Source organism: Micromonospora sp. BQ11 (assembly GCF_052068135.1).
GTDB lineage: Bacteria > Actinomycetota > Actinomycetes > Mycobacteriales > Micromonosporaceae > Micromonospora.
Window position 1 is genome coordinate 1 of record NZ_JBQHDB010000021.1, and the last position, 57,671, is coordinate 57,671.

Consider the following 57,671-nt stretch of genomic DNA (forward strand, 5'->3'; position numbering starts at 1 on the left):
GGCGCGGGGCGCGGGGCGCGGGGCGCGGGGCGCGGGGCGCGGGGCGCGGGGCGCGGGGCGCGGGGCGCGGGGCGCGGAAAACACTTCGGGGGCGGCGCATCGCCGCCCCCGAAACAGGGTGTTCGCCCGGCTGGTGAACCACCAGGCTGGTCGGGCTGGTCGCCGGTGAACCACCGGCGCTCGCCGGCGCACCGCCGGCGAGCCGAACAGTGCCCGCTAGAAGCGATCGACAAACTGTGAATCAAGCCACTCCCGGAATCGGGCGACCCAGTCGCCGTCGGTGGTGGGCCAGTCGAACTGGCCGGTCATGGCGAGCACGCCGAGGACCACGGCGCCGAGACCGGCGATGATGCCGAGCAGCGCGTCGGTCTTGCCCGCGACGTGCCGCCGCCGGGTGGCGCGCAACCCGAGCACCGCCAGCACCGCGCCGAGGGCACCCAGCGCGATGCCGTACCCGGCGAGGGTTCCGGTGAGCACGAAGAGCACGGCCGCGACGCCGGTGATCAGGCCGAGCGTGGCGAGCATGCTGGCCCGGGGCTTCGGACCGGCGGCGGGCCGCTCGGTCCGGTCGTCGACACCGTCGTGGTCCCGGTCGACGGTCGGCTCCGGCGCCCGGCCCGTCGCGGGTACGACCGTCCGGTCGCGGTCCGTCAGCGAGGTGGCGTCGCCGTTCCGGTCGGTGACCGGCGTCAGCCCGGCGGCGCGGGCCGTGGCGGCGTCCCGGCCGAGGTCGACGGTGCGGCCGTCGACCGTCCGCTCCAGCGTCGGGTCGTCCGTGCCGGTGATCCGCGGCGGACGCCGGGTCTCGTCGTCGTTGCGGCCCGTCGCGGCGCGGGCCACGGCGGCCCGCTGCGCAGCGCGTCGTTCGGCCTCGGCGTCGGGGCCGTCCGTGGTGCTCGCCGCGTTGCTGCGGTACGTCGTCTGTTCGTCGTTTCGGTCCGTCACCACCGGCGGGTCGACCCGGCCGGTGGTGTCGGCGTGGGTCCGGCCGTCCGCATCGTCGTTCGACGCCGGTTCCGTCCGGCGCGACAGGGAAGGAATCTTGACCACAACACACCTCCTGGTAAATGCGTTGGCGGCCGTCCAGCGGGTGGCGCCCACGCGTAGCACCTTCGAGGTACCCCGTTGCGACCTCCGCGACACGCATCACGCGCCGACGGTCGACGCGGGCGGAGGCAGCGGCGCCTCCGCCGGGCTACCGTTGCCGTCGTGCCAGAGGGACACACGATCCACCGCCTGGCGGCCCGCCACGCCGAGCTGTTCGCCGGGGACAAGGTGGACGCCGTCAGCCCGCAGGGCCGCTTCACCGAGGGTGCCGCCCGGCTGACCGGCAGCGTCCTCGACGCGACCGAGGCGTACGGGAAGCATCTGCTCCACCACTACGCGGGCGAGCTCACCCTGCACGTGCACCTCGGGCTGTACGGGAAGTTCGCCGACGGCGCGGGCGAGCCGCCGGAGCCCGTCGGGCAGGTGCGTCTCCGGCTCACCAGCGACCGGCACTGGCTGGAACTGCGCGGGCCCACGGCGTGCGAGCTGCTCACCCCGCCCGAGGTGGCGGCGCTGCGCTCGCGGCTCGGACCGGACCCGTTGCGCGCCGACGCGGATCCGGAGCGGGCGTACGCGCGGATCTCCCGCAGCCCGACCCCGCTCGCGGCGCTCCTGCTCGACCAGTCGGTGGTGGCCGGCACGGGGTTGATCTTCGTGACGGAGGCGTTGTTCCGGGCGGGCCTTCCGCCCCTGCTGCCCGGCCGCGGGCTCGGCCGGGCCGGCTGGGAGGACCTCTGGGGCGATCTGGTGGCGCTCATGCGCGTCGGGGTCGAGCGCGGTCGGATCGACACCGTCCGCGACGTCCACTCGCCCGAGGCGACGGGCCGGGCGGCACGGGTCGACCGGCACGGCGGGGAGGTGTACGTCTACCGCCGCCCCGGCGCGCCCTGCCACGTCTGCGGCACGAAGGTCAGCCGTGGGTCGCTGGCCGGCCGCAACCTGTACTGGTGTCCGACCTGCCAGCGGGGCTGATCACACCTCGTCCACCAGCCAGCGGACCACCTCGACTTGGTGCGCGAGGACGTTGTCCGCGTCGATGCTCCAGGCCAGCGTCTGCGCGATCGTCCAGCCCCGCACCCGGTCCCGGTCCAGCCCCAGTTCCCCGGTGAGCCGGTCCAGCCGACGGCGTACGGCGGCGGGGGAGTGACCCAGCTCCCGCCCCCGGACCATCGGCACGACACTGAACTCGCGCTCGCCGGTCAGCGGCTTCGGGTCGATGACCAGCCACGGCTCTCGGGCGGCCCGGAGCACGTTGCCGGCGTGCAGGTCCTGGTTGACGAGCACCTGCTCGCCCTGATTGGGGGTCAGGTCGGCGATCAGCCCGAGCGCGGTGTCGAGCAGCCGCCGCTCGTACGGGCGGTTGGCGCGGTCCCACTTCACCGGCAACCGCTCACGCCAGCCCGCGGCCTCCTCCGCGAGCGGGGTGAACGGGGCGTCCGCCGGCTTCCACAGCCGGGGCAGCAGCCCTACAACCACGTCCAACGCCGCGTCGGCCGGCTGTTCGTGCAGCGGCGAGCCGGGCACGCATCGCTCAACCAGCAGCGCCCGCCGGACGGGATCGTTCGCGAGCAGCCGGATCGCTCCGTCGCCCGCCCAGTGGTCGAGTGCGGTGGCCTCGTGCACGCTGTCCGCGTCCGGGTACTGCAGCTTGAGCACCGTCGGGGTGCCGTCGGGCATTTCGGCGGGCAGGGCCAGCGACGCGAACGCGTACGCGAAGGGCGGGCCGATCCGCAGGGACCATTGGTCGACGCACTCCGCCAGCAGGGTAGGCAGCGCGGCTAACCATCCCTGCCCGTGCGGTGTGCCCCGCACCCAGCCGAGCCCGTCGGGGATCCGTAGCTCGCCGCCCATCCCGCCATTCTGGGACGTCTCCGGGCTCCACGTACAACCGGATCGTGGTGAGCGCCGTCTGGATGGGGGAAGCGACGAAGGGATGGCGATGCCGGAGGCAGCGGACCACGAGTACCTGGAGTACGTCGGCGCACGCCTACCGGCGCTGCACCGGTTGGCGTACGCCCTGTGCGGTGACGTCGACCAGGCCGACGACCTGGTCCAGGAGGCGGCTACACGGCTCTACCAGCGGTGGTCCCGGGTGTCCCGGGCGGAGCACGTCGACGCGTACGTCCGCACCGTCGTGGTGCGGCTGTTCCTGGACGGCCGGCGGAAGGGCTGGTGGCGGGTGCGTCTGTCCGCCGCGCCGCCGGACGTCCGGGCCGGTGAGGACCGGGGCGTCGAGGACCGGACGGTGCTCCGTGCGGCGCTGCGTCGGGTCCCACCCCGGCAGCGCGCCGTTCTGGTGCTGCGTTTCGTGCACGACCTGCCGGTCGACGAGGTGGCCCGGACCCTGGGCTGCTCCACCGGGACCGTCAAGAGCCAGACCGCACACGGGCTGGCCGCCATGCGCCGACTCCTCGCCGAGCCGGCGGCCACCGAGACGAGGGGAGTACCGCTGCGATGACGTTCGACGAGGACCGGTTCGGTGTGCTGCTGCGGGACCTGGACGCCGCGCCACCGAGGAACACCCGTGTGGACCTGGGCCGGGCGGTACGTGACGGCCGGCGTCGTCGCCGCAACCGACGGTGGACGGTGGCCGGCGCGGCGGCGGTGACGACCCTGGCGGTGGCAGGTGCGGTGCCGGTGGTGCTCGACTCCCGCCGGGAGCCGCCGGCGCCCGCCGCGGTCACGCCGCCGACGTCGTGCGAGGTGTCCACCCTGCCCATGCCGCCCGGCACCACCAGCGTGTCGGTTCTCGGGGCGGACCCGGGCGGCCGGTACCTGGTCGGCGCGGCGTGGCGGGCGGGCTCGGGCCGGGTCGCCGTGCTTTGGGACGGCGACCGGGTCGTCGACCTGCCCGACACGTTGAAGGGCGGCTACCTGCAGGCCGTCAACTCCGCGGGCACGGCGATCGGCGGTGTCGATGCCGTCCCGTACGTCTACCGGGACGGCCGGGTGGAGCGTCTGCCGGGCACGGAGGTGCAGGCGAAACTGATCAACGACGCCGGCACGGTGGCGGGTGAGCGTTACTCGGTTCGCGACGGCCAGGCGATACCGGTTCCGGTGCGGTGGCGCTCGCCGTCCAGCGCGCCAGAGGACCTGCCGCTGCCGGGCCCCGGCTGGTCCGGGGAGGTCACCGGGCTGGACGAGGACGGCACGATGGTCGGGACGGTGAGCGACGGGTTCGCGCCGAGCACCTACCGGGGCTACCTGTGGCGGCCGGACGGGACGGGGGAGTTCCTGCCGTTGCCCATGACCCCGCAGGGGCGGGCGAGTGCCTTCTGGCCGGCGGCGGTCCGGGAGGGCTCGGTGGTCGGCACGGTGCGCCGTGCGGTGCCCGGGAGCATGGAGACCTCGGTCATGCGCCTCGATCTGCGGACCGCCGAGTTCGTGCCGCTGCCCGGGCCGACGAATCCCCAGACCGGCGTGGCCAACGGTCGCTGGGCGGTCGTGCCGCTCGACAACCTGGTGGGCGCGGCGCGGTGGGCGCTGCTCACCGAGGCGGGCACGGTGGAGTTGCCCGAGCCGGACGAGGGCCGGGATCAGCGCGATCCAGCGGTGACGGCGATCAGCGACGACGGACGGATGCTGGCCGGGACACACATCGAGCGACCCCGGGACGACATGGTCCAGGTGCCGGTGCGGTGGCGCTGCCGCTGACCGCGCAGCACCGGTCCCGCCGCGGTGGGACCGGTGCTCAGCGGCTGGTGGCGCCGAGCGCGTCGACCGCCTTGCGGGCGGCGATGAGCACCGGGTCCCAGACCGGGGCGTACGGCGGGGCGTAGCCGAGGTCGAGGGCGGTCATGTCGTCCACCGTCATGCCGTTCCAGAGCGCCACGGCCAGGGTGTCGATCCGCTTGGCCGCCTCCGACCAGCCGACGATCTGTGCTCCGAGCAGTCGGCCGCTGGGCTTCTCGGCGATCAGCTTGACGGTCATGAAACGTGCGCCGGGGTAGTAGCCCGCGCGGTTGGTCGACCTGGTGATCACCGAGACGAAGTCGAACCCGGCGGCTTTGGCGTCCCGCTCGCGCAGGCCCGTACGACCGACCTCCAGCTCGCACACCTTGGTCACCGCGGTGCCGATCACCCCGGCGAAGGTGGCGTAGCCGCCGCCGATGTTGATGCCGGCGACGCGGCCCTGCTTGTTGGCGTGCGTACCCAGGGGGATGTGGACCGGCATGCCGCTGACCCGGTGCAGGGACTCCACGCAGTCGCCGGCCGCCCAGACGTCCTCGACGCCGGGCACCCGCATGCGGCGGTCGACCCGGACCGCGCCACTCGGGCCGATGGGCAGGCCGGCGGCCTTCGCGAGCGCGACGTTGGGGCGTACGCCCAGGCCGAGGACGACCACGTCGGCCGGGATGGGCCCCTCGGCGGTGACCACGGCGGACACCCGGCCGTCCCGCTCCTCCAGGCCGGTCACCGTGAGGCCGGCGCGGACGGTGATGCCCAGGCCGCGCATCGCCTCGACGACCAGCTCGGCCATGTCCGGGTCCACCGTGGACATGGGCTGCTCGGCCTGCTCGACCAGGGTGACGCCGAGCCCGCGTTGGATGAGCGCCTCTGCAATCTCCACGCCGATGTAGCCGCCGCCGACCACCACCGCCCGCCGGGGCTGCGGGTCGGCCTCCAGCCAGTCGATCAGCGCCGCCCCGTCGTCGAGGGTCTGCATGCCGAAGACGCCGTTCGCGTCGGTGTGGGCCCAGTCCGGCTTGATCGGGTTGGCGCCGGTGGCGTACATCAGGGTGTCGAACCGCTCGCGGACCTCGCCGCCGCCCTCCAGGTCCTGGGCGACGACCTCGCGCCGGTCGAGGTCGATGGCGGTGACCTCGTGCCGCAGGCGTACGTCGATGTCGAAGTCGGTCCGGAAGGTCTCCGGGTCACGGGCGACGAGCTGGTCCCGGTCGGACACCAGGCCGCTGACCCAGTACGGGATGCCGCACGCCGAGTAGGACGTGAAGTGCCCCCGCTCGAACGCGACGATCTCCAGGTCCCGCTTGTCGCGTCGGCGTCGGGCCTGGGACGCCGCCGCCATGCCGGCGGCGTCGCCGCCGATGACGATCAGTCGTTGCGCCACAAGCGCCATCCTGTCATGGCGAGGTCAGCCCCGGGTCTGTCGCGCCACGTCCGCGACGACGTCGACCAGCCGGTTGGTACGCGCGAAGACGGCGCGCTGCCGCGCGGCCCCGCTGCCGTGGCGACGCAGTCCGCCGAGCAGGTCGGTCACCTCGGCGAGATCGCCGTGCCGCTCCAGCGCGGGGGAGAGCCGCTCGACGAGCTGGCCGAGCAGGTCCCACGCCGGCCGCAGCTCCCCGTCGGTGAGGTCGACGCCGTCGCCCTCCAGTCCGTCGTGCGCCGCCCGCCAGTGCGCGGCGACCAGCAGGTGGTGGTCGGTGCGGACGGCCGGTCGGCCGGCGGAGATGTCGTCCATCGCGGTGGCCACCATGCCGCGAACCAGGGCGGCCACCAGCACCGCGTCGTCCACCGACGGGCAGACGTCGCCGATGCGGATCTCCACTGTCGGGTACTTCGCCGACAGCCGGGCGTACCAGTAGAGCATTCCCTCGTCCAGCATCACCCCGCTGGCGATGAGCTGCCGGATCAGCCGCTCGTAGTGTTCGTGCGACTCCAGGAAGGGGGTCGGCGCCACCGACGGCCACCGTTCCCACTCCACCGACCGCCAGCTCGCGTAGCCGGTGTCCACGCCGGCGGCGAAGGGGGAGTTGGTGGTGACCGCGTGCAGCACCGGCAGCCACGGCCGGACGTGGTTGAGCACCTGCACGCCGAGCTCCGGGTCGGGCACCCCGACGTGCACGTGCATGCCGTTGTTGCCGGGGCCGGGCACCAGCAGCCGGAAGCGCTCGATCATGCGGTCGAAGCGGGGCTTGTCGACGACCGGTGGCACCGGGCCCTCGACCGGGCCGGTGCCGATGGCGAGCAGGCGTACGCCGGCCCGCTCGGCGGCGTCGGCCAGGGCGGCGCGCAGCACCCCGAGGGAGTGCCGGATCGAGCTGAGCTCCAGCCCCGGCGGGCTGCCGATCTCGATCTGACTGGTCTGGAACTCGCGCTCCACCTGCCCGCGCAGCTCGGCCGGCACCTGCTCCATGACGAGGTCGACGGCGGGCACCGCGGTGCCGGTGTGCGGGTCGACGAGCAGGAACTCCTCCTCGACCCCCACGGTCAGCAGGTCGGTCCGCCGGTCTCCCGTACGCGGCGCCTCCGCCACCTGGCCGGTCATCGCCATCACCGTCCGTTTCTCCGCCGGCCGCGGTCCGTCCGCTCCGGGCGTCCGGTGGTTACCCACCGTGGCGGCGCGGGAAAACGCGGTGTCGGCGTGTCGGGATCACGGCGTGTGACGTGACAGCGCCGCCTAGCCTGGACCCGTGCCGGTCGTACCGGGGTTGCTGCTGGGGTTGTGGGCGGGGACGCTCGCCCAGCTGATCGCGTTCGCGGACCGCCCGGCCGATCTCCTTGCGGGCGCGGCGCTGGTGCTGGTCGCCGCTCTGCTCGCGGTCCACCTGGCCGCCGCCGTCGCCCCCCGTGCGGGACGACGCGCGAGCGGGTTGCGCGCGTGGGTCCGGCGTCGCCGGGTGCCCCGCCAGGTCGACCCGGACGCGCCCGGCCGGCCCCGCCCGCGAGCACCCGGGGTGCACCCCTCGGCCGCGTAGCACCGCGCGCGGCCGATCCCGCCGTCGTCCGCGCCCGCGACGAGTGTCGTCGCCGAGGCGCTTTCGGAATCGGACCGAGGGGTTCACCATGCTCGCCTTCGCACCACTGCACGACGCCGTCGGCGCCGCGGGCGCCGCGCTCTCCTGGCTCACCGACCTGCTGGCACCGGTTGCCGGTGGCGGGTCCACCGCCGCCGCGATCGTCGTCCTCACCGTGGCCGTGCGGTTGCTCATCGCACCGCTCGCCGTCGCGCAGGCACGCGGGGAGCGGCGCCGCGCGGCGCTCGCCCCCGAGGTGGCCGAGCTCCAGCGGCGGTACGCGGACGACCCGGCCCGCCTCCAGTCGGAACTCTTCGCCCTCTACCGCTCCGCCGGCGCGAACCCGGTGGCCGGCTGCCTTCCCCTGCTGGTGCAGGCACCGGTCCTGCTGGTGCTGTACCGGCTCTTCACCACCGCGGAGGGCGGCACGGGGCTGCTCGACGAGCGACTGGCCGGGGTGGCGCTGGGCCACCACCTCACCGACGGTCTGAGCGTGCCGGTGGTGGCGCTGTTCGGGGTGCTGCTGTCGGTGCTGCTCGCCCTGGCCTGGTGGACGTCGCGGCGGATGCGGCGTGCGGCGGCCGCGACCGGGACGGTGGCCGGTACGCCGATCGAGGGGCCGGGTGCGGCGGCCCTCGGTCGGTTGCTGCCTCTGCTGCCGTACGTGACCGTGCTGATCGCGCTGGTGCTGCCGCTGGCGGCGGTGATCTACCTGGTCACCACGACCGCCTGGTCGGCGGTGGAGCAGCTGGTGCTGCGCCGCCCGCTGGTGACGCCCGGGGGTGCGGAGCCACATCGACGTTGACAACTGTGAGGACGGCACGTACAACTCTGAGAGAGCGCTCTCTCGAACCGTCCCCGCAGAGAGGCACGTCCATGCCAACCGCACCGGCGGCATCCGCCGCCCCACCTGCCCGACGCCGGCTCGCGCTGGCGTTCGCCCTGCTCACCGCCACCACCACCGCCCTGGCCGGGGTCACCGCGACCGCCGACGCCGCTGTACCGGCACCGGCCCCCGGCTGGAGTCTCGTGTGGAGCGACGACTTCACCGGCGCGGCCGGCACGCTGCCGTCCGCAGCCAACTGGATCATCGACACCGGCACCAGCTACCCCGGTGGCCCGCCCAACTGGGGCACGGGTGAGATCCAGACCTACACCGCCAGCACGGCCAACGTCAGCCACGACGGAGGCGGCAACCTGCGGATCACGCCGCTGCGCGACGGCTCGGGCCGGTGGACGTCCGCCCGGATCGAGACCGTTCGCAGCAACTTCAAGCCGGCGGCCGGCGGTGTGCTGGCGATCGAGGGCCGGATCCAGATGCCCAACGTCACCGGCGCCGAGGCGTCCGGCTATTGGCCCGCCTTCTGGGCGCTCGGCGCGCCGTACCGGGGCAACTACCAGAACTGGCCGGGCATCGGCGAGTTCGACGTGATGGAGAACGTCAACGGGATCAACTCGGTCTGGGGGGTGCTGCACTGTGGTGTCGCCCCCGGCGGCCCGTGCGACGAGTTCAACGGCATCGGCGCGTCCCGGGCCTGTCCCGGCAGCACCTGCCAGTCGGCGTTCCACACCTACCGCTTCGAGTGGGACGCCTCGATCAGCCCCCAGCAACTGCGGTGGTACGTCGACGGGCAGCTCTACCACACGGTGAGCCAGTCCCGGATCGGCGAGCCGTACTGGTCGCAGATGACCAACCACGCCGGCTACTTCCTCCTGCTCAACGTGGCCATGGGCGGGGCGTTCCCGAACGGGGTCGCCGGCGGCGCCACGCCCACGGCGGCGACCGTGCCGGGCCGACCGATGCTGGTCGACTACGTCGCCGTCTACAACCGGGGCGGCGGCACCAACCCGCCGCCGACGACCCCGCCGCCGACGACCCCGCCGCCGGGCGGCGTGCGGGACGCGTACGCGACGATCCAGGCCGAGTCGTTCAACGCCCAGAACGGGGTGCTGGTCGAGGCGTGCGCCGAGGGCGGGCAGAACATCGGTGCCCTGCGCAACGGTGACTGGGTGCGCTTCGACAACGTCGAGTTCGGTGCCACGCCGCCGCGGGACTTCGTCGCCCGGGTGGCCTCGGGCGCGGCCGGCGGCGTCAGTGGTCTGGTGGAGGTGCGGCTGGACAGTCCCACCAGCCCGCCGATCGGCAGCTTCGCCCTCGCGAACACCGGTGGTTGGCAGAGCTGGCGTTCGGTGCCCGGCAACGTCACGGGTCCGACCGGCCGGCGGACGGTCTACCTGACCTTCTCCAGTGGACAGCCGAACGACTTCGTCAACGTCAACTGGTTCACCTTCCGCCGCTGAGGCGTAAGGAAGGGCCCCCTCTTAACGCCTCGCGTTGTAGAGGGGGCCCTTCCTAACACTCGCCCGCGCAGCGCTGGACACAACAGTTAACAGTCTTAATAATAAGTGGAACGTAGACGTCCGTGGATGACGTCCCGGTGTGGAGGGTCGTATGAAGCGTTCCAGATCCCTTGTCCTTTCCCTGGTCACCGTGGTGACCGCCGCCCTCGGGGCGGCCTGGGTGGCGATGCCGGCGTACGCGGCCGGCCCGAGCGCGACCTTCGTCAAGACCTCCGACTGGGGCAGCGGGTGGGAGGGGAAGTACACCATCACCAACGGCGGCACCAGCACGATCAACGGCTGGAGCCTCGCGTTCGACCTGCCCGCCGGCACCACGATGGGGACCTACTGGGACGCGCTGCTGACCTCGTCCGGGCAGCGACACACCTTCACCAACCGGTCGTGGAACGGCACGGTCGCGCCGGGCGCCTCGGTCTCCTTCGGCTTCATCGCCAGTGGATCCGGCTCCCCGCTGAACTGCCGGCTCAACGGGGCGGCCTGCGGCGGTGGCACCACGCCGACCACGCCACCGCCCAGCACGGCGCCGCCCACCACCGCGCCGCCGACCACGGCCCCACCGACCACCCCGCCGCCGACGACCCCACCGCCCACCACGCCGCCACCGACCACCGGCCTTCCGAAGCACATCCTCACCGGCTACTGGCACAACTTCGACAACCCGGCCGTCGAACTGCGGCTGCGGGACACCCCGGCCGAGTACGACGTGGTCGCCGTGGCGTTCGCCGACGCCACCGCCACCCCGGGTGCGGTCACCTTCGCCGTCGACCCGGGACTGTCCACCGCCCTCGGCGGCTACTCCGACGCGGACTTCTCCGCCGACGTCCGCACCCTCCAGAGCCGGGGCAAGAAGGTCATCATCTCGGTCGGCGGGGAGACCGGCCGGGTCGCCGTCAACGACGCGGCGTCCGCGACGGCCTTCAGCAACTCCGTGTACGCGCTGATCCAGCGGTACGGGTTCGACGGTGTCGACATCGACCTGGAGAACGGCCTGAACCCGACGTACATGGCACAGGCCCTGCGCGCGCTACGGGCGAAGGTCGGCTCCGGCCTGATCATCGCCATGGCCCCGCAGACCATCGACATGCAGAACCCGACCACCAGCTACTTCAAGCTGGCGCTGGACATCAAGGACATCCTCACCGTCGTCAACACCCAGTTCTACAACTCCGGGGCGATGCTCGGCTGCGACCAGAACGCCGCGTACAACCAGGGGACGGTGAACTTCATCGTCGCGCTGGCCTGCATCCAGCTGGAGGCGGGGCTGCGTCCCGACCAGGTCGGGCTCGGCCTGCCGGCCGGCCCCGGGGCGGCCGGCGGCGGCATCGTCGCGCCCAGCGTGGTCAACGCCGCCCTGGACTGCCTGACCCGGGGCACCAACTGCGGCAGCTTCCGCCCGCCGCGCACCTACCCCGGCCTCCGGGGCGCGATGACCTGGTCGGTGAACTGGGACATCAGCAACGGCAACGGCTTCGCGCGTACCGTCGCACCGCACCTGGACACCCTGCCCTGACCGGGCGCGTCGGGCCGCGTACCCCCGGGGTGGGTGCGCGGCCCGTCAGCCCCCGGCGGAGACCGTCTCGCGGTCGCGCCGCGCCCGGCGGCGCCGCACCTTCTTCACCGCCCAGCTGGCGATCATGATCGCGAAGAGCGCAAAGATCGCGTAGTTGAACCAGCTGCTGTAGCGGTCCACGTCCTTCCAGCGGGTGCCGAGCGCGTAGCCCAGACCGACGATCACCGTGTTCCACACGCCGCTGCCCAGCGTGGTGAAGAGGACGAACTCACCCATCGGCATCCGGTTCGCCCCGGCCGGTACGGAGACCAGGCTGCGCACCACCGGCACCAGCCGGCCGAAGAGCACCGCCCAGCGGCCGTGCCGCTCGAACCAGCGGTCCGCCTTCTCCAGGTCGTCGGTGTCCACCAGGGGCAGCCGGTCCAGCCACCGCTTCAGCCGGTCCTCGCCCAGCCCGGCGCCGAGCCAGTAGAGCAGCAGTGCACCGCCCAGCGAGCCGGCCGTCGCGGCGAGCACGATCAGCACCACGTTGAACCGGCCCGCGGAGGACAGGTAGCCCGCCATCGCCAGCACGATCTCGCTGGGAATGGGCGGGACGACGTTCTCCAGGGCGACCAGCAACGCCACGCCGAGCGCACCCATCGCGTCGATGACGTCGGCCACCCAACCGGTCAGCCCGCTGAACTGGGACGGGTCCACGTCCTGCGCGACTGCCATGGTTGTCCTTCCGTGGGCGGCCGGGGGGATCGGACAGTGGTACCCGGGCCCGCACCACTTACACCGCCGGGTGGTGACGGCCACGCGGGACCGCGCGCTCAGCCCTCCGGGTGCAGCAGGGTGTCGGCCGGGCCGTGGTGCCAGCCGGTGAACGTCACCCGCAGACCCGCGCGGCTCGGCGAACAGCAGTACGGTCCGGCCGCCGCCACCGCCTCCGGGGCGAGCGGCGCGAGCCGGACCAGCCGCCACGAGCCGCTCCCGACCCGGGCCCGTACGGTCAGCGCGTCACCGGCCCGGCTCACCCGGACGGTGACCTCCCGCCCCGCCCACTCCGGCACGGGGGCGACCGACCAGTCCGAGACCTGTCGCGTGACCACCGCGCCGAGCTGCGGCTGGCCGTCACTGACCTCCACGCCGGCCTTGACCCATGTGTCGGAGTCCACCCGGACGAGGACGCCGGCCTGGTCGAACTGCGCGCCGTAGTCGAGCAGGAAGCTGACCTCCGCCGCCGCGCCGGGGGGCAGCGGCGCGAGCAGCGCCGGGGCGTCGTCGTGCACGAAGCCGTACGAGGTGTGCCGCCACAGGTCGGTGTTCTCGCCCGGCTCCACCACCAGCCCGCCGTCGGACGCGCCCTCGACCCGTACCGGCCTGTTCCACCACTCGCCCTCGGCCCAGTCGACCCGCCGTGCGTCCATGCCCGCGACCGTACCGCCGCTCGCGTTTGCCGCAGGTGGCGATTGGAGACATCAGACAGGTATGGCTGACAGGTGGTACTCCGAGGCTGTCGTCTACTGCCTCGACATCGACACGTTCGCGGACTCCGACGGCGACGGGGTCGGTGACATCCGTGGCCTCATCGGCCGGCTGGACTACCTGGCCCGGCTCGGGGTGACGTGCCTGTGGCTGCATCCGATCCATCCCTCGCCGAACAAGGACGACGGGTACGACGCGACGGACTTCTACAACGTCGACCCGCGCTTCGGCACCCTCGGGGACTTCGCCGAGCTGCTGCACCAGGCCCAGAACCGGGGCATCCGGGTGATCATCGACCTGGTCGTGAACCACACGTCCGACCAGCACCCGTGGTTCCAGTCCGCCCGATCGTCGCCGGACTCGCCGTACCGGGACTGGTACGTCTGGTCCGACCACGAGCCGGACGACCGCTACCAGGGCATGGTCTTCCCCGGGGAGCAGCACGAGACCTGGACCTACGACCGCACCGCCAAGTCGTGGTTCTACCACCGGTTCTACACGTTCCAGCCGGACCTGAACATGAGCAACCCGGCGGTCCGCGCCGAGGTCAAGAAGATCATGTCGTTCTGGCTCCAGCTCGGTGTCTCCGGTTTCCGGATGGACGCGGTGCCGTTCATCATCGAGCAGACCGAGCCGGGCAACCCCAACTCGCCGAAGGACTTCGAGTTCCTCACCGAGCTGCGCCAGCACGTGCAGTGGCGGCGGGGCGACGCCGTCCTGCTGGCCGAGGCGAACGTCGAGCCGGACCAGCTGCCGACCTTCTTCGGCGACAGCGGCGGCTCGGCCAACCGGGTGCACATGCTCTTCGACTTCATGCTCAACGGGCGGCTGATGCTGGCCCTGGCCCGGCAGGACCCGGAGCCGGTCATCGAGGCGCTGCGGGACACCCCGGCTCTGCCCGAGGGCGGCCAGTGGGCCACCTTCCTGCGTAACCACGACGAGATCGACCTGTCGAGGCTCACCGCCGAGCAGCGCAACCAGGTGTACGCGCAGTTCGGGCCCGACGAGGACATGCGCATCTACGACCGGGGCATCCGCCGCCGGCTCGCCCCGATGCTGGGCAACGACCGGCGCCGCATCGAGCTGGCGTACGCCCTCCAGTTCTCGCTGCGCGGCACGCCGGTGCTGCGTTACGGCGAGGAGATCGGGATGGGGGAGGACCTGTCGCTGCCCGGGCGGGAGGCGATCCGTACGCCGATGCAGTGGTCGTTCCAGCCGAACGCCGGCTTCTCCACGGCCGACCCGGAGAAGCTGGTCCGCCCGGTGATCGACAAGGGTGACTTCAGCTACGAGAAGGTCAACGTCACCGAGCAGCGGCGCGACCCGAAGTCCCTGCTCGCCTGGTTCGAGCGCATGATCCGGACGCTCCGCGAGGCTCCGGAGGTGGGCTCCGGCTCCACCACCCACATCGACGTGCCCATGCCGCCGGGGGTGCTGGCGCACCGCGCCGACGGTCCGACCGGGACGATGGTCTTCGTGCACAACCTCGGCACCTCCGACGCGGAGGTGGACCTCAGCACGCTGGAGTCCGAGGCGGACCACCCGATCGACGTGCTCAGCGACCGGAACTACGACGACATCGGCAAGTTCGACCGGGTCAGGGTCGCCGGCTACGGCTACCGCTGGATCCGCCTCTGCCGGGGTCCCGCCTGCTGACGATCGATGGCGGCCGGTGCGTGGGTTAGGGTGTGGCGATCCAGCCCAAGTTACCGGGAGGTAGGCATGTCGGAGGAGCAGCGGGTCGCCATCGTCACCGGGGCCGCGCGGGGCATCGGGGCGGCCACCGCCCGGCGACTGGCCGCCGACGGCCTGGCCGTCGCCGTGGTCGACATCGAGGAGTCGGCGACCAAGGAGACGGTGGACGCCATCGCCGCCGCCGGCGGCCGGGCACTCGGCGTGGGCGCCGACGTCTCCGACCGGACGCAGGTCGAGGCCGCCGTGGAGCGGGTGGCCGCCGAGCTGGGCGGACCGACCGTCCTGATCAACAACGCCGGGGTCCTCCGGGACAACCTGCTGTTCAAGATGACCGACGGCGACTGGGACACGGTCATGGGCGTGCACCTGCGCGGCGCGTTCCTGTTCAGCCAGGCCGCCCAGAAGCACATGGTCGAGCGGAAGTGGGGCCGGATCGTCAACCTCTCCAGCACCTCGGCGCTGGGCAACCGGGGCCAGGCCAACTACTCCGCCGCGAAGGCCGGCCTGCAGGGCTTCACCAAGACCCTCGCCATCGAGCTGGGCCCGTTCGGGGTCACCGTCAACGCGGTCGCCCCGGGCTTCATCGTCACCGACATGACGGCCGCCACCGCCGCCCGGATGAAGGTGGACTTCGAGGCGCTCCAGCAGCACGCCGCCGCCGAGATCCCGGTCCGGCGTCCCGGCCGCCCGGAGGACGTCGCCCACACCATCTCGTTCCTGGCCAGCGAGGGCGCGTCCTTCGTCTCCGGCCAGGTCATCTACGTGGCCGGCGGCCCCAAGGACTGACCGCGCGGCGCCTTCCGCGCCCCGCCGGGGGTGGCCACTCTTTCGCGGAAAGAGTGACCATTCCGCGTCCCGAGGCCACTCTTTCCGTGAAAGAAGGCCCCTGCGGGATCGGCGGTGGCTGGGTGGGTCAGGTGCGGGTGCGGGTGCGGTGGAGCCAGAGCAGGCCGAGGATCGGCAGGACCAGCGGGATGTAGCCGTAGCCGCTGCCGAAGCCGGACCACACCGTCTCGTCCGGGAACAGGTCCGGGTCGAGCAGGCTGAGGAGCCCGACGCCGACGACGCCGACCAGTTCCACCGTGCAGCAGGCGAGCGCGACGCGCCGGCCGGCGGCGCCCGCGCGGGCCAGGCCCACGGCCGCCACGACGTAGATCAGCGCCGCCAGCGCCGAGAGGGTGTACGCGACGGGCGCCTCGTCGAACTTCGTCGCGATCTGGAGGCCGGCGCGGGAGGTCGCGGCGATGGCGAACAGGATGTAGACCGCGATCAGCAGCCGCCCGGGGCCGGCGTTGGTGCGCCCGCGCTCGGGTGCGCCCACCCGCTCAGCCACCGAGCACCTCCCAGGTCTGCTGGAGGCGTACCACGACCACCGGCGTCACCAGGCAGACCGCGCAGACGATCGCGGAACCCCAGCGGGTGGGTTCCATCCGGGCCAGCACCCACGCCAGTGGCGGCAGACAGACCAGCGTCACCAGGTACCCGAAGAACGCCCCCGGCTCGCCGGGTCGCTCCCCGCCGCCGAGGGCGATCAGGGCCAGCACCGCGAGGCCGAGCAGGGCCAGCTCCAGCGCCAGCAGTCCGGCGAACTGCGCCCGGTCGGGCGCGCGATGCCGCAGCGTCGCCACCAGCGCCCATGCCGCGACGAGGAGCGACAGCACGATCGAGAGGGTCGCGAGGAGCCCGTCCACCGGGGAGCCGGCCGCTGCCGCGCTGGTCATCGACGCCGTCCGGCGCTCGCTTCGGTCACCGGCACACTCTACTAATCCGCGTAGTACACCCGGCCACCGCCGGTCCCGCACCGCCCGCCTCCGGTCCGATCCGGAGCCGGGCAGGACCGGTGGTGTCGCGGCGGACGGTCGGAGGGCCGGATAGCGTGACCCGGGGGACCGCCGACCGGTCCAGTGCTGCGACGACGGGTGGGGGTTCGAAAGTGGTGCGGTTCGGGTTGTTCGGTACCGGGCACTGGGCGATGGAGACGCACGGCGCGGGGCTGGACGCGCATCCCGGGGCCGAGCTGGTCGGCGTGTGGGGGCGGGACAGGGCGAAGGCGGAGGTGCTGGCGGACCGGTACGGCGTGCCGGCGTACGACGACGTCGACGCCCTGATCGACGCGTGCGACGCCGTCGCGGTGGCCCTCCCACCGGACGTGCAGGCCGACATCGCGGTCCGGGCGGCCACCGCCGGGCGGCACCTGCTGCTGGACAAGCCCCTGGCCCTGACCGTCGCCGACGCCGATCGCGTGGTCGCCGCGGCGGGCGCCGCCGACGTCGCCTCGGTGGTCTTCTTCACCCAGCGCTTCCACGCCGACGTGACCACGTTCCTCGCGGCCACCGCCGCGGCCGGCGGCTGGCAGCACGCCCGCGCGACGTTCTTCGCCTCGATCTACCAGCCGGGCAACCCGTACGGCGGTTCGACGTGGCGCCGGGAGCACGGTGCCCTGTGGGACATCGGCCCGCACGCGCTCTCGGTGATCCTGCCGGTGCTGGGCCGGGTGACCCGGGTCGCCGCGATGGACGGTCCCAGCGGAATCGTCCACCTGCTGCTCACCCACGACGGGGGCGCCACCAGCAGCGCCTCGCTGACCCTGGACGCCCCGGTCGAGGCGGTCACCCGGGACTTCACGTTCTACGGCGAGAACGGGATCGAGACCGTACCGGCCGGGGAGGGTGCCGCGGCCGACGCCTTCCGGGTGGCGATCGACCAGCTGGTGGAGGAGATCGCGTCGGGGACCCGGGACCACCGCTGCGACGTGCGCTTCGGCCGCGAGGTGGTCGGCATCCTCGCCGCCGCCGAACAGGCCCGCGCCGAGTCCCGCACCATCGACGTACCCGCCTGACCCCGCTCCGCCCCACCCCTCGACGCCGCGATCTTGCACTTGTGTCGCCGCTTTTCCGGCACAGCACGCGAAACGGCGACCAGAAGTGCAAGATCGCGAGGGATGGGTGGGTGGGTGGGTGGGTGGAAATCGGTTTGGGGGAGTGGGTGGGGGAGTTAGGGTCGCGGGTATGTTCGCGTACGCACTGATCGAGGCGGTCGGTACGCCGGCCTGTCTCGGGCCGCTGTTGCAGGCCCGTCCGCGAGTCCGGCGTCCGGCCCTGGCCGGCGCGACCCGCGACTGATCCTCGTCCGCCCGGCATCCTGACCGGGTGCCGTGGCGCCCCGCCCGGGTGACCTGCTCGGGGGCGGCGCGCCGGCCGCGGCACTGTCATCGCGTCACAGCCCAGGGCCGTCCGAGTCCCCATCAATCGGACAGGCCCCACTCCACCGTGCCCGTGCGCGCTGAAACGCCCTGCCGGGCGCACGCCGGAGCCGCCTGTCCGTTCCGTCGCCGTACGGCGACAGACAGGACGACGTCCCGTGGCAACCCGCCGAACCCGTACCGAGCGCGACCGGTCCCGTCGCGTGCTGTCCCAGAACTTCCTCGCCGACCCGGCCGCGATCGCACGGCTGGTCCGGGCGGCCCGTCCCGATCCGGACATCCTCCTGCTGGAGGTCGGCGCCGGCCGGGGCCAGCTCACCCGGGCACTGGCCGCCCGGTGCCGGCACCTGATCGCGTACGAGGTGGACCCGCCGGCCGCGGCGGAACTGGCCCGGGTCTGCGCGACGCTGTCGAACGTGACGCACCGACAGGCGGACTTCCTGACGGCCGCGCCGCCGGTGGAGCCGTTCGACGTGGTGGGCAACATCCCGTGGTCGCTCACGTCGGCCGTGGTGCGCTGGTGCCTGGCGGCGCCGGGGCTGCGCGCGGCGACCCTGCTCACCCAGGCCGAGTACGCGCGCCGGCGCAGCGGCGACTACGGGCGGTGGACCCGGCTGACCGTGTCGACCTGGCCGGAGTTCGGTTGGCGGCTGGTGGGGCGGGTGCCCCGGACCGCGTTCCGCCCGGTGCCCGGGGTGGACGCCGGCATCCTGCGGGTCGAGCGGCGGCCGGAGGCCCTGCTGTCCCCGGCGGCGCTGCCCGCGTACCGGAGGATGGTGGAGCTGGGCTTCGACGGCGCCGGCGGGTCGCTCGCCGCGTCGTTGGGCCGGCGGTATCCGCGGGCCCGCCTGGCCGCGGCCCTGCGCGCGGCCCGGCTCGACGCCGCCACGCCGGTCGGCCACGTCTGGCCGGAGCAGTGGTTGGTGCTGTTCCGCCTGCTGCACGCCCGCTGACGGTGCAAGGAAGGGCCCCTTCTTAACGTCTGGTGTCGAGGAGGGGCCCCCTGTTAACACCCTCAGGCGAGGGTGTTCATCGCCTCGCTCAGCTCGGCCAAGGAGTCGAACTCCTCGGCCGGGAGCGCCTTCAACATCTGCAACATCTCCGTGCTGGCCCCGTTCTCCTGGCCCCAGCGCACCAGGTCCTCCCGCGAGACCGGGTAGTCGAGCCCGGCCAGGTACTCCTGCAACTGCACCCCCGTGACGGTCATGCCGGTCGGCTACCCGCTGCGCCGGCCGGCATGCCGCCGCCGAGCCCGGTTTGCCGTGCGACCCGCCGGGTAGCCGCCCGCATGCAGGTTCAGCGGCTCGGCGCGCCGAGCGACTTCGACCCGTTGCTGGAGCGTGTCCGGGACGCCCGGATCGTGATGATCGGTGAGGCGTCGCACGGCAGCCACGACTACTACCGGCTGCGTGAGCAGCTCACCCGCCGGTTGATCGCCGAGTGCGGCTTCTCGTTCGTCGCCGTGGAGGGGGACTGGCCGGACTGCGACCGGCTGCACCGGTCGGTCGTCGCCGCCCCCGGCGGCGCCACCGAGCCGCAGACCGCCCTGGAACGCTTCGAACGCTGGCCGACCTGGATGTGGGCGAACGCCGAGGTGGTCCGCTTCTGCCGCTGGCTGCGGGCGTGGAACCTCGACCGGCCCGAGGCGGCCCGCGCCGGCTTCCACGGCCTGGACGTCTACAGCCTGTGGGAGTCGATGCAGGCCATCTTCGACTACCTCGGCGAGGAGGACCCGGCGTCGCTGGAGGCCGCGCAGGACGCGTACCGCTGCTTCGAGCCGTACGGCAAGCGGGTCGAGGAGTACGGCATGGCGAGCCGTTTCGTCTCGTCCCGCTGCGAGGACGAGGTGGTGCGGCTGCTGGCGCGTACCCGGGAGCACGCCGTGGCGGACGGCCCGGACGCCTTCTCGGCCTGGCAGAACGCGGAGGTGGTGGCCGGCGCGGAGCGCTACTACCGCGCGATGATCGGCGGCGGCCCGGAGTCGTGGAACATCCGGGACATCCACATGGCCGACACGTTGGACCGGCTGCTGGAGCGCTACGGCCCGGACGCCCGGGGCATCGTCTGGGCGCACAACACGCACGTGGGGGACGCCCAGGCCACCGACATGGCCGCCGACGGCATGCTCAACATCGGGCAGCTGGCCCGTGAGCGGCACGGCGCCGAGGAGGTCGTGCTGGTCGGCTTCGGCAGCTACCGGGGCACGGTGATCGCGGCGCGACGCTGGGGCTCACCCGCCGAGACGATGACGGTGCCGCCCGCCAAGGACGGATCGGTGGAGCACCGGCTGCACGAGCTGATGCCGGAGCGGGCCGTCCTGGTGTTCGGCGGTACCGACCAGCCGGGCTGGGTCACCGACAGCCTGGACCACCGCGCGGTCGGGGTGGTGTACGACCCGTCCTTCGAGTCGTGGGGCAACTACGTGCCGACCCGACTGGGGGAGCGGTACGACGCGTTCATCTGGTGTGACGAGGCGACGGCCGTGCACCCGCTGCCCGCGCTGTCGGCGCCGGGGGAGATGGAGACGTACCCGGCCGGTGTGTGACACGGGCCGGCGTGGACCGGCCGCGCGTCGGGTGTCGGCGCGGTTAAGAGGGGCCCCCTGCTATACGCGAGGCGTTAACAGGGGGCCCTTCCTTACACCCGGGTCTTGTCGTCGAGGTGGGCGCGCAGGCTCTCACCCTCGATGTCCACGTTGGGCAGCGCCCGGTCCAGCCAGCGCGGCAGCCACCAAGCCCGCTTGCCGAGCAGGGACATCACCGCCGGCACGATCGTCATCCGGACCACGAAGGCGTCGATGGCGACACCCACGGCGAGCGCGAAGCCCATCGACTTGATCACCGGGTCGTCCAGGAAGACGAAGCCACCGAAGACCGAGATCATGATCAGCGCGGCGGCGGTGACCACCCGGGCGCCGTGCCCCATCCCGTTGATGGTGGCCTGCTGGGCGGTGTCGCCGTGCACGAAGTCCTCCCGCATCCGGGAGACGAGGAAGACCTCGTAGTCCATGGCCAGACCGAACAGGATGCCGATCAGCAGGATCGGCAGGAAGCTGATCAGCGGGCCCGGGGTGTCCAGGCCGACCAGGTCGGCCAGATTGCCCTGCTGGAACACGGCCACCGTGATGCCGAAGGTCGCCGCGACGGTGAGCAGGAAGCCCAGCGCGGCCTTGACCGGCACCAGCAGCGACCGGAACACCAGCATCAGCAGCAGCACCGACAGGCCCACCACCAGCAGCAGGTAGACGGGGAGCGCGTCGGACAGCTTCTTCGACACGTCGATCCCGATCGCGGTGACGCCGGTCAGCAGCACGTCGGTGTCCTGGATCCCGGCGACGGCGTCGCGGACGTCGTTGACCAGGGTTTCGGTGGCCTCGTCGGTCGGGCCGGTCTTCGGCACCACTGGAAGCAGCGCGGTCTTCCCGTCCGGGCTGAACTGCGCGGGCGCGACCGCGAGGACGTTCTCCGTGCGCTGCACCAGCGCGGTCACCTGCGGGACGGCGCTGGCGGTGGCCTGCGGCGTGTCACCCGCGACCACCACCGCGAGCCGGCCGGTGAAGCCGGGACCGAAGCCCTCGCTGATCAGGTCGTTGGACTCCCGGGCGGGAGAGCCGACCGGCGCGGTGCCGGCGTCCGGCAGGGCCAGCCGCATGTCCGGTGTGGGCAGCGCGAGCAGGCCCAGACCGAGCAGCCCGACCAGGATGACCGGCAGCCGGAAGCGGGTGACCGCCCGCGCCCAGCGGAAGCCGAAGCCGGAGCGGTCCTCGGCCGGGGCAGCCCCCGCGACCGGCGCGTCCACCGTGGTGGCGCGGTCGGACACCGCGCGCCGGAGCTTGCGCGGCAGCGCACGGACACCGATGAAGCCGAGCAGCGCCGGGAGGAGGGTGATCGCGACCAGCACCGCCACGGTGACCGTGCCGGCGGCGGCCAGACCCATCACCGTGAGGAACGGGATGTCGACCACGGCGAGACCGGCGAGCGCGATGACCACGGTGGCACCGGCGAAGACCACCGCCGAGCCGGCGGTGCCGACCGCTCGGCCGACCGCCTCGTCCGCCGGCAGGCCGTCGAGCAGGTTCTGCCGGTAGCGCGAGGTGATGAAGAGCGAGTAGTCGATGCCGACGGCCAGGCCGAGCATCAGCGCGAGGATCGGCGCGGTGCTGGTCAGCTCCACCACGTCGCTGAGCGCGAACAGGCCGGCCATGCCGACGCCGACGCCGATCAGCGCGTTGAGCATGGTCATTCCGGCCGCCACCAGCGAGCCGAACGTGACCACCAGGACGACCAGGGCCACCGCGACGCCGAGGGCCTCGGTCGAGCCGACCTCCGGCTCGGTGTTGAGCACCTCGCCGCCCGGGGCGACCTGCCAGCCCTGCGCCTCGGCCCGCGCGCCGACCTTCTCGTACGCGGCGCGCTGCTCCTCGGTCACCTGGTCGGCTCCCTCGGCGAACTGGACCTGCACCAGCGCGTACCGGCCGTCGGGTGAGACCGCGCCGACCTGGAACGGGTCGACGGCGCCGACCACGCCGGGCAGCGTCGCCGCCTCCCGGGCCAGGTCCCGCACCACCGCCTGGCCGGCCGGTGCGCCGAGCTGGCCGGCCTCCGGCGCCTTGACCGCGATGGTGCCGGTCGCGCCGCTCGCCGCCGGGAACTGCTCGGCGAGCAGGTCCTGGGCCCGCTGTGACTCGGTGCCGGGCATCGTGAAGTTGCTCGCCGTCTCACCGCGCAGCGTCGCGGCGGCCAGACCGAGCCCGACGAGTACGACGAGCCAGATCACCGCTACGAGGCGCCGTCGGCGTAACGAGCCTCGGCCGAGCCGGTAGAGCAGGGTCGCCATGGGTTCTTGTCCTCCGTGTGGGTGGGTGGGACGGGCGTCGTGAATGGGGTGGGCGGGCGTACCGGTCAGCCGGCGGGTTCGAGCCCGCGCGTGACCAGGGCGAGCAGCGCCGGGCGGAGCACGTCGTCGTCGATGTCGAGGAATTCCCCGCACGCCTCGGAGATGCCGGCGAGCAGGACGAGGGCGGCGATCCGGGCCGAGGGGCGCTCCGGGTGCCCGGCGAGCGCGTCGATCAGCCGCTCGGAGATGCGCTGGAGGTGCGCGAAGGCGGGATGTTCGAGCAGCTCCGGCAGTTCGCCGCGGAGCACGGCGATCTCGCGCCGGAACCGCACCGCGAGGTCGACGAAGCCCTCGGCGGCGACCCGCTGCGCGTCCGCCGGATCGGTGGCCCGCGCGATCCGGTCGCCGAGCGCCTGGAACACCGCGATGGCGGGACCCATCAGCTCGGTGAGGATGGCCTCCTTGTTGGCGAAGTGGTAGAGCACCGCCGCCTTGGAACAGCCGACCTCACGGGCGATGTCCTGCAGGGACGTGCCCCGGTAGCCGTTCGCCGCGAATCGTCGCGCCGCCGCCGCCAGGATCTCGTCGTGTGTTTCGGGTATCGCCCGTGCCATCACCGGTGCACCTCCGCGCTCCAGCATGCCTGACCGATCGGTCAGGAGCTGACCGATCGGTCAGACCGATCGCGTGGCGTTCCCCACACGAGGAGCAGGTTTCGATCGACGGCGAGCGTGGGCTCGCTCAGTCGGTGGTGCCGGTCCAGTGGGCGAGCCAGGGACCGTCCCAGGTCAGGGTGCCGGCGCGCAGGTCGGCCACCAACGCGCGTACCCAGTCCAGTTCGGCGCGCAGCACGCTGAGCCGGTACTCGTCCTCGACGAGGAAGAGCCGCGGGAGGTCGACCGCCGCCAGCACCGCCTCCCGCTCGCGCAGCCGGGCGGCCAGCAGCTCGGCCCGCCGGTCGAGCTGTCGGGCGGCTTCGGCCGGCGGCAGGATCGGCAGGAAGGAGAGCGCGGCGGGGAACTCCGGGAACTCCCGCGCGGGCGCGGCCAGCGCGTCGGCGAGCCAGGCGTCGAGCGTACGGCGGCCGGCCGGCGTGAGCTCGTAGACGGTGCGCTCGGGGCGACGCTCGTCCCGTGCCGTGTGGCTGACCCGGAGCAGTTCCTCGCGCCGCAGTCGCTCGACGGTCTGGTAGATGCTGTTGCGCTGCGCGACGTTGACCACGTCCAGCTTGTCGCGCTCCCGGATCAGCTGCTGCATCCGGTACGCGTGCATCGGCTCCTCGACCAGCAACGCGAGCACCATCATCGCCAGCGGTGAGCGGCGCTGGGCCCGTGCGGTCATGCCCTCACCCTAGGCGACGGCATGGTCCGTAATAGTCATTCTATGTATAGTCACCCTATGACTAAGGCGCTCATCATCGGTGGTGGCATCGCCGGCCCGGTCGCCGCCATGGCGCTGCAACGGGCCGGCATCGAGGCGGTCGTCCACGAGGCGTACGCGCGGGACGCGGTCGGCGTCGGTGCGTTCCTCACGCTCTCCGTCAACGGGGTGGACGCCCTGCGCGCGATCGGGCTGGACGGCCTCGTCGCCGGGCTCGGGCACCCGACCCCCCGGATGGCCCTGCACGATCACCGGGGGCGGGCGCTGGCGGAGTTCGGCACCAGCGGCACCCGCACCCGCGGCTCCGGCAGCACCACCATCCGGCGCTCCGACCTCTACCGCGCGCTGCGGGCGGAGGCGACCCGCCGGGGCGTACCGATCGTGCACGGGACCCGGATGGTGGACGCCGAGCCGACCGCGACCGGGGTCCGCGCCCGGTTCGCCGACGGCGGCACCGCCGACGGCGACCTCCTGATCGGTGCCGACGGGCTGCGCTCCCGAACCCGTCAGGTGATCGACCCGGCAGCCCCCGCGCCGCGCTACGTACCGCTGCTCAACGCCGGCGGCTTCACGCGCGTGCCGGGCCTGGACGGGGAGCCCGGCCTGATGCGCATGATCTTCGGAAGGCGCTGCTTCTTCTGCTGGATCCCGGTCGGCGGCGACGAGGTGTGGTGGTTCGCCAACCTGCCCCAGCGCACCGAGCTGACGCCCGACCGGATCGCCGCGATCGGCGCGGACGAGTGGCGTGCCCGGCTACGTACGCTGGTCGCCGGGGACGGCGGCCCGGCCCTGCGGATCCTCGACGCGACCGAGCGGATCGAGTACGGCTGGCCCACGTACGACCTGCCGTCCGTCCCGCGCTGGCACCGGGACCGGATGGTGCTCGTCGGCGACGCGGCGCACACCGCCGCCCCCTCATCGGGGCAGGGCGCCGCGATGGCCTTCGAGGACGCCGTGCAGCTGGCCCGCTGCCTGCGGGACCGGCCCGACACCACCGAGGCGTTCGGCGCGTACGAGCGGCTGCGGCGGGACCGGGTGGAACGGGTGGTGGCGCAGGGGAAGCGCACCAGCAACACGAAGGTCGCCGGGCCGGTCGGCCGCGTGTTCCGGAACGTCTCCCTGCCGCTCTTCGCGCGTTGGGCGGCCCGGGACGACGGAAAGTCGTTCTCCTGGCTCTTCGACCACCACATCGACTGGGACGCCAGGGTCACCGCCTAGGCGTGCTCCCGGTCGTACGCGGCCCGGGCGGCGGCGATCCCGGCCCGGTGCCGCTCCGCCCAGCTGGTCAGGGCGACCAGGGACTCGTACAGCTCCAGGGCCATCGGCGTGGCGGTGTACTCGACCTTCGGCGGGACGGTCGGGTACACCCGCCGGCGCAGCAGGCCGTCGCGCTCCAGGTTGCGCAGGGTCAGGGTGAGCATCCGCCGGCTGATCCCCTCCACGCACCGCTCCAGCTCGGTGAAGCGCACCGGGCCCTCGGAGGCGGCGACCAGGATGCCGATGCTCCACTTGCCGCCCACCCGGTCCAGGACCTCGCGGACCGTGCACGCCCGCGCCTGCCCCGGCGTGAAGGGGCCGTCGCCGGCCACGCATCCGGCCCCGGCGCCGTCACCCACGGACACATCGCTGTTCCCCTGGGACATGGAAGTGCCTCCTTGCGCTCTCGCCAATGGTCACAGAAGAGGGCTTCGGTAACAAATCGTGCACCTAGGTCCTGCTGCTCGCCGTCGGCACCCTGCGCCGACGCCCTCCCCGGGCGGTCGCCCCCCGCCGGGGCGGGTGTGGAGAACCCGACAACGGGCCACGCTGTCGGACCCGTTGCGTAGTGTCCGGTTGACCGGCGGGGGCCGGGCCGGGAAGGTGGGGCGCATGGGCGGGGCGGACGAGAACCGGCACGGTGTGGCGCTGACCAATCTGGACCAGCCGCTGTTCGACGGGTCGGGCGCGACGAAGCGCGACCTGGTGGACTACCTCGACGCCGTCGCGGAGCGGATCCTGCCGCAGCTCGCCGGCCGCCCGCTCTCGGTGATCCGCGTGCGCCCCGGCCAGCCGCCGTTCATGCAGAAGAACCTGCCGACCTACACCCCGGACTGGGTCCGTCGCACCATCGTGTGGGCGGAGGCGTCGCACCGCGAGATCTCGTACGCCCTCTGCGACGACCGGCGCACCCTGCTCTGGTTCGCCAACCAGCGCGCGGTGGAGTACCACCCCACCCTGGCCACGGCGGACGCCCCGCACCGCCCCACCCACCTCGTACTGGACCTGGACCCGCCCGAGGGCGCGGCGTTCGGCGTCGCCGTCGCCGCCGCCCTGCTGGTCCGGCAGGCACTCGCCGACGCGGGTCTGGCCGGTGCGGTGAAGACCAGCGGCGCGAAGGGCGTGCACGTCTTCGTGCCGGTCGCGGCGGGCGCCGCCGTCGAGGACATGGCCGCCGCCACCCGCGCCCTGGCCGCCCGCGCCGAGCGGCTCGATCCGGCGCTGGCCACCACCGCCTTCATCCGGGAGGACCGGGCCGGCAAGGTCTTCGTCGACTCGACGCGGGCCGGCGGGGCGACCGTGGTGGCCGCGTACAGCCCGCGACTGCGGCCGGGGGTGCCGGTGTCGTTCCCGGTCGACTGGGCCGACCTGGAGTCCGTGACCGCAGCCGACTTCACCATCCGGACCGCCCCGGCACTGGTCGCCGAGCGGGACCCGTGGGCCGCGTCGATGCCCGCACCGCAGCCGCTCCCCGCGGACCTGGTCGCCGAGGGGCACACCATCCCCGCCGCCCGCGTGCAGGCGATGCACGAGGGCAAGCGCCGGGCCCGCGCCCGCCGCGCCGCCGGCTGACGTACGCCCCGCCGGCTATCCGGTTGCCCCCGGCCGGCCCCGACGGCGACCATGATCGGCATGACCGGCCTCGGGGCGTACGACTGGGTGTGGGAATTGATCGACGACGACCCGGACGTCCGGGTGGAGGCCGTCGCCCGGCACAGTGTCCTTCTCCGACTGCATTCGTGGAACGAACGCAACGGCACGCTGACCGACCTGGTGGGCGACTTCCTCGCCGCCTCCCGGCTGGCCGCACCCGACGCTGCGGGGCTGCTCCCGTACGCCCTCCTGTTCCTGGACTGGGAGAACCGTCACCCGGACGAGTGGAGGCACGCCGGGTGGCTCTGGTCGCCGTGGTCGACCAAGGAGGCCGTCCTGCACCGGTTGGCGGTCGACCGGGCGGTGACCGACGCGCCCGCCCTGACCGAGCGGCTGCTCACCGCCGTGCGTCGGCGGCAACGGTGCCAGGACCGGTGGTACTGGCGGCTCGCCCGTGCGCTCGACGGCCCCGATCTGCGGGAGCGCCTGCGGGGCATCGTGCGGGAGGCCACCGGGAAGGGGGACGAGCGGACACGCCTGCGCGCCCTCTTCGTGCTCTGGCTGCTGGACCATCCCGGCGAGACGACGGACAGCCGGAGCTGGCGACGGTGGCTGCGCGGGGTCGCCCGGCCGGTCACCGAGCCCCGGCCCGCCCGGGAGTTGGAGGCGATGCCGGCGGCCGAGGCGGCGCTCCTGCTCGCCGGCCTCGCGCCGGCCGACCTGGCCCGCGTTCTGGAGGGCCTGCACGCGGGGCCCGCGATGCGGATCGTCGCCGCCCTGGGTATCCCGGCGGCCGGGGCCGTGGCGCTGATGGACGCCCGGATGGCCGCGAAGATCCTGAACATCATGGACCTTCCGCTGGCGGTGCGCCTGCTGATGGCGATGCCCGCGGAGGCGGCAGCGACCCGCGTGCCCGGCGACGGTCAGGAGGTCCTGCGGGTGATGAGGCGTGCGGTGGCGGAGGGCCGGCTCGCCCCGCAGGCGGTCGACCCGGTCCGCGACCACGTCCGGCGGCACCGGTGACCGCATCCGGAGCCCGGACGCGAAGAAGCCCGGACCGCGTGGCCCGGGCTTTCCGGTGTATCTCTGGTGCCCCCGGCAGGATTCGAACCTGCGCCCCCGCCTCCGGAGGGCGGTGCTCTATCCCCTGAGCTACGGGGGCTCAGCGACGGGAGAAGACTAGCAAACCCGACCGCTGAACGCCGAATCGGTATCCGGTGCTCGGCCGTGTGTCGCCCGGCCCCGGGCGGGTGGTCAGGCGGCGGCGACCGCCCGCCCGCAACTGGGCAGCGGGTGCAGCACGATCCGCCGGGGCAGCCGGCGCGGCCACTCGTTGCGGGGCCAGGAGCCGTCCACGATGAGGTGCACCGTGCGCTGCTCCTCGCCGCTGAGCCGCAGCACGAAGTCGCGGGGGAGTGGCGGGTCGACCGACGGAGTCGTGATCATGAAGCGCACCCGGCCCCGGGATGAGACGGCGGAGATGACGTCCGCCGTCGGCATCGTGCCGCGCAGCCGGATCCGCCCGATCCAGTAGACCTCCGCCAGGTGTTCCTGGGCGGCCCGGGTGATCGCCGGGTACTCCGACCGCACCCAGCGCTCCACCGCGCCGACGCAGAGCCCGCAGGCCCGCTCGCGTGGTTCCCGCGGACCCAACCCCCAGGCCCGCAGGTACGCCCCGACCGCTCCCGCCTCCAGCGGCAGGTCGAAGCGCCGCTGGATGAGGGTGTGCAGGCTCTGCCGCGTCCACAGCTCCTCGTCGAGGCCGAACGCGTCGGGGTAGACGCCCCGGAGGGTGTCGATGAGGTCGAGTTCCTGTTCGCGGCTGAGCATCCCCGGCTCGCCCTGCCGCTGTCCGCGACGGACGGCCGCCACCGCCCCGTCGCCGCCGATGGTGTGGCGCCGGCACCAGCTGGTGACCGAACGCCGCGCGTCTCTCAGTGCAACCCCCACGCCCTGCGCAACGAGCCCGAATCGCAACTGGTCACGACATGTGCGGAGAAAACTCTCTTAGAGCCGCAATCGGTCGGACCTCTCAGAGCCGCCAAAGCGCGCTAAAGGTGCAAGAGCGGCATCCGCCCGGTCAGCCACGACATCACCTCGACAGGGACGTGACCGCCATCGCCGCCGGCGGGTCTGTGGGAGCGGAGACGATCTGAGCGGCCGGCGGGGACCGACCGACGGTGACGGTGCCCGCATGCCGAGAGGTCCGCACCGCGGTGGCGGGTACGGACCTCTCGGGATGGTGAAGCCGAGGCGGGAGCGCTCAGCCCCGGATGCGGTCGAGGGCGCCCTGCAGGTTGGTCAGCTCGGTCTGCTGGGTGTTCTTCATGGTCCGCGCGGCCTGCACCACGTCCGGCTCGTCGCTGGCGTCGAGCAGGGCGTCGACCATGTGGATGCCGCCGAGGTGATGCTGGATCATCAGGTCGAGGAAGAGGACGTCCAGCTCCTTGCCCTGCGCCTCTCGCAACCGCGACATCTGCTCGGTGGTGGCCATGCCCGGCATCAGGCCGTTCCTGACCATCCGGGTGCCCTCCGGCATCCACGCCATCCGGGGCTGCGACCCGGTCGGGTCGAGCCCCCACGACCGCAGCCAGGTCTGCATCGTGCCGATGTCGCCCTGCTGGGCGAGGGCGATGTCGCCGCCGATGCTGCGAACCTCCTGGTCCGTACCCCGCTGGAACGCGATCAGCCCCATCTCCACCGCCTGGGCGTGGTGACTGGTCATGTCCCGGGCGAACCCGGCCTCCACGGAGGCGTCCCCCGGCCGGGTCAGGCCGGGTGTGAGCAGGCCGCCCGCGTACCCCAGCAGGAGGCCGACCACGACGGCGGCCGCCACCACGAGCGTGCCGAACCGACGGGCGGACCCGCGGTCACCGTCATCGGTGACCGGGGTGCCGTTGCCGTCCACGGCGTCGTCCAGGGTCGCGGGTGCGGTCATGGCTCGTCCTTACTGCTGCTGCGGCTGGAGGTCCCGGGGGGCGGGGCCGGTGGCGGTCACGCCCTGGTTGCACAGCGCGGTCGGGCCCTCGATGGAGGCGTTGACCTTCAGCGTCTTGATGAACTCGTCGATCCGGCCGTCGTCGGCGTTGTCGACCTTGAGCTGGTAGCCCCAGGCCTGCAGCGAGATCGGCTTGTCCAGGCCCTCGAACGGGCTCATCATCAGCTTCTCGTTGCCGCGCACCTTGGCGGCGAGCTTCTCGACCTGGTCGGCGGGCAGGTCGGGGCGGTACGTGATCCAGACCGCGCCGTGCTCCAGGCTGTGCACCGCGTGCTCGCTGGCGATCGGGGCGTCGTAGACGTCGCCCATGCAGTTCTGCCAGGAGTTGTTGTGCGGGCCGGCGACCGGCGGCTGCTGGGCGTAGGTGATCGCACCCTGCTGGTGCTTGCCGCCCTCGACCAGCGACTTGTCCGACTTGCGGAAGTTGACGATGCCGTTGATCGCGTCGGCCCGGTCGTCCCACGGCTTGGAGCCCTGGAAGGTCGCCCACGCGCCGTACCCGATGATCGCGACGGCCAGCAGGCCGACGGCGGTGAACAGCGCGATCGGGCCCCAACTGCGGCCCTGGCTGACCTTCACCGGGGCGATCGGCTTGCGGGGGCCCTTGCCGCCCGTGCGAGCGTTGCCCGCCGGCTTGCCGGAACCGGCCTTGGCGCCGGCGGACGGCCGGCCCGCGGCCGGCTTCTTGCCGGTGCTGACCACGGTCGGGCGGCGTTCGGGGCCGCCCGGGGTGCTGATGCTCATCGTCCCTCGTCAGGTCGGTCGGTCAGGGGATCTGGCGGGCCGGGTTCATATGCTGGGTCGCCGCCGCGGGTGCCGAGTCTACCCCCGATAACATGGTTCGGTGACTCCCGCAGAACTCGCCGAGGTCGTCCTCTCCGCAGCCCACGCCGTCTTCACCGAGCGGGGCCTGGACCGCTCCGCCCTGCCGGAGCGGACGGCGGTGGAGCGACCCCGAAACCCCGAGCACGGCGACTACGCGTCGACGCTGGCGCTCCAGCTCAGCAAGAAGGTGGGTGTGCCGCCGCGTGAGCTGGCCACCGCTCTGGCCGAGCAGCTCGGGCGCGCGCCAGGGGTCAAGTCGGTGGAGATCGCCGGCCCCGGGTTCCTCAACATCCGGCTCGACGCCGCCGCCGCCGGCCAGCTCGCCCGCGCGATCGTCGAGGCCGGGGAGGCGTACGGGGGCAGCGACCGGCTCGCCGGCCAGAGGATCAACCTGGAGTTCGTCTCGGCCAACCCGACCGGTCCCGTGCACATCGGCGGCGTCCGGTGGGCGGCCGTCGGCGACGCGCTCAGCCGCCTGCTGCGCGCCACCGGCGCCGAGGTCGGCACGGAGTACTACTTCAACGACGCCGGCTCCCAGATCGACCGGTTCGCCCGGTCGCTGCTGGCCGCCGCCAGGGGCGAGCCGGCCCCCGAGGACGGGTACGCCGGCGCGTACATCAGCGAGATCGCGGCGCAGGTCCAGGCCCGCCGGCCGGACGTGGCGACCCTCGACGACTCCGCTGCCCAGGAGGTCTTCCGGGTCGAGGGCGTCCAGCTGATGTTCGACGAGATCAAGTCGTCGCTGCGCGACTTCGGGGTGGAGTTCGACACCTACTTCAACGAGAAGGACCTGCACGACCGCGGTGAGCTGGACCACGCCCTCGACCGGCTGCGTCAGCAGGGCAACACGTTCGAGGCCGACGGCGCCACGTGGCTGCGCACCACCCACTTCGGCGACGACAAGGACCGGGTGCTGCGCAAGTCCAACGGCGAGTGGACGTACTTCGCCGCCGACTGCGCGTACTACCTCGACAAGCGGGAGCGCGGCTTCGAGCGGGTCGTGATCATGCTGGGCGCCGACCACCACGGCTACATCGGCCGGATGAAGGCGATGTCCGCCTGCTTCGGCGACGACCCGGCGGTCAACCTGGAGATCCTCATCGGCCAACTGGTCAACCTGGTCCGCGACGGGGCGCCGGTGCGGATGAGCAAGCGGGCCGGCACGGTGGTCACCCTGGAGGACCTGGTCGAGGCGATCGGCGTGGACGCCTCCCGGTACGCGCTGGCCCGCTACTCCAGCGACTCCCCGATCGACCTCGACGTGGAGCTGTGGACCAAGGCGGGCAACGACAACCCGGTCTACTACGTGCAGTACGTCGCCGCCCGCACCGCGAACGTGAGCCGCAACGCCGCCGAGCTCGGCCTGACCCGGGGCGACGCGGACGCCTTCCGCCCCGAGCTGCTCGACCACGAGAAGGAGAACGAGCTGCTCAAGGCGCTCGCCGAGTTCCCCGCCGTGGTGGCCGCCGCCGCCGAGCTGCGGGAGCCGCACCGGGTGGCCCGCTACCTGGAGTCGACGGCCGGGGCCTACCACCGGTTCTACGACAGCTGCCGGGTCGCGCCGCGGGGGGACGAGGAGATCACCGACCTGCATCGCGCCCGGCTCTGGCTGAACGACGCCACCCGTACGGTGATCGCCAACGGCCTGCGCCTGCTCGGCGTCTCGGCTCCGGAAAGGATGTAATCCATGCGCGCGCATGAGGCCGGTGCCCTGCACGGCGACATCGGCAGCCGCGGGCCGGCCTGGCTGCGTCCGCCGGCCGACGTCAACTCCCTGGTGCCGGACCTGTGGCCGCGCAACGTGGTGCGCGCGGCCGACGGCGCGCTCGTGGTCGCGGGCCTCCCGGTCCGCGACGTCGCGGCCGAGTTCGGCACCCCGGTGTACGTTCTGGACGAGGACGACCTGCGCTCGCGCTGCCGGGACTTCCGGGCCGCCTTTCCGACCGAGGACGTCTACTACGCAGGGAAGGCGTTCCTCTGCCGGGCCGTGGTCCGGATGATCGCCGAGGAGGGGCTGCACCTCGACGTCTGCACCGGCGGTGAGCTGGCCACCGCGCTGTCGGCCGGGATGCCGGCGGAGCGGATCGGCTTCCACGGCAACAACAAGTCCCTGCGCGAGCTGACCCGGGCGCTGGACGCCGGGGTGGGTCGGATCATCGTCGACTCGTTCACCGAGATCGACCGGCTCACCGCGCTGGCCCGCGAGCGGGGCGTACGGCCGAGGGTGCTGGTCCGGGTGACCGTCGGCGTCGAGGCGCACACCCACGAGTTCATCGCCACCGCCCACGAGGACCAGAAGTTCGGCTTCTCCCTCGCGGGCGGGGCGGCCGCGGCCGCCGCCTTCAAGATCCTCGACGAGGGCGTGCTGGAGCTGCGGGGCCTGCACTCGCACATCGGATCGCAGATCTTCGACGCCAACGGGTTCGAGGTCTCCGCCCGCCGGGTGCTGGCCCTCCAGGCGCAGATCCGCGACGCCCGGGGCGTGGAGCTGCCCGAGCTGGACCTGGGCGGCGGCTTCGGCATCGCGTACACCACCCAGGACGACCCGGCCACGCCGCAGGACCTCGCCAAGCGGCTGCGCAAGATCGTCGACTCGGAGTGCGCGGCGGAGCGGCTGGCCGTGCCGCACCTGTCCATCGAGCCGGGCCGGGCCATCGTCGGGCCGGCGGTCTTCACCCTCTACGAGGTGGGCACGGTCAAGGACGTGGACGGGATCCGGACGTACGTCAGCGTCGACGGCGGGATGAGCGACAACATCCGCACCGCGCTGTACGACGCGTCGTACTCGGCGACGGTGGCCTCCCGCGCCTCGGCGGCCGAGCCGATGCTCGCCCGCGTGGTGGGAAAGCACTGTGAGTCCGGGGACATCGTGGTGAAGGATGAATTCCTGCCCGCCGACGTGCAGCCCGGAGATCTTGTCGCGGTCCCCGGCACCGGTGCCTACTGCCGGAGCATGGCCAGCAACTACAACCACGTGCCCCGGCCCCCGGTGGTCGCGGTGCGGGACGGTCGGGCGCGTCTGATCGTCCGGCGGGAGACCGAAGAGGACCTGCTCGCTTTGGATGTGGGATGACGTCACCTGTGCGTTTGGCGCTGCTCGGCTGTGGCACGGTCGGAGGCGAGGTGGTCCGGCTGCTGCACGAGCAGTCGGCCGACCTGGCCGCGCGGATCGGCGCGCCGCTGGAGATCGCCGGCATCGCCGTGCGCCGGATCGGCCGGGACCGCGGTGACCTGCCGGTCGACCCGGCGCTGTTCACCACCGATCCGCTCGGCCTGATCAAGCGCGACGACGTCGACGTGGTGGTCGAGGTGGTCGGTGGCATCGAGCCGGCCCGGACGTGGCTGGTGGAGGCGCTGCGCGCCGGCAAGAGCGTGGTCACCGCCAACAAGGCGCTGCTCGCCGAGGACGGCGTGGCGCTGCACGACGCGGCGGCCGAGGGCGGCGGGGACCTCTACTACGAGGCGTCCGTGGCCGGAGCCATCCCGCTGCTGCGCCCGCTGCGCGAGTCGCTGCACGGCGACCGCATCACCCGGGTCACCGGCATCGTCAACGGCACCACCAACTTCATCCTCTCCGCCATGGACGCCACCGGCGCCGGCTTCGCCGAGGCGCTCGAGGAGGCCACCGAGCTGGGGTACGCGGAGGCCGACCCCACCGCCGACGTGGAGGGCTTCGACGCCGCCGCCAAGGCCGCCATCCTCGCCTCGCTGGCCTTCCACACCCGCGTGGCGGCGGCCGACGTGCACCGCGAGGGCATCACCGAGGTCACCGCCGCCGACGTGGCCAGCGCCAAGGCGATGGGCTGCACCATCAAGCTGCTCTGCATCGCCGCCCGGGGCGCCGACTCTGCGGGCCGGGAGACGGTCAGCGTCCGCGTGCACCCGGCGATGATCCCGCTGACCCACCCCCTCGCGAGCGTCGGCGACGCGTTCAACGCGGTCTTCGTCGAGGCCGAGGCGGCCGGGCAGCTCATGTTCTACGGTCGGGGTGCCGGCGGCGCGCCGACCGCCAGCGCCGTGCTCGGTGACGTGGTGGCGGTCTCCCGCAACCGGCTCGCCGGCGTCCGCGCGGCCAGCGAGTCCGCGTACGCGGACCTGGCGGTGCGGCCGATGGGCGAGGCGCTCACCCGCTACCACATCAGCCTCGACGTGGCCGATCGTCCCGGTGTGCTGGAGGCGGTGGCCGGCGTGTTCGCCCGGCACGACGTCTCCATCGCCACCGTCCGGCAGGGCCCGGCGGGCGGTGGTCCGGCGGGGCGGGGCGACGACGCGGACCTGGTGATCGTCACCCACGTGGCACCGGACGCCGCGCTCACCGCGACCGTCGGCGAGCTGCGCGGGCTCGACATCGTCCGCTCGGTGGCCAGCGTGCTCCGGGTGGAGGGTGGCCTGTAGCCCGTGTCCCGCCTGATGGTTATGGGCGGGCGTGGCGGGGACCGGTCCGGGAGGCTGGTCCAGGCTTGACGTGGGCCCCGGTGCGGGGCGTCGGAAGCGAGGAGAGCGACATGTGGCGGGGTCTGATCGACGCGTACCGGGACCGACTGCCGGTCACCGAGGCCACGCCCGTCGTCACCCTGCACGAGGGCGACACCCCGCTGCTGCCCGCGCCGGTGCTCTCCGCCCGGCTCGGGTGTGACGTCTGGCTGAAGGTCGAGGGGGCCAACCCCACCGGCTCGTTCAAGGACCGGGGCATGACCCTGGCGGTGTCCAAGGCGGTCGAGGCCGGCAACAAGGCCATCATCTGCGCCTCCACCGGCAACACCAGCGCCTCCGCCGCCGCGTACGCGGCCCGCGCCGGCCTGACCTGCGCGGTGCTCGTGCCGCAGGGCAAGATCGCGCTCGGCAAGCTCGCCCAGGCGCTGGTGCACGGCGCCAAGCTCCTCCAGGTCACCGGCAACTTCGACGACTGCCTGTCGCTCGCCGCGAAGCTCGCCCAGGACTACCCGGTGGCCCTGGTCAACTCGGTCAACATCGACCGGCTGCACGGTCAGAAGACGGCCGCGTTCGAGATCGTCGAGGCACTCGGCGACGCACCGGACATCCACTGCCTGCCGGTCGGCAACGCGGGCAACGTGTCCGCGTACTGGCTGGGCTACTCCGAGGAGCTGGCGGCCGGCAACACGACCCGCAGCCCGAAGATGTACGGCTTCCAGGCCTCCGGCGCGGCCCCGATCGTCACCGGCGAGGTGGTCCGCGAGCCCTCGACGATCGCCACCGCCATCCGCATCGGCAACCCGGCCAGTTGGACGAAGGCCCTGGACGCGCGGGACTCCTCCGGTGGCCTGATCGCCGCCGTGACGGACCGGGAGATCCTGGCCGCCTACCGGCTGCTGGCCCGTGAGGTGGGTGTCTTCGTCGAGCTGGGCAGCGCCGCAAGTGTGGCCGGCCTGCTCCAGCAGGCCGCCGAGGGTCGCGTCCCGGCCGGCTCGACGGTGGTCTGCACCGTCACCGGGCACGGGCTCAAGGACCCGGAGTGGGCCATCACGACGGCACCCGCCCCGGTCACCATCGCCAACGACCCCCTGGCCGCCGCCCGCTCCCTCGACCTCGCCTGACCTCCGCCGACCGGCGTTCGCGCCGGCGGCGGGCGCGGGGCGGATGTGCAGGTCCCGTGGGCGGGACGCGGCGGAGCCCGGCGGTGGTGGTGAAGATCGGGTGGGGGACACTCTCGTTGCCCCGCACCCGTTTCTTCCTCAGGAGTGAGCCACGCCGATGTCGCTGCTCGCCAGATTCAGCCTCGCCAACCGGGGGCTGGTAGCCCTCATCGCGGTGGTGATCACGGCGTTCGGTGCGTTCGCCGTACCGTCGCTGAAGCAGCAACTCCTGCCGTCGCTGGAGTTCCCGGCCGCGTTCATCGTCGCGGCGTATCCGGGCGCCGGACCGGAGATCGTCGAGTCGCAGGTCACCGAGCCGATCGAGAACAGCCTCCAGGGCATCACCGGTCTGGAGAAGATCACCTCGACCTCCCGCGAGGGTTCGACGACGGTCCAGGTGCAGTACGCGTTCGGCACCGACCTGGACGACATCTCCAACAAGATGCAGACCGCGCTCAACCGGATCGAGGCGCAGCTTCCGGAGGGCGTCGACCCGCAGGTGATCGTGGGCAGCACCGACGACCTCCCGGCCGTGGTGCTCGCCGCGTCCGGCGGCGACGACCAGCGTGCCCTGGGCGAGAAGCTGCGCGACGTCGTCGTGCCCGAGCTGGAGGCGATCGAGGGGGTCCGCAGCGTCGAGGTGACCGGCGCCCGCGACGAGGTCGTCGTGGTCACCCCGGACCCGGCCAAGCTGGCCGCCGCGCGCCTGCAGCCGACGGCGATCGGCACCGCACTGCGGACCAACGGCGTGGCGGTGCCCGCCGGTGTGGTGGTCGACGGCACGCGAGGCCTCCCGGTGCAGGTGGGGGCGCCGCTGGCCGGCATCGACGACCTGCGCGGCATCGTGCTGACCCCGACCCCGCCGGCCGCGCCGGTACGGCTAGGCGACGTGGCCACCGTCGAGCAGCAGCTCACCCCGGCCACCGCGATCACGCGGACGAACGGCAAGGACAGCCTCGGCATCGCGGTCACCGCGGCGCCGGACGGCAACGCGGTGGAGATCTCCCACGAGATCCGCGACCGGCTCGCCGACCTGCGGACCGCCTCCGGCGCGGAGCTGACCGTGGTCTTCGACCAGGCCCCGTTCGTCGAGAAGTCCATCGAGAGCCTGACCACCGAGGGCCTGCTGGGTCTGGTCATGGCCGTCGTGGTCATCCTGGTCTTCCTGCTCTCGGTACGCTCCACCGTCGTCACCGCGGTCTCCATCCCGCTGTCGGTGGTGGTGGCGCTGATCGCCCTGTGGATCGGTGACTACTCGCTCAACCTGCTCACCCTCGGCGCGCTGACCATCGCGGTCGGGCGGGTGGTCGACGACTCGATCGTCGTGCTGGAGAACATCAAACGCCATCTGGAGTACGGCGAGGAGAAGCACGGGGCGATCCTCACCGCCGTTCGCGAGGTGGCCGGCGCGGTGACCGCGTCCACGCTGACGACCGTCGCGGTGTTCGCACCGATCGCGCTGGTGGGCGGCTTCGTCGGGCAGCTCTTCGCGCCGTTCGCGATCACGGTCACCGTGGCCCTGCTCGCCTCGCTGCTGGTGTCGCTGACCATCATCCCGGTGCTGGCGTACTGGTTCCTCAAGCCCGCCCGGGACACCACCGTGGACGTACGCCGGGCGGCGGAGGAGAAGGAGCTGCGCAGCCCGTTGCAGCGGACGTACCTGCCGGTGATCGGGTTCGCGACCCGTCGGCGCGCCACGCGCTGGATCACGCTGGGGCTCGGCGTGCTGGTGCTGTTCGGCACGTTCGGCCTGTCCCGCCAGCTGGAGACCAACTTCCTGGACGACTCCGGCCAGGACACCCTGAACATCACCCAGGAACTGCCGGCGGGCACCGCGCTGGCCGGCACCGACGCGGCGGCCCGGCAGGTCGAGGCGGTGCTGGCGGAGACCGAGGGCGTCGAGACGTACCAGGTCACCGCCGGCTCCGGCGACACCCCGTGGGCCGGTGTCGGCGGCAACAACGTCGCCACCTGGTCGGTCGCGCTCGGCGACAAAACCGACGCCAAGGAGATGCGCGAAGTCCTGCGCGGCAGGTTCGACGCGCTCGGCGACGGCGTCGGCGAGTTCACCTTCGGTGCCGGCGAGGGCGGGGGGTCCGCCAACCAGCTGGAGGTCGTCGTCCAGGCCGCCGGGCCGGAGGTGCTGGCGCGGGCCGTCAAGGACGTCGAGGCGGCGATGACCGGCCTCGACGGTGTCGAGGACGTCACCACCAGCCTCACCGACTCGGTGGAGCGGGTCCAGGTCACCGTTCGGCGGCTCGACGCCGGCCGGTACGGGCTCACCGAGGCGGCCGTCGGGCAACTGGTGGCGCAGGCGTACCGGGGTGCGCCGCTGGGCCAGGTCACCCTGGAGGACGGCCAGCAGGACGTGATCCTCCGCGGCAGTGCCCAGCCGCCGCTCACCGTCGAGCAGCTCAAGGCGCTGCCGATCGGGCCGGTGACGCTGGGCGCCATCGCCGACGTCACGACGGCCCCCGGCCCGGAGCAGGTCACCCGCGTCGACGGCGAGCGCAGCGTCTCCGTGACCGGTACGGCCACCGGCTCGAACCTGGGTGCCATCAGTCAGGAGCTGCAGAAGAAGCTGGACGCCATCGACGTACCGGGGGCGACCTTCGCCATCGGCGGTGTCAGCGCGGACCAGGAGGAGGCCTTCGCCGACCTCGGCCTGGCGGTGCTGGCCGCCATCGCGATCGTCTTCCTGATCATGGTGGCCACGTTCCGCAGCCTGACCCAGGCGCTGATCCTGCTCATCTCCATCCCGTTCGCGGCGACCGGCGCGATCGGCCTGCTGCTCGCCACCGGCACACCGCTGGGCGTGCCGGCGCTGATCGGTGTGCTCATGCTGGTCGGCATCGTCGTGACCAACGCGATCGTGCTGCTCGACCTGATCAACCAGTACCGGGCGCAGGGCATGAGCGTGCGGGACGCGGTGGTCGAGGGCGGCCGGCGCCGGCTGCGGCCGATCCTGATGACCGCGGTCGCGACCATCTTCGCGCTGCTGCCGATGGCGCTGGGCCTGACCGGCGAGGGCGGCTTCATCTCCAAGCCGCTGGCGATCGTGGTGATCGGCGGTCTGCTCAGCTCGACGCTGCTGACGCTGATCCTGGTGCCGACGCTGTACACGATGGTGGAGAACACCAAGGAGGCGTTCCGCGCCCGGCGGGCCCGCCGCTCCGGCGACGCCACGCCGACCGGGGCCACGTCCACCGACGACGGCGACGCGCCGGTCCCGGCCGGTGCAGGGCGGACCGCCGATGCCTCGGCCGGCCGGGCCTCCACCACGGCGACCGCGGCCGGTGGGGTCGACGGTACGGTGTCCCGCCCGGCACCCTCGGGTGCGCTGCTCGACGGCACCGACCAGTTCGAGGTCCTACGGCTCCCGAAGAGCCGCACCTCACCATTGCCGCCCGGGGAGTAACGGCAGCCGCAGTTTCACGGAAAGTGTGGCTTTCCCGCGCGGAATAGCCACACTTTCCGTGAAACTGCCGAGGCGTGGGGGCTTGCGTGTCGGGTGTCCGCGTAGCGGCGGACGCTCGGGTACGGGCCGGGTAGGGTCCGTCCGTGCCGTCCGCCCTCTCGGTCCTGCGCCGCAACCGCAACTTCCGCAACCTCTTCCTCGCCGAGCTGGTGGTCTTCGGTGCCGACTGGTTCGTCATGGTGCCGCTGCTGGTACTGCTGCCGAAGCTGACCGGCAGCGGCGTGTGGGGCGCTCTGGTGCTCGCCGTCGACACCGGCATCGTGGCGCTGCTGCTGCCGTACACCGGGACGGTCGCCGACCGGATCGACCGCCGGAAGATCATGATCGGGGCGAACGTCGCCGCGTTGGTCGGTGTGCTCCTGCTGCTCGGGGTGCGCAGCTCGGGCACGGCGTGGCTGGCGATGGTGGGGATCGGCGTGGTCGCGGTCGCCAAGGCGTTCTACTCACCGGCCGCGCAGGCCGCCCTGCCGAACGTGCTGGACCCCGAGGAGCTGGCCGCCGGCAACGCGGTCGCCGGTTCGGCCTGGGGCACGATGACGGTGGTCGGCGCGTCGCTCGGCGGCGTACTCAGCGCCGTCGTCGGACCGTACGCCTGCTTCTGGGTCGCCGCGGGCGGCCTGGTGCTCGCCGCGGTGCTCGCCGCGCGGATCCGCCGGCCGTTGCAGGCGCCCCGCGACGTCGGCCGACCCGTGCAGCAGACGTGGGCCGCGGTGCGGGAGGCGCTCGGCTACATCGCCCACCGCCCGCGGGTGCTGGCGCTGGTGACGGTGAAGTCGGCGGTCGGCCTGGGCAACGGCGTGCTGACCGTGTTCCCGCTGCTCGCCGGCCTGTACGGGGTCGGCGCGATCGGTGCCGGCCTGCTGTTCGCCGTACGCGGGGCGGGTGCGCTGGTGGGGCCGATCCTGATGCGGCGGGTCCTGGGCAACCGGGCCTGGCTGCTGCCCGGGCTCGCGCTGTCGATGTCGCTGTACGGCCTGGCCTACCTGGGCACGTCGGTCGCCGGCTGGTTCCCGCTGGTGCTGGCCCTGGTCTTCGTCGCGCACTTCGCCGGAGGCAGCAACTGGGTCATGTCGAACTTCGCCCTCCAGGGCGAGGTGCCCGACCGCCTGCGCGGCCGTGTGTTCGCCACGGACATGATGCTGGCGACGCTTGCCATCTCGGTCAGCCAGCTGGTGGTGGCGTCGGTCGTGGACATCGTCGACGAGCGGGTGGTGCTGGCCGGCTGCGGCCTGGTCACGTTGGTCTACGCGATCGGCTGGCGGATCGCCACCCGCGGCCTCTCCCTCACCGACCCGGTCGTCGAGCCGGACCCGTCGGTGGCCCGGTGACCGGCGTCCGTCCCAGCCGCCGGACGGTGGTCCGGGGTGTCGGTGCGGGGCCCTACCATGGGCCCGTGCCGATGACATTCGCCTCCGGGTCGGTCCGGGTCCGGGTCCCCGCCACCAGCGCCAACCTGGGGCCGGGCTTCGACGCGCTCGGGCTCGCCCTCACGCTGCACGACGACGTCGCCGCCGAGGTGACGTCCGGCGGCGTGACCGTGACGGTGACCGGGCAGGGCGCGGGGGAGCTGCCGGCCGACGACCGGCACCTGGTGGTGAGCGCCATGCGGGCCACCTTCGATGCCCTCGGCGGCCAGCCGCCGGGCCTCGCGGTGGAGTGCGTCAACCGCATCCCGCAGGCGCGCGGGCTGGGCTCGTCGTCCGCCGCGATCGTCGCCGGGATCCTGCTCGCCCGGGCGCTGGTGGTCGACGGCGAGGTGCTCCTGGACGACGAGGCCGTGCTGCGGCTCGCCGCGGAGATCGAGGGCCATCCGGACAATGTGGCGCCCTGCCTGCTCGGGGGGTTCACGGTGGCGTGGACGGAGCCGTCGGGCTCGCGGGCCGTGTCGCTGCCGGTCGCCGACGGTGTCCGGCCGACGGTCTTCGTGCCGGCCGAGCGCGGTCTCACGTCGGTCGCCCGCGCCGCGTTGCCGTCGACCGTCCCGCACGGCGACGCCGCGCTGAACGCCGGACGGGCCGCGTTGCTCGTCCACGCCCTGACCGCCGAGCCGGCGCTGCTGCTGCCCGCCACCGTCGACCGGCTGCACCAGGACTACCGGGCCGAGGGGATGCCGGGCACATCTGCCCTGGTCAGTGCGTTGCGTGCGGCTGGTGTGGCCGCCGTGGTCAGTGGGGCGGGGCCGACGGTACTGGCGTTGAGCGAGCCGCCGGAGGATTTCGACCCGGGAACACGTTGGCGCGTCCTGCAGTTGGGTACAGACATGCACGGCGCCCGGGTCTCCGGGGGTAGACTGGGACACGCGGAGCGGGACCCTGTTGCCGCAGGTCGGAAGAGTTGATTACGCTCTAGACTTAGCACAGCCGCGAAGCATGCGATCTCTCTGCGGGTCGGCGCACCCCCGAAGCTCTCGGCGGTAGCCCGTCACCCCTGCCTAGGCCCACGCCGCACCGCAGTCTTCACAGGTCGCCGCAGACGGCGAGATCCGTTCACCGATGTCGGTGATTCGGAAGACCGACCGGCTGCTGTGTCACAGACTCCCGCGACGCGTCCTTGCGAGGCGGGTGCACCGAGGCCGCCCGGCCACCTTGTTCGTCGACTCCGGGCAGTCCCGGCCTATCGAGGGAAGGAATCCATTGAGCGACACCACCGACGTGACGTCGGATGTTTCCAACGTCGCTGGCGATGCCACCACTGCCGCCCCCGCCCGTCGTCGGCGCAGCGGCACCGGTCTGTCGGCGATGCTGCTGCCGGAGCTGCAGAGCCTGGCCGCGTCGCTCGGCATCTCGGGCACGGCTCGCATGCGTAAGGGCGAGCTGATCAGCGCGATTTCCGAGCGGCAGGGCGGCTCCGCCGCCGGGACCCCTCGACCGCGGGCCGAGGTCGCGGCCGCCGCCGCCCCCGCCCGGGACGAGGTCCACGCGGAGGTCCGCGAGACCGCCGAGCGGCCGGAGGCCGAGCGGCGCACCGCGGAGCAGGCTCCCGCTGCGGAGACCGGCACCCGTACCCGTACCCGGCGTGGCCGGGCCGCCGCGACTGAGGCACGCGGTGGCGAGGCCGGTGCCGGCGAGGCACGGGCCGCCGAGCCGCAGGCCGTCGAGACCCGCGCCGCCGAGCCTCGGGCCACGGAGCCTCGGACCACCGAGCCTCGGGCCGACGAGGTCGAGACCGGTGAGCGGGCCGACCGCGGCGAGGGCCGTGGTGGCCGTGACCGTGCCGAGCGCGGTGACCGTGCCGAGCGCGGTGACCGTACCGAGCGTGGCGAGCGTGGCGAGCGTGGCGAGCGGACCGAGCGTGGCGAGCGGACCGAGCGTGGCGAGCGGACCGAGCGTGGCGAGCGGACCGAGCGTGGCGAGCGGACCGAGCGTGGCGAGCGGACCGAGCGTGGCGAGCGGACCGAGCGTGGCGAGCGGACCGAGCGCGGTGACCGTACCGAACGCGGCGAGCGGACCGAACGCGGTGACCGTGCCGAGCGCGCCGACCGCAACGAGCGCGGTGACCGTGCCGAGCGCGGTGATCGTAACGAGCGGGCCGACCGGGGTGACCGGGGCGACCGCAACGAGCGGGGCGACCGGGGTCAGCGCGTCGAGCGCGACAACGGCGACGAGGACGACGAGAGCGGCGGCCGGCGTGGCCGGCGCAGTCGTTTCCGGGACCGCCGACGTGGCCGCGGTGAGCGGGTCGAGGGCGGCGACACCGGTGGGCGCGAGGGGCGCGAGCCCCAGGTCGCCGACGACGACGTGCTCGTCCCCGTGGCCGGCATCATCGACGTCCTGGACAACTACGCCTTCGTGCGGACCACCGGCTACCTGGCCGGCCCGAACGACGTCTACGTGTCCATGTCCCAGATCAAGAAGTACGGCCTGCGCCGCGGTGACGCGATCACCGGTGCGGTGCGCGCGGCTCGCGACGGCGGTGAGCAGCGGCGGGACAAGTACAACCCGCTGGTCCGGCTGGACACCATCAACGGCATGGAGCCGGACGAGGCCCGACGCCGGCCCGAGTTCTACAAGCTCACTCCGCTCTACCCGCAGGAGCGACTGCGGCTGGAGACCGAGCCGCACATCCTCACCACCCGGGTCATCGACCTGGTCATGCCGATCGGCAAGGGGCAGCGGGCACTGATCGTGTCCCCGCCCAAGGCCGGTAAGACCATGGTGCTGCAGGCGATCGCCAACGCGATCACCCGCAACAACCCGGAGTGCCACCTGATGGTGGTGCTGGTGGACGAGCGACCCGAAGAGGTCACCGACATGCAGCGGTCGGTGAAGGGCGAGGTCATCGCGGCTACGTTCGACCGGCCGCCGCAGGACCACACCACGGTCGCCGAGCTGGCGATCGAGCGGGCCAAGCGCCTGGTCGAGCTGGGCCACGACGTGGTCGTGCTGCTCGACTCGGTGACCCGGCTCGGTCGGTCGTACAACCTGGCGGCGCCGGCCAGCGGCCGGATCATGTCGGGTGGTATCGACTCCACCGCGCTGTACCCGCCGAAGCGGTTCCTGGGTGCGGCCCGCAACATCGAGAACGGCGGCTCGCTGACCATCCTCGCCACCGCGTTGGTGGAGACCGGGTCCATGGCGGACACGGTCATCTTCGAGGAGTTCAAGGGCACCGGTAACGCGGAGTTGAAGCTGGACCGGAAGATCGCCGACAAGCGGACCTTCCCGGCCATCGACATCAACCCGTCCGGTACGCGTAAGGAAGAGGTCCTGCTCGCACCGGAGGAGCTGGCCATCATCCACAAGCTGCGCAAGGTCCTGCACTCGCTGGACTCGCAGGCCGCTCTGGACCTGCTGCTGGACCGGCTCAAGCAGTCCCGTACCAACATCGAGTTCCTGATGCAGATCGCCAAGTCGACGCCGGGGGAGTGACCTCCCCGGTCTGAGACCGCACGAAGGGCACGGCCACCGCGGCCGTGCCCTTCGCGTTTTCGCGGCCGGGAGGCGGCCGGCGGGGTGGTCCCACTCACCGTCGCTGCCTGTCACGTTGACGTTCGCCCGGCCCATCATCACCGAACGTGACCTCCTGCGGAGGAGGTCACGTCCGCGTTCTGCCGGACGATTCTGCGCAACCTCCTGAACAGGGAAAATGCCCGTGCCTTCCGCGCCGGGCCGACATGCCCCTTCCCCCCTTTGCTCTGCACCCGGATACGCACCGGCCACGGATCGTGCGCGGTGCGCATCGGGGTGCAGAGCAAAGGGGGCCACGCGGCATCCGCGCAGGTCGGCCCGCCGTCACGCGACGTGACCTGTCTCCGACGGCCGAGCCGTGGAATTTTCCTTCGGTTCAGCAGTCAACCGTTGAAACTTCTATTCATCATCCGGTTGACTGTCGTCCATGCGTACCCGCAGACGATCCGCCCGGCTCGCCGGCGTCCTGCTGTTGACGCCGCTGCTCACCGTGGCCGGCACCGTTCCCGTGACGGCCGGTGCGGCGGCACCGCCGACGTCCGACCTCTCCGTGACGGCCGCCGAGGACGCGCCCCGCGCCTCCTCGTACGCCGCGGACTCGGTCAGCATCGCCGGGGACCCCACGGCGAGCGCCGCCACCGCCGCGACCACGACCGGCGTCGAGCCGGCCGGTGGCCTGGAGACCACGACGACCACCCGTCCGGTCGCGCCGGGCCTCGACCTCACCTCCTTCGACCGGTACGACGCCCAGGGCTGGCTGCGCGCGGACGCGCTCACCGCGGACCTGGGCGGCGGCGTCACGGTCGACTACGTCAACTCCGGCGCGGTCAGCCGAGCCGAGCCCCTGCGCGGCGCGGTGGACGCCTCGCGGGCCGTCGCCGCCGTCAACGGCGACTTCTTCGACATCAACAACTCGGGTGCGGCCCAGGGCGTCGGCATCCGCGACGGCGAGCTGGTCCAGTCCGCCATCAGCGGACACCCCAACGCGGTGGCGATCACCGGCGAGGGACTCGGTCGGGTGATCGAGGTCAACTTCGCGGGCACCGCCACGCTGCCCACCGGGCCGGTGCCGCTGACCCAGTTCAACAACATGGTCCAGGCCGACGGCATCGGGGCGTTCACGTCGCTCTGGGGTGCGTACACCCGGGAGCGTCCGGTCGCCGGCGCCACCCGCGTCACCGAGGTCGCCGTGGTCGGCGGTCGCGTGGCCGCCGTCGCCACGACGGCCGGCAGCGGGCCGATCCCGGCCGGCACCACCATCCTGCTGGGCCGCGACGCCGGCGCGGACGGCCTCGCGGGCCTCAAGCCCGGTGACCCGGTCGACGTCACGTACCGCCCGAAGGCCGCCGACGGCAGCACCCTGCACGCGGCGGTCGGCGGCGGCAACGTGCTGGTCCGCGACGGCGTGGTGCAGAGCATCGCCGACGCCACCCTCGCGCCGCGTACGTCGGTGGGCTTCTCCGCCGACGGCCGCCGCATGATCATGCTCACGGTGGACGGCCGGCAGGTCGACAGCAGGGGCGTCACCCAGACCGAGATGGGCCGGATGATGGCCGAACTCGGCGCCCACCACGCGCTCAACCTCGACGGCGGCGGTTCGTCCACGCTGCTCGCCCGGGAGCCGGGCGCGGCGGCGGTACAGGTGGAGAACAGCCCGTCGGACGGCACCGAGCGGGCCGTGCCGAACGGTCTGGCCCTGTACGCCCCGAAGGGCAGCGGACGGCTCACCGGGTACTGGCTGGAGACCGCCAGCGACCCGACCACCGCGCCGGGCGTCTCGCCGGTGCGGGGCGGCCGGCCGGACCGGGTCTTCCCGGGCCTGACCCGCCGACTCACCGCCGCCGGCCACGACGAGACGTACGGCCCTGCGGCCGGCGCACCGGCCTGGCGGGTCAACCCGGCGGTGCACGGCGCGGTGGACGACGGGGTGTTCCGAGCGGGCGCGCCCGGTACCACCACGGTCACCGCCTGGCGGGGCGAGGCACACGGCACCATCGACCTCACCGTGCTCGGGCCGCTGGCCCGGATCGACTCCACGGTGGACCGCGTCGGCCTCTCCGCCGTCGACGGGACGGCGCTGTTCGGCGTCGTCGGGTACGACGCCGAGGGCAACACCGCCCCGGTCGAGCCCGCCGACCTGACACTGGAGTACGACCGCGAGCTGCTGCGCATCACCCCCACCGCCGACGGCAACCTGTCCGCCACCGCGCTGCGCGGCAGTGGCTCCACCCTGGTCACCGTCCGCGTCGGACGCAGCAGCACCGTCGTACCGGTGACGGTCGGTCTGACCGACGTGCCGGTCGCCGGATTCGACGACGCGGCCTCGTGGACGTTCAGCCAGGCCCGGGCCAGCGGCGCGGTCGCCCCGGCGCCGGGCCGCACCGGCACCGGGCTGAAGATGACGTACGACTTCAGCCAGTCCACCGGCACCCGGGCCGCGTACGCCAATCCGCCCGCGTGGATCCCGGTCGCCGGTCAGCCGCAGGCCTTCGGCGTGTGGATCCACGGCAACGGCACCGGCGAGTGGCCCAGCCTGCACCTGCACGACGCCCAGGACACCCAGCACGTGCTGCGCGGGCCGCTGATCGACTGGAAGGGCTGGCGGTACGTCCAGTTCACGGTGCCGTCCGGCGTGCAGTACCCGGTGCGGGTCCGTCGGTTCTACGTGGCGGAGACCAACGCCGCGGCGACGTACACCAGCGAGGTGGTCATCGACGACCTGGTGGCGAAGGTGCCGCCGACGGTCGACGCGCCGGCCGAGGCGCCGCGTACCGACCGGGTGGTGCTCCGGGACGGCACGGTGGACGGTGCACCGTGGCGCTTCGCGGTGATGTCCGACGCCCAGTTCGTCGCGGCGGCTCCGGACAGCGACCTGGTCGCCCAGGCCCGCCGCACGCTCCGCGAGGTCAGGGCGGCGAAGCCGGACTTCCTGGTGATCAACGGCGACCTGGTGGACACCGCCTACCCGGCGGACTTCGCGCTGGCGAAGCGGCTCCTCGACGAGGAACTGGGCGGAGAGATCCCCTACCACTACGTGCCCGGCAACCACGAGATCATGGGCGCCCCGATCAGCAACTTCCGGGCCGTCTTCGGCGACACCGAGCGGGTCTTCGACCACCAGGGCACCCGCTTCGTCACCCTCAACTCGTCCACCGGCTCACTGCGTGGCGGCGGCTTCGACCAGATTCGGATGCTCCGGTCGGCCCTCGACTCCGCCGCCGGCGACGACGCGGTCGGCTCGGTGGTCGTCGTGCACCACCACCCGCCCCGTGACCCGGGCGCGGCCAAGGCCAGCCAGCTCGGCGACCGGAAGGAGGCGGCGCTGCTGGAGCAGTGGCTGGCCGACTTCCAGCACCGCACCGGCAAGGGCGCGCTGTTCGTCGGCGGGCACGTCGGCCAGTTCCACGCCGACCGGGTCGACGGTGTGCCGTACGTCATCAACGGCAACTCCGGCAAGGGCCCCTCCAGCCCGGCCGACCAGGGCGGTTTCACCGGCTGGACCGAGTTCGGGGTGGACCCGGTGACCCCCGCCGAGGCGGACCGGGCCCGCCGGAACCCGCTCGCCGAGGGCCCACGCTGGGTGGACGCCGAGTTCCACCCGCACGTCGACGCCCTCGCCCTGGTCGCACCGGCCACGGTCACGGTGGGTGCGGGGGTACCGGTCACCGCGACGGTGACCCAGCCGGGCGGGCGTACGGTGCCGGTGGCGGCGCCGGTCAGCGCCGACTGGTCCGCCTCGCCGAACCTGCACGTCGGCCCGGTCGCCGGGCTGAAGCCCTGGCACGTGGCGCGCTTCGACCCGGCCACCGGTCAGCTCACCGCCCTGCGCGCCGGTGCGCCGGTGAAGCTCGCCGTCGACGTCAACGGGGTGCACGCCGAAGCGACGCTCGCCCTCACCGCCCGCTGAGGTGTAAGGAAGGGCCCCTTCTTAACGCCTCGTGCATAGGAAGGGCCCCCGGTTAACACCTCGCCCCGAGGCCCGCACCGATGTCCGGTGCGGGCCTCGTCGGCAGCTGGGCGGGGGCCGAGTGTTAACAAGGGGCCCTTCCTCTACCGGAGGCGTTAAGCGGGGGCCCTTCCTTTCACCGTCTCAGAAGTCGCCGTCGGCTACCTGGAAGACGGTGAGGCCCAGTTCGCGCCACATCCGCACCACCTGCATCCGGTCGTCGAAGACGCCGACCACCCGGTACCGGTCGGCGACCTCGCGCTCGTAGATCTCCCGCTTGACGATCGAGTCCTTGCGCGAGTCACCGACCGCCCGCAGGTGCAGTGCGAGGTAGGGGACCTTGACGTGCCGGTCCAGCCACGCCTCGGTGGCGGCCCGCGCCGAGGCGTCCCGGCCGGAGCAGAAAACCACTCCGTACCCGGCCGCGTGCATGGCCCGGACCGCCGCGATCACCGCGGGGTTCGGCTCGTCCTCGCCGACCCGGGTCATGTCGTACGGGCTGCGGGAGACGTTCAAGGCGACGGTGCCGTCGATGTCCACCAGGACGATCTCCGGCGGCTCGTCGGACGGGGGGTTCACCCGTGCCGGGCGGCCCGTCCGCGCCGTCGGCACCGGCAACGGCAGTGGGCGACCCTCCAGGTAGCGTTCATGCAGTCGACGGATCGCCGCTTCGCCGACCCGGTCGGCCTCCGCCCGGGACGCGTCCCGGCGCAGACACTCGTCCAGCGGTACGTCGGTGAAGTCGTGCACCTCGAACCCGGCCCCGTACCGGGCGGCCAGGTCGGCCCAGTCCCGCAGTGTCCGCGAGCGCAGGTTGGTGTCGTCCACGCAGACGTCGGCACCGGCCCGTAGCAGCGTCTCCACCTGCGCCCGCTGCACGAGCGTCACCTGCCATTCGGCGCGTTGGGTGAAGAGCCGCTCGCCGTGCAGCATCCGGCGCAGGTCGTCGCGGTTGACGCGGACCACGGACGGTTGCAGCGTCCGGGCGAAGGTCGTCTTCCCGGAGGCGGGCAGTCCCCGGGTGGCGATCAGGCGGCCCATCAGGTCCCTCCGTGTGGTCGTCGGCGACGTGCCCCGTCCGGGGTACGAACCCGTGCGGTCGTGCCTGCGTGAATGCCCGGCCGGTACGCGGGAATGCGTGCCGGGCGGCGTACGTTGTGGCAGCCGGACCTGCTGTGCGGCCCGATTATCGAGCTGGCGTACGCCCATGGCACACTGGTCAATCGGCCACCGGTTCCGGTTCACGCCCGAAGTCCGTCGCGTACGCCACGACGGGGGCGACCCGGCGACCACCGACGAGAGGACCGAGGCGACATGAAGCCCAACATCCACCCGGAGTACGTGACCACCGACGTCACCTGCTCCTGCGGCAACACCTTCACGACCCGCAGCACCGCCAAGGGCGGCTCGATCCACGTCGAGACCTGCAGCGCCTGCCACCCGTTCTACACCGGCAAGCAGCGCGTCCTGGACACCGCGGGCCGGGTCGCGAAGTTCCAGCAGAAGTACGCCAAGGTTCAGGCCAAGAAGGCCAAGTAACTCCTCGTTCGACGCCCGCGTCCGGTTTCCCGCCGGACGCGGGCGTCGTCCGTATTCCCCCTGTCCGTTCCGCCCCGGCACCGTCGAAGGAGCACCCGCAGCATGAGCAGCGAGCGTCTGGCCGCCCTCCTCGACGAGTACGCCGAGCTGGAGAAGCGGCTGGCCGACCCGGCCATCCACGCCGACCAGAACACCGCCCGCCGGGTGGGCCGCCGGTACGCCGAGCTGGTGCCCCTGCACAAGGCCGCCGGTGAGCTGGAGCAGGCCCGGGCCGACCTGGTGGCCGCGCGGGAGCTGGCCGCGGAGGACCCGTCCTTCGCCGGCGAGGCGGAGTCGATCGCGGCGTCCCTGCCGGCGCTGGAGGAGCGCCTGGCCGAGCTGCTGATCCCCCGCGACCCGCACGACGCCAAGGACGTCATCGTCGAGATCAAGGCCGGCGAGGGCGGCGAGGAGTCCGCGCTGTTCGCGGGCGACCTGCTGCGGATGTACACGCGGTACGCGGAGCGGCGCGGCTGGCTCACCGAGGTGATCGACGCGCAGGACTCGGACCTCGGCGGGGTCAAGGACGTGTCGTTGGCCATCAAGACCAAGGGCGTGCCGGAGGGCGGCAACGGCGTGTGGTCCCGCCTCAAGTGGGAGGGCGGCGTGCACCGGGTGCAGCGGGTCCCGGTCACCGAGTCGCAGGGACGGATCCACACCAGCGCCGCGGGTGTGCTGGTGCTGCCCGAGGCCGAGGACGTCGACGTCACCATCGACCCGAACGAGCTGCGGATCGACGTGTTCCGGTCGTCCGGCCCGGGTGGGCAGTCGGTGAACACCACCGACTCGGCGGTGCGGATCACCCACGTACCGACCGGCATCGTGGTCTCCTGCCAGAACGAGAAGTCGCAGCTCCAGAACCGGGAGCAGGCGATGCGGATTCTGCGGGCCCGGCTGCTGGCGGCGGCGCAGGAGGAGGCCGACGCGGCCGCCTCGGACGCCCGCAAGGCGCAGGTGCGTACGGTCGACCGCTCGGAGCGGATCCGCACCTACAACTTCCCGCAGAACCGGATCACCGACCACCGGATCGGCTACACCGCGTACAACCTGGATCTTGCCCTCGGTGGCGACCTGGACGGTGTGCTGGACGCCCTCGCGGAGGCCGACCGCGCCGCCCGCCTCGCCGGTGACCCGGAGTTGACCCGCCGCTAGTCTCCGCGCACTTTCACGGAAAGAGTGCCTGTCCGCGACCGGACAGCCACTCTTTCCGTGTAAGTGCAGGCACGCGCCGGGCGCGGGGCGCGGGGCGCGCGCGGCGCGGGCGCGCGGGTCCGTCAGGAGGCGCGGGGTTGGGTCTTCGCGCGGAGCATTTCCCGGTCGGCGGCCTCGAAGGCGACGCCGAGCGCGGCGCGCAGGTCCGGGCCGCCGGCGCCGACCTCCGCGAAGCCGATGCTCACGCCGACGGGGGTGCCGGGCACCAGGGACTCCCAGTCCTCGGTCCGCATCGCCGCGTCGATGCGCCGCTTCACCTCCGCCGCCTCGGTCATGCCGGCGCCGGAGAGCACCACCACGAACTCGTCGCCGCCGTAGCGGGCCACGAAGTCGCCGCGCCGCATCACCCGGTTGATCACTCCGGCGACGCGTTGCAGGACCAGGTCGCCGGAGTGGTGCCCGTGCCGGGTGTTCACCGCCTTGAAGCCGTCCAGGTCGCAGACGCCGATCACCACCCGTTCGCCCCGGGACACCACGGCGGCGACGTAGCGCTCCAACCGGCGTCGGTTCGGCAGGCCGGTGAGCGGGTCGGTCAGCGCCTCCCCCTCGAACCGGACGGCCTCGCGCCGCATCTCCTCGTGGTCGATGCGGGCGGCGATGCCGTCGATGTAGACGTCCCGGAGCCGGTCGTTGCGCTGCGCGGCCAGCCGGAACGCCAACCGGTCGACCTGGTGCGACCCCGCGTGGTCGCCGGCACTGGCGAGGGCGACGCTGCGCAGTCGGGCCGGCTCGGCCGCGCCGAGCGTCTCGTGGGACACCTGGACGGTCTCCAGCCGGGTGACCGCCTCGATCGGGCGCCCCTCGGCGATCGCCAGGCAGACCTGGCCGAGTTGGCGCATGTCCCGGGCGCGGGCGCTGTCGCCGCCGTGCGAGAGCAGCCGGGCGGGCGCGGCGTCGGTGCCGACGTCCAGCCGGTCGCCCAGGGCCGCCCGCCGGGCGGCGGCGTAACCGTACGCGGCGAGGCTGCTGGGCCGCAGCCGGCTGGACCGACCGGAGTTCAGGAAGCGGTCGAGGTCGGTGGAGACGTCCCGCAGCACCCGCAGGCAGCCGTCGGTGTCGCCGGTGTGGTCCAGCGCGACCGCGTTGCGCAGCCGGATGCCGGGGGCGGCGAAGGTCTCCTCGGGGATGCCGGCGGCCGTCCCGAGTTGCCGGGCCCGTTCGATCGCGCTGAGGGCGTAGCCGTGGAAGCCGAGGTAGGAGTAGGCCATCGCGAGGTCGTGCCAGCCCCACGCGGTGTCCCGGTCGGGGTCGTCCACCGCGCCCAGGGCGCGGGAGGCCCGCACCAGGTGCATGACGCAGCGGTCCAGGGCGCCCTGGTGGTGCGCGGCCAGTGCGGCGAGCGCGTGGAGATGTCCGTGCAGGTAGGGCTCGGCGAGGTCGCGGACCGCCGCGGAGGCCTCCTCGATGGCCCGGGTGTACTCGGCCGTCCGGCCCAGGTTGAGCACCGTGCAGAGCCGCTGCACCAGGGCGTCGGCCCGCGCGTACGGGTCGGTGGTGGTGCGCAGGACGGTGTCGAGGACCGCGGACGCCTCGGCGGAGCGGCTGGACTCCTGGAGGTCCCGTGCCCGGATGAGAGCGTCAACCTGGTCGGTGACCCGGTCGAGCCAACCCACCCGTCACCTCCCGTCGGTGTGCGTCGGATCGCACCCGCTCGTGCCGGGCATCTCGACGCTTGCATGATTATGTCGTGACCATCGTGCCGCAACAGCCGTCCGAAGGGACGAGACGCGAACGGCCCTCCGTTTCGGTGTCCCGGGCAGCCCGGGTACTCGCCGAAGCGGGGGTCGAGGCGGCGCGGGCGGAGGCGGAGCTGCTGGCCGCGTACGTCCTGGGGGTGTCGCGGGGGCGTCTGGCGGTCGCCGACGGGTTCACCGACGGCCAGCGCGAGCGGTTCGACGCGCTCGTCGCGCGGCGGGCGCGGCGCGAGCCGTTGCAGCACCTCACCGGTAGCGCCGGGTTCCGGCACCTGGAACTGGCGGTCGGGCCGGGCGTCTTCGTCCCGCGGCCGGAGACCGAGCTGCTCGCCGGCTGGGGGATCGCCGAGGCCGCGCGGACGGCCGAGCCGCTGGTGGTGGACCTGTGCAGCGGTTCCGGGGCGATCGCCCTGTCGGTGGCGCACGAGGTGCCGGGCGCCCGGGTGGTGGCGGTGGAGCGGTCGCCCGCCGCGCTGCGGTGGCTGCGGCGCAACGCGGCGGACCGGGCGGCGGCGGGGGACCGGCCGATCGAGATGGTCGAGGCGGACGTCACCGCTCCGGACCTGCTGGCCGATCTGGTCGGCCGGGTCGACGTGCTGCTGTGCAACCCGCCGTATGTGCCGGACGAGGTTGCCGTACCGCCCGAGGTGGAACGGCACGACCCGGCGAGCGCGGTCTTCGGTGGTGCGGACGGGCTGGCGGTGATCCGGCCGGTGGTGGCGCGGGCGGCGGAGCTGCTGCGCCCGGGCGGGGTGCTGGGCGTCGAGCACGACGACACGCACGGCGCCGTGTTGCCGGCGCTGCTCGCCGTCGACGGCCGGTACGCCGGGATCACCGGCCACGACGACCTGGCCGGGCGACCCCGGTTCGCCACCGCGTCCCGCCGTGACGACCGCCGGCACGCCGACCCCGGCCCGGCGTGGCAGACTGGCTCCTCGTGATGCTCTACGACTGCCGGTCGCCCGCCGATCGGGACCGCGGCGTCGCCGCGGCCATCGAAGCGGTCAAGAACGGCGAGCTGGTGGTCCTGCCGACCGACACGGTCTACGGGATCGGTGCGGACGCGTTCACGCCGTACGCGGTCAAGGCGCTGCTCGACGCCAAGGGGGGCCAGGCGGCTCCGCCGCCGGTGCTGATCGGTTCCCGGCACACGCTCGACGGCCTGGTCTTCTCGCTGCCGCGCTCCGCGCGTGACCTGGTCGAGGCGTTCTGGCCGGGCGCGCTGACGATCATCGTCGAGCACTCGCCGAGCCTGCGCTGGGACCTGGGCGACACCAACGGCACGGTGGCGGTGCGCATGCCGCTGCACCCGGTGGCGCTCGAGGTGCTGCGGGAGACCGGGCCGATGGCGGTCGCGTCGGCGAACAAGGTCGGCCAGCCGGCGGCGGTGACCGCCGAGGAGGCCCGGGACCAACTCGCCTACTCGGTGCGCGCCTACCTGGAGGCCGGTCCGGCCGCCGACCCGGTGCCGAGCACGATCGTGGACCTGACCGGCGAGGCGCCGCGGCTGCTGCGTCCGGGTGCGATCCCAATGGAGAAGCTGCGGGACGTCGTGCCGGACATCGTGATCGAGAGCCGGGTGGCCTGAGTGCCTCCGTTCACGGTGTTGCACGTGTGCATGGGCAACATCTGCCGGTCGCCGATGGCCGAGCGGCTGCTGGCCCTGGCCGTCCGGGAGCGGCTGGGGCGGCGGGACGTCGACCCCGGTCGCGCCGACGAGCTGGTGCACAGTCACAGCGCCGGCACCGGGGGGTGGCACGCCGGCGAGGAGATGAACCCGCCCGCCGCCCGCCAGGTCGCCACGCGCGGCGGCAGCGTGGAGGGCTTCGCCGCGCGCAAGCTGCGCTCGGACCTGATCGACGCCGCTGACCTGGTGCTCACGGCCACCGCCGACCAGCAGGAGTACGTGGTGGCGCTGCGCCCGGACGCGGCCGCGCGCACCTTCGTGCTGGGGGAGTTCGGCCGGCTGCTGGCCGCCGTCGACCCCGCCGGGCTACCGCCCGCCGAGGCCACCGCGGATGCCGTGTACGCCCGTGGTGTCGCGCTGGTGGAGGCGGCCCACGAGGCGCGGCAGGGCACCGTGGCGCTGCCGACGGATGACCTCGACGACCCGTGGGGCCGGGGCGACCAGTGCTTCAGCCGGGTGGCCGACGAGATCGAGGAGACCGTCCACCCCCTCGCCACCGCTCTGCTGCCCTAATTCTTCCCGTTCACCCCGTAGGTGCGAATTTCCTGCGGGTTTGGGGGAAAAAGACAGTGAAGAGGGCCCTCCGGGCCATTCTGAACGGGTCCTGACGGCTCCTGCGGGGAGAGCTGATGACCCGGGCATACCTCCACAAACTGATGACCGTGCTGATGGCCGGCGTACTCGCCGGACTGGTGCTCGCGGCGGCGGCCCTCCCGGCCGCACTGGTGTTCGGGATCGGGTTCGCGGCGCTCGCCGCGCCCTACTCCGAGCTGCCGAACTCGCTGCGTACGCCGCCGACCGCCCAGCGGTCGAACCTGTACGCCAACGACGGCGCCACCCTGATCACGTCCTTCTACCAGGAGGACCGGGTGGACGTGCCGCTGGCGGAGGTGGCACCGGTGATGCGCCAGGCGATCATCGCCGCCGAGGACGCCCGGTTCCACGAGCACAGCGGCGTCGACGTGCGCGGCGTCGTCCGCGCCTTCACCGTCAACCGGCGCGACGGCGCGACCCGGCAGGGTGCCTCCACGCTGACCATGCAGTACGTCCGCAACGTCCTCGGCAACGATCCCCGGCTCACCGAGCGGCAGCGCCGCGCGGCCACCGAGATCACCACCGCGCGCAAGCTCCAGGAGATGCGGTACGCGCTCGCGCTGGAGCGGGAGCTGAGCAAGGACGAGATCCTGACCCGCTACCTCAACATCGCCTACTTCGGGGCCGGCGCGTACGGGGTGGCGGCGGCGAGCAAGCGGTACTTCTCCAAGTCCCCGGCCGACCTGACGTTGGCCGACTCGGCGCTGCTGGCCGGGCTGGTCCGCTCACCGCACACCGACGACCCGATCAACGGCGACGCGGACGCCGCCCTGGGCCGTCGGGCGTACGTGCTGGACCGGCTGGTGGAGCTGGGGCAGCTCGCGGCCGACGAGGCGGCCCGCGTGAAGACCGAGCCGCTCAACCTGCGGCCCAGCGAGACGCCGAACGACTGCACGGCGGTGCCGGAGGCGCACAACGACTGGGGCTTCTTCTGCGACTGGTTCACCCGCTGGTGGAACTCCCAGCCGGCGTTCGGCGCGACCGTCGACGAGCGGCAGCTCGCCCTGCGCCGCGGCGGGTACTCGATCGTCTCCTCGCTGGACCCGGCGGTGCAGCGGGCCACCACCGAGCAGGTGCGGAGCATCTACCGGCCGGACGACCGGTACGCGGCGCCGACCGCGGTGGTCCAGCCCGGCACCGGGCGGGTGCTGGCGATGGCGGTGAACCGGAACTACAGCGTGCAGGCCAACCCGGCCGGGCGGAAGAACCGCCCGAACACCGTCAACCAACTCGTCGCCGGGGGCGGCGCGATCGAGGGTTACCAGGCCGGATCGACGTTCAAGCTCTTCACCATGCTGGCCGCGTTGGAGTCCGGGTTGCCGCTGCGGACCGAGTTCGACGCCCCGGACCGGATCCTCACCCGCTACCCGGTGGCCGGTCCGACGAGCTGCGACGGGTACTGGTGCCCCGAGAACGCCACCTCGTCGGTCGAGGGGCGGCACACCATGTGGACGGCCTTCGGGCTGTCGGTGAACACGTACTTCGCGTGGCTCGCCGAGCGGGTCGGCGCGGACCGGGTGGTCGAGATGGCCGAGCGGCTGGGCATCGTGTTCCGGTCCCCCGAAGACGCGCGGCTGGCCCGGCACGGTGCCCGCAACTGGGGGCCGTTCACCCTCGGCGTCTCGGCCACCACCCCGCTCGACGTGGCCAACGCGTACGCCACCGTGGCCGCCGAGGGCACCTGGTGCGCGCCGCTGCCGGTCGTCTCGATCACCGACGCCGCCGGGCGGCCGGTGGCCGCCGCGCAGCCGGACTGCCGCCAGGCCGTCGACCCGGACGTGGCCCGGGCGGCGGCGGACGCGGCGCGCTGCCCGGTCGGCGATCAGTCCATGTACCGGCAGTGCGCCGGTGGCTCCGCGACCGGCCTGCACGCGAAGGTGGGCCGGCCGGTGGCCGGCAAGACCGGCAGCTCCGAGCGGTACGCGACGGAGACCGTGGTCGCCTTCACCCCGCAACTGGCGGTCGCCATGATGGCCACCAACCCGGACGACCCGCGTGACGCGGTGGGCCGGGCGGCGCAGGGCCGGCTGGTCACCGCGGTGGGGGAGGTGCTCGCCTTCGCGCTGCGCGACGAACCGGTCCGGGACTTCGTGCCGCCCGGTGAGG

At 73.0% G+C, this 57,671-nt stretch carries 48 protein-coding genes and 1 tRNA gene (1 of these 49 running past the window's edge); 30 read left to right on the forward strand and 19 right to left on the reverse strand.

From position 1 onward, the window contains the following. Positions 1–216: 216 nt before the first annotated feature. Positions 217–1,050: a thrombospondin gene (locus ACTMSW_RS29960; protein WP_441184129.1), complete on the reverse strand. Its 834-nt coding sequence runs from the start codon at positions 1,048–1,050 to the stop codon at positions 217–219. Between the two features lie 159 nt (positions 1,051–1,209). Between ACTMSW_RS29960 and ACTMSW_RS29965 the strand changes: the two genes are divergently transcribed. Further along, the gene (locus ACTMSW_RS29965) at positions 1,210–2,019 is read left to right on the forward strand and encodes an Fpg/Nei family DNA glycosylase (RefSeq protein WP_441184131.1); all 810 of its coding nucleotides are present in this window, start codon (positions 1,210–1,212) and stop codon (positions 2,017–2,019) included. On the opposite strand, the gene ACTMSW_RS29970 is transcribed toward ACTMSW_RS29965, so the two are convergent. Next, positions 2,020–2,898 (reverse strand): aminoglycoside phosphotransferase family protein, encoded by an 879-nt coding sequence (locus tag ACTMSW_RS29970; RefSeq protein WP_441184132.1) that lies wholly within the window; start codon positions 2,896–2,898, stop codon positions 2,020–2,022. Positions 2,899–2,986: 88 nt separating this feature from the next. Between ACTMSW_RS29970 and ACTMSW_RS29975 the strand changes: the two genes are divergently transcribed. Both ACTMSW_RS29975 and ACTMSW_RS29980 read left to right on the forward strand, forming a co-directional pair. Beyond that, the gene (locus ACTMSW_RS29975; RefSeq protein WP_441184134.1) at positions 2,987–3,505 is read left to right on the forward strand and encodes a SigE family RNA polymerase sigma factor; all 519 of its coding nucleotides are present in this window, start codon (positions 2,987–2,989) and stop codon (positions 3,503–3,505) included. Next, positions 3,502–4,701 (forward strand): hypothetical protein, encoded by a 1,200-nt coding sequence (locus ACTMSW_RS29980; RefSeq protein WP_441184135.1) that lies wholly within the window; start codon positions 3,502–3,504, stop codon positions 4,699–4,701. Before ACTMSW_RS29975 ends, ACTMSW_RS29980 begins: the two co-directional genes overlap by 4 nt. Before the next feature lie 37 nt (positions 4,702–4,738). On the opposite strand, the gene ACTMSW_RS29985 is transcribed toward ACTMSW_RS29980, so the two are convergent. Together ACTMSW_RS29985 and ACTMSW_RS29990 are read right to left on the reverse strand one after the other, a co-directional pair. Beyond that, complete coding sequence (locus tag ACTMSW_RS29985) at positions 4,739–6,118, reverse strand: FAD-dependent oxidoreductase (protein WP_441184136.1); 1,380 nt, start codon at positions 6,116–6,118, stop codon at positions 4,739–4,741. 24 nt (positions 6,119–6,142) lie between these two features. Then, positions 6,143–7,279, reverse strand: coding sequence for a carboxylate-amine ligase (locus tag ACTMSW_RS29990; protein WP_441184137.1), 1,137 nt, complete (start codon positions 7,277–7,279; stop codon positions 6,143–6,145). A gap of 145 nt (positions 7,280–7,424) precedes the next feature. Here ACTMSW_RS29990 and ACTMSW_RS29995 point away from each other — a divergent pair, with 145 nt between their 5' ends. The 4 genes from ACTMSW_RS29995 (at position 7,425) to ACTMSW_RS30010 (ending at position 11,619) form a co-directional block, all read left to right on the forward strand. Then, the gene (locus tag ACTMSW_RS29995; RefSeq protein ID WP_441184139.1) at positions 7,425–7,709 is read left to right on the forward strand and encodes a DUF6412 domain-containing protein; all 285 of its coding nucleotides are present in this window, start codon (positions 7,425–7,427) and stop codon (positions 7,707–7,709) included. 88 nt (positions 7,710–7,797) lie between these two features. Then, the gene (locus ACTMSW_RS30000; RefSeq protein ID WP_441184140.1) at positions 7,798–8,553 is read left to right on the forward strand and encodes a YidC/Oxa1 family membrane protein insertase; all 756 of its coding nucleotides are present in this window, start codon (positions 7,798–7,800) and stop codon (positions 8,551–8,553) included. 71 nt (positions 8,554–8,624) lie between these two features. Further along, positions 8,625–10,049, forward strand: coding sequence for a carbohydrate-binding protein (locus tag ACTMSW_RS30005; protein ID WP_441184141.1), 1,425 nt, complete (start codon positions 8,625–8,627; stop codon positions 10,047–10,049). A gap of 151 nt (positions 10,050–10,200) precedes the next feature. Further along, positions 10,201–11,619, forward strand: coding sequence for a chitinase (locus tag ACTMSW_RS30010; protein ID WP_441184142.1), 1,419 nt, complete (start codon positions 10,201–10,203; stop codon positions 11,617–11,619). 45 nt (positions 11,620–11,664) lie between these two features. Here ACTMSW_RS30010 and ACTMSW_RS30015 read toward each other — a convergent pair whose 3' ends face one another. Both ACTMSW_RS30015 and ACTMSW_RS30020 read right to left on the reverse strand, forming a co-directional pair. After that, positions 11,665–12,336, reverse strand: a complete 672-nt coding sequence (locus ACTMSW_RS30015; RefSeq protein WP_441184144.1) for a DedA family protein — start codon at positions 12,334–12,336, stop codon at positions 11,665–11,667. Between the two features lie 98 nt (positions 12,337–12,434). After that, positions 12,435–13,031 carry a DUF1349 domain-containing protein gene (locus ACTMSW_RS30020; protein WP_441184145.1) on the reverse strand — a complete coding sequence of 199 codons (597 nt, stop codon included), beginning with the start codon at positions 13,029–13,031 and terminating at the stop codon, positions 12,435–12,437. Between the two features lie 61 nt (positions 13,032–13,092). On the opposite strand from ACTMSW_RS30020, the gene ACTMSW_RS30025 reads away from it, so the two are divergent. Together ACTMSW_RS30025 and fabG are read left to right on the forward strand one after the other, a co-directional pair. Next, positions 13,093–14,745, forward strand: a complete 1,653-nt coding sequence (locus tag ACTMSW_RS30025) for an alpha-amylase family protein (protein WP_441184146.1) — start codon at positions 13,093–13,095, stop codon at positions 14,743–14,745. Between the two features lie 66 nt (positions 14,746–14,811). After that, positions 14,812–15,570 carry a 3-oxoacyl-ACP reductase FabG gene (fabG, locus tag ACTMSW_RS30030; RefSeq protein ID WP_441184147.1) on the forward strand — a complete coding sequence of 253 codons (759 nt, stop codon included), beginning with the start codon at positions 14,812–14,814 and terminating at the stop codon, positions 15,568–15,570. A 127-nt stretch (positions 15,571–15,697) separates the two neighbouring features. Here the strand turns inward: fabG and ACTMSW_RS30035 are convergent, their stop codons facing one another. Both ACTMSW_RS30035 and ACTMSW_RS30040 read right to left on the reverse strand, forming a co-directional pair. Next, complete coding sequence (locus ACTMSW_RS30035) at positions 15,698–16,117, reverse strand: hypothetical protein (RefSeq protein ID WP_441184149.1); 420 nt, start codon at positions 16,115–16,117, stop codon at positions 15,698–15,700. Then, entirely contained in the window at positions 16,110–16,505 is a 396-nt protein-coding gene (locus ACTMSW_RS30040) for a hypothetical protein (protein WP_441184151.1), read from the reverse strand. Before ACTMSW_RS30040 ends, ACTMSW_RS30035 begins: the two co-directional genes overlap by 8 nt. Positions 16,506–16,717: 212 nt before the next feature. Between ACTMSW_RS30040 and ACTMSW_RS30045 the strand changes: the two genes are divergently transcribed. Further along, on the forward strand, positions 16,718–17,623 hold the full coding sequence (locus ACTMSW_RS30045; protein WP_441184152.1) for a Gfo/Idh/MocA family protein: 906 nt from the start codon (positions 16,718–16,720) through the stop codon (positions 17,621–17,623). Positions 17,624–18,144: 521 nt separating this feature from the next. Next, positions 18,145–18,939 (forward strand): ErmE/ErmH/ErmO/ErmR family 23S rRNA (adenine(2058)-N(6))-methyltransferase, encoded by a 795-nt coding sequence (erm, locus tag ACTMSW_RS30050; RefSeq protein ID WP_441184153.1) that lies wholly within the window; start codon positions 18,145–18,147, stop codon positions 18,937–18,939. Positions 18,940–19,001: 62 nt separating this feature from the next. On the opposite strand, the gene ACTMSW_RS30055 is transcribed toward erm, so the two are convergent. After that, positions 19,002–19,193, reverse strand: coding sequence for a DUF2795 domain-containing protein (locus tag ACTMSW_RS30055; protein ID WP_441184155.1), 192 nt, complete (start codon positions 19,191–19,193; stop codon positions 19,002–19,004). Positions 19,194–19,274: 81 nt separating this feature from the next. Here ACTMSW_RS30055 and ACTMSW_RS30060 point away from each other — a divergent pair, with 81 nt between their 5' ends. Then, positions 19,275–20,531: an erythromycin esterase family protein gene (locus tag ACTMSW_RS30060; RefSeq protein WP_441184157.1), complete on the forward strand. Its 1,257-nt coding sequence runs from the start codon at positions 19,275–19,277 to the stop codon at positions 20,529–20,531. 92 nt (positions 20,532–20,623) lie between these two features. Here ACTMSW_RS30060 and ACTMSW_RS30065 read toward each other — a convergent pair whose 3' ends face one another. From ACTMSW_RS30065 to ACTMSW_RS30075, 3 genes are all read right to left on the reverse strand, one after another. Beyond that, the gene (locus tag ACTMSW_RS30065; protein ID WP_441184158.1) at positions 20,624–22,822 is read right to left on the reverse strand and encodes an MMPL family transporter; all 2,199 of its coding nucleotides are present in this window, start codon (positions 22,820–22,822) and stop codon (positions 20,624–20,626) included. 65 nt (positions 22,823–22,887) lie between these two features. Then, positions 22,888–23,436, reverse strand: coding sequence for a TetR/AcrR family transcriptional regulator (locus tag ACTMSW_RS30070; protein WP_441184159.1), 549 nt, complete (start codon positions 23,434–23,436; stop codon positions 22,888–22,890). 127 nt (positions 23,437–23,563) lie between these two features. Continuing rightward, positions 23,564–24,163 (reverse strand): PadR family transcriptional regulator, encoded by a 600-nt coding sequence (locus ACTMSW_RS30075; protein WP_441184161.1) that lies wholly within the window; start codon positions 24,161–24,163, stop codon positions 23,564–23,566. A gap of 57 nt (positions 24,164–24,220) precedes the next feature. Here ACTMSW_RS30075 and ACTMSW_RS30080 point away from each other — a divergent pair, with 57 nt between their 5' ends. Continuing rightward, positions 24,221–25,420, forward strand: a complete 1,200-nt coding sequence (locus ACTMSW_RS30080; RefSeq protein WP_441184162.1) for an FAD-dependent oxidoreductase — start codon at positions 24,221–24,223, stop codon at positions 25,418–25,420. Here ACTMSW_RS30080 and ACTMSW_RS30085 read toward each other — a convergent pair. After that, complete coding sequence (locus ACTMSW_RS30085) at positions 25,417–25,845, reverse strand: winged helix-turn-helix transcriptional regulator (protein ID WP_441184163.1); 429 nt, start codon at positions 25,843–25,845, stop codon at positions 25,417–25,419. The two genes, ACTMSW_RS30080 and ACTMSW_RS30085, sit on opposite strands and share 4 nt — an antisense overlap. Before the next feature lie 226 nt (positions 25,846–26,071). Here ACTMSW_RS30085 and ligD point away from each other — a divergent pair, with 226 nt between their 5' ends. Continuing rightward, positions 26,072–27,031: a non-homologous end-joining DNA ligase gene (gene ligD / locus ACTMSW_RS30090; protein ID WP_441184164.1), complete on the forward strand. Its 960-nt coding sequence runs from the start codon at positions 26,072–26,074 to the stop codon at positions 27,029–27,031. 60 nt (positions 27,032–27,091) lie between these two features. Beyond that, the gene (locus tag ACTMSW_RS30095; RefSeq protein ID WP_441184166.1) at positions 27,092–28,075 is read left to right on the forward strand and encodes a hypothetical protein; all 984 of its coding nucleotides are present in this window, start codon (positions 27,092–27,094) and stop codon (positions 28,073–28,075) included. 64 nt (positions 28,076–28,139) lie between these two features. Here the strand turns inward: ACTMSW_RS30095 and ACTMSW_RS30100 are convergent. The 4 genes from ACTMSW_RS30100 to ACTMSW_RS30115 form a co-directional block, all read right to left on the reverse strand. Further along, a tRNA-Arg gene (locus ACTMSW_RS30100) sits at positions 28,140–28,214 on the reverse strand. Positions 28,215–28,306: 92 nt separating this feature from the next. Further along, a complete protein-coding gene (locus tag ACTMSW_RS30105) occupies positions 28,307–29,002 on the reverse strand; it encodes a winged helix-turn-helix domain-containing protein (RefSeq protein WP_441184167.1) in 696 nt (231 codons plus the stop codon). Between the two features lie 313 nt (positions 29,003–29,315). Then, on the reverse strand, positions 29,316–29,990 hold the full coding sequence (locus tag ACTMSW_RS30110; RefSeq protein ID WP_441184168.1) for a DUF305 domain-containing protein: 675 nt from the start codon (positions 29,988–29,990) through the stop codon (positions 29,316–29,318). Positions 29,991–29,999: 9 nt separating this feature from the next. After that, positions 30,000–30,794 carry a DUF3105 domain-containing protein gene (locus ACTMSW_RS30115; RefSeq protein ID WP_441184169.1) on the reverse strand — a complete coding sequence of 265 codons (795 nt, stop codon included), beginning with the start codon at positions 30,792–30,794 and terminating at the stop codon, positions 30,000–30,002. Positions 30,795–30,894: 100 nt separating this feature from the next. Between ACTMSW_RS30115 and argS the strand changes: the two genes are divergently transcribed. From argS to ACTMSW_RS30160, 9 genes are all read left to right on the forward strand, one after another. Then, the gene (gene argS, locus ACTMSW_RS30120) at positions 30,895–32,559 is read left to right on the forward strand and encodes an arginine--tRNA ligase (protein WP_441184170.1); all 1,665 of its coding nucleotides are present in this window, start codon (positions 30,895–30,897) and stop codon (positions 32,557–32,559) included. A 3-nt stretch (positions 32,560–32,562) separates the two neighbouring features. Then, positions 32,563–33,948: a diaminopimelate decarboxylase gene (gene lysA, locus ACTMSW_RS30125; protein ID WP_441184171.1), complete on the forward strand. Its 1,386-nt coding sequence runs from the start codon at positions 32,563–32,565 to the stop codon at positions 33,946–33,948. An 8-nt stretch (positions 33,949–33,956) separates the two neighbouring features. Beyond that, positions 33,957–35,270 carry a homoserine dehydrogenase gene (locus ACTMSW_RS30130; protein ID WP_441184212.1) on the forward strand — a complete coding sequence of 438 codons (1,314 nt, stop codon included), beginning with the start codon at positions 33,957–33,959 and terminating at the stop codon, positions 35,268–35,270. Between the two features lie 110 nt (positions 35,271–35,380). Continuing rightward, a complete protein-coding gene (thrC, locus tag ACTMSW_RS30135) occupies positions 35,381–36,430 on the forward strand; it encodes a threonine synthase (protein WP_441184173.1) in 1,050 nt (349 codons plus the stop codon). Positions 36,431–36,587: 157 nt separating this feature from the next. Continuing rightward, positions 36,588–39,887, forward strand: a complete 3,300-nt coding sequence (locus tag ACTMSW_RS30140; RefSeq protein ID WP_441184174.1) for an efflux RND transporter permease subunit — start codon at positions 36,588–36,590, stop codon at positions 39,885–39,887. A 143-nt stretch (positions 39,888–40,030) separates the two neighbouring features. Beyond that, a complete protein-coding gene (locus ACTMSW_RS30145) occupies positions 40,031–41,275 on the forward strand; it encodes an MFS transporter (protein WP_441184176.1) in 1,245 nt (414 codons plus the stop codon). Between the two features lie 71 nt (positions 41,276–41,346). Continuing rightward, the gene (thrB, locus tag ACTMSW_RS30150) at positions 41,347–42,285 is read left to right on the forward strand and encodes a homoserine kinase (RefSeq protein WP_441184213.1); all 939 of its coding nucleotides are present in this window, start codon (positions 41,347–41,349) and stop codon (positions 42,283–42,285) included. Positions 42,286–42,580: 295 nt separating this feature from the next. Continuing rightward, a complete protein-coding gene (gene rho / locus ACTMSW_RS30155) occupies positions 42,581–44,815 on the forward strand; it encodes a transcription termination factor Rho (RefSeq protein ID WP_441184178.1) in 2,235 nt (744 codons plus the stop codon). Positions 44,816–45,281: 466 nt separating this feature from the next. Beyond that, complete coding sequence (locus tag ACTMSW_RS30160) at positions 45,282–48,761, forward strand: phosphodiester glycosidase family protein (RefSeq protein WP_441184180.1); 3,480 nt, start codon at positions 45,282–45,284, stop codon at positions 48,759–48,761. A 183-nt stretch (positions 48,762–48,944) separates the two neighbouring features. On the opposite strand, the gene ACTMSW_RS30165 is transcribed toward ACTMSW_RS30160, so the two are convergent. Beyond that, positions 48,945–49,841, reverse strand: coding sequence for a phosphatase domain-containing protein (locus ACTMSW_RS30165; RefSeq protein ID WP_441184181.1), 897 nt, complete (start codon positions 49,839–49,841; stop codon positions 48,945–48,947). Positions 49,842–50,114: 273 nt separating this feature from the next. On the opposite strand from ACTMSW_RS30165, the gene rpmE reads away from it, so the two are divergent. Both rpmE and prfA read left to right on the forward strand, forming a co-directional pair. Next, on the forward strand, positions 50,115–50,339 hold the full coding sequence (gene rpmE / locus ACTMSW_RS30170; protein WP_091103487.1) for a 50S ribosomal protein L31: 225 nt from the start codon (positions 50,115–50,117) through the stop codon (positions 50,337–50,339). A 102-nt stretch (positions 50,340–50,441) separates the two neighbouring features. Further along, complete coding sequence (gene prfA / locus ACTMSW_RS30175) at positions 50,442–51,530, forward strand: peptide chain release factor 1 (RefSeq protein ID WP_441184183.1); 1,089 nt, start codon at positions 50,442–50,444, stop codon at positions 51,528–51,530. Between the two features lie 122 nt (positions 51,531–51,652). On the opposite strand, the gene ACTMSW_RS30180 is transcribed toward prfA, so the two are convergent. Next, positions 51,653–53,203 (reverse strand): diguanylate cyclase domain-containing protein, encoded by a 1,551-nt coding sequence (locus ACTMSW_RS30180; RefSeq protein ID WP_441184185.1) that lies wholly within the window; start codon positions 53,201–53,203, stop codon positions 51,653–51,655. A gap of 83 nt (positions 53,204–53,286) precedes the next feature. On the opposite strand from ACTMSW_RS30180, the gene prmC reads away from it, so the two are divergent. The 4 genes from prmC to ACTMSW_RS30200 all read left to right on the forward strand — a co-directional run. After that, positions 53,287–54,225, forward strand: coding sequence for a peptide chain release factor N(5)-glutamine methyltransferase (gene prmC, locus ACTMSW_RS30185; RefSeq protein WP_441184214.1), 939 nt, complete (start codon positions 53,287–53,289; stop codon positions 54,223–54,225). Continuing rightward, positions 54,225–54,872: an L-threonylcarbamoyladenylate synthase gene (locus ACTMSW_RS30190; protein WP_441184215.1), complete on the forward strand. Its 648-nt coding sequence runs from the start codon at positions 54,225–54,227 to the stop codon at positions 54,870–54,872. The genes prmC and ACTMSW_RS30190 overlap by 1 nt, the downstream gene beginning before the upstream one ends. Further along, complete coding sequence (locus tag ACTMSW_RS30195) at positions 54,873–55,484, forward strand: arsenate reductase/protein-tyrosine-phosphatase family protein (protein WP_441184187.1); 612 nt, start codon at positions 54,873–54,875, stop codon at positions 55,482–55,484. A 116-nt stretch (positions 55,485–55,600) separates the two neighbouring features. After that, positions 55,601–57,671: the 5' portion of a transglycosylase domain-containing protein gene (locus ACTMSW_RS30200; protein WP_441184189.1), read on the forward strand. Its footprint extends 41 nt past the window's final position; 2,071 of the gene's 2,112 nt are visible here — the first part of the coding sequence; its start codon is at positions 55,601–55,603; its stop codon lies beyond the right edge, outside the window.

Coding starts and splice junctions, on each gene's coding strand:
- ACTMSW_RS30075 (WP_441184161.1), bottom strand. CDS start 24,163: ATGACCGCACGGGCCCAGCGCCGCTCACCGCTGGCGATGATGGTGCTC.
- ACTMSW_RS30065 (WP_441184158.1), bottom strand. CDS start 22,822: ATGGCGACCCTGCTCTACCGGCTCGGCCGAGGCTCGTTACGCCGACGG.
- thrB (WP_441184213.1), top strand. CDS start 41,347: ATGACATTCGCCTCCGGGTCGGTCCGGGTCCGGGTCCCCGCCACCAGC.
- ACTMSW_RS29975 (WP_441184134.1), top strand. CDS start 2,987: ATGCCGGAGGCAGCGGACCACGAGTACCTGGAGTACGTCGGCGCACGC.
- ACTMSW_RS30095 (WP_441184166.1), top strand. CDS start 27,092: ATGACCGGCCTCGGGGCGTACGACTGGGTGTGGGAATTGATCGACGAC.
- ACTMSW_RS30060 (WP_441184157.1), top strand. CDS start 19,275: ATGCAGGTTCAGCGGCTCGGCGCGCCGAGCGACTTCGACCCGTTGCTG.
- thrC (WP_441184173.1), top strand. CDS start 35,381: ATGTGGCGGGGTCTGATCGACGCGTACCGGGACCGACTGCCGGTCACC.
- ACTMSW_RS30140 (WP_441184174.1), top strand. CDS start 36,588: ATGTCGCTGCTCGCCAGATTCAGCCTCGCCAACCGGGGGCTGGTAGCC.
- ACTMSW_RS30165 (WP_441184181.1), bottom strand. CDS start 49,841: ATGGGCCGCCTGATCGCCACCCGGGGACTGCCCGCCTCCGGGAAGACG.
- ACTMSW_RS30080 (WP_441184162.1), top strand. CDS start 24,221: ATGACTAAGGCGCTCATCATCGGTGGTGGCATCGCCGGCCCGGTCGCC.
- ACTMSW_RS30115 (WP_441184169.1), bottom strand. CDS start 30,794: ATGAGCATCAGCACCCCGGGCGGCCCCGAACGCCGCCCGACCGTGGTC.
- ACTMSW_RS30040 (WP_441184151.1), bottom strand. CDS start 16,505: ATGACCAGCGCGGCAGCGGCCGGCTCCCCGGTGGACGGGCTCCTCGCG.
- ACTMSW_RS30160 (WP_441184180.1), top strand. CDS start 45,282: ATGCGTACCCGCAGACGATCCGCCCGGCTCGCCGGCGTCCTGCTGTTG.
- ACTMSW_RS30020 (WP_441184145.1), bottom strand. CDS start 13,031: ATGGACGCACGGCGGGTCGACTGGGCCGAGGGCGAGTGGTGGAACAGG.
- ACTMSW_RS29990 (WP_441184137.1), bottom strand. CDS start 7,279: ATGACCGGCCAGGTGGCGGAGGCGCCGCGTACGGGAGACCGGCGGACC.
- ligD (WP_441184164.1), top strand. CDS start 26,072: ATGGGCGGGGCGGACGAGAACCGGCACGGTGTGGCGCTGACCAATCTG.
- ACTMSW_RS30015 (WP_441184144.1), bottom strand. CDS start 12,336: ATGGCAGTCGCGCAGGACGTGGACCCGTCCCAGTTCAGCGGGCTGACC.
- rpmE (WP_091103487.1), top strand. CDS start 50,115: ATGAAGCCCAACATCCACCCGGAGTACGTGACCACCGACGTCACCTGC.
- ACTMSW_RS30025 (WP_441184146.1), top strand. CDS start 13,093: ATGGCTGACAGGTGGTACTCCGAGGCTGTCGTCTACTGCCTCGACATC.
- ACTMSW_RS29970 (WP_441184132.1), bottom strand. CDS start 2,898: ATGGGCGGCGAGCTACGGATCCCCGACGGGCTCGGCTGGGTGCGGGGC.
- ACTMSW_RS30010 (WP_441184142.1), top strand. CDS start 10,201: ATGAAGCGTTCCAGATCCCTTGTCCTTTCCCTGGTCACCGTGGTGACC.
- ACTMSW_RS30055 (WP_441184155.1), bottom strand. CDS start 19,193: ATGACCGTCACGGGGGTGCAGTTGCAGGAGTACCTGGCCGGGCTCGAC.
- ACTMSW_RS30000 (WP_441184140.1), top strand. CDS start 7,798: ATGCTCGCCTTCGCACCACTGCACGACGCCGTCGGCGCCGCGGGCGCC.
- ACTMSW_RS30110 (WP_441184168.1), bottom strand. CDS start 29,990: ATGACCGCACCCGCGACCCTGGACGACGCCGTGGACGGCAACGGCACC.
- ACTMSW_RS30005 (WP_441184141.1), top strand. CDS start 8,625: ATGCCAACCGCACCGGCGGCATCCGCCGCCCCACCTGCCCGACGCCGG.
- ACTMSW_RS30190 (WP_441184215.1), top strand. CDS start 54,225: ATGCTCTACGACTGCCGGTCGCCCGCCGATCGGGACCGCGGCGTCGCC.
- ACTMSW_RS30070 (WP_441184159.1), bottom strand. CDS start 23,436: ATGGCACGGGCGATACCCGAAACACACGACGAGATCCTGGCGGCGGCG.
- ACTMSW_RS29980 (WP_441184135.1), top strand. CDS start 3,502: ATGACGTTCGACGAGGACCGGTTCGGTGTGCTGCTGCGGGACCTGGAC.
- lysA (WP_441184171.1), top strand. CDS start 32,563: ATGCGCGCGCATGAGGCCGGTGCCCTGCACGGCGACATCGGCAGCCGC.
- prfA (WP_441184183.1), top strand. CDS start 50,442: ATGAGCAGCGAGCGTCTGGCCGCCCTCCTCGACGAGTACGCCGAGCTG.
- fabG (WP_441184147.1), top strand. CDS start 14,812: ATGTCGGAGGAGCAGCGGGTCGCCATCGTCACCGGGGCCGCGCGGGGC.
- ACTMSW_RS30085 (WP_441184163.1), bottom strand. CDS start 25,845: ATGTCCCAGGGGAACAGCGATGTGTCCGTGGGTGACGGCGCCGGGGCC.